A 56,614-nucleotide genomic window follows, 5' to 3' on the forward strand; every position below is an offset into this window, starting at 1 on the left:
GATTACTACTTCATCAACAAAGAACGCTATGACATCCCGGCGTTGTCCGACCCGGCGGGCCGTTATGGTCGCTGGAACATGCGCGGGATCAGCGTGTATGTCGTGGGTGTATTGATCCAGTTGCCCTTCGTCGATACGCACTTCTACTCCGGGCCGATGGTCGCGCAGCTCGGCGGTGTCGATATCTCCTGGATCGTTGGTCTGGTGGTGCCGGGGATTCTTTATTACGGGCTGGCCAGGACATCAATGCCGGCGGTGGCCCCTGCGCGGAACTGAAAGGCCTTAAGGATTGGGTGAATCCCAAAAGATCGCAGCCTGCGGCAGCTCCTACAAGGGACGGCGTACACCTGTAAGAGCTGCCGCAGGCTGCGATCTTTTGATCTACATTTCCCTTTTCCCGCTCATCAAATCAATCCGCAAGGAGACGATCAACATGGACATCCAGGCTCTGCGCGCCGACGCATCCCACCTCGATAAAATCGCCAGCCTCTTCGACGCCTATCGAGGCTTCTACGGCCAGCCGTCGAACCTGTCGCAGTCTCGCGAGTTCATCGCCGAGCGCATTGCCCGGGACGAATCCGCGATCTTCTTCGCCCAGGCCCCCAGCGGCGAGGCGCTGGGATTCGTCCAGTTGTTCCCGACGTTCTCCTCCATCGACGCGCACCGCACCTGGCTGTTAGGCGACCTCTTCACAACACCCGCCGCCCGAGGGCAAGGGGTAGGCACGTTGCTGATGAACACCGCGCGAGCCTTTGCATTGTTGACCGGTGCCAAAGGCATGGTGCTGGAAACGGCCACGGACAATGTCGGCGCGCAACGGTTGTATGAATCGCTGGGTTATGTGCGCGATACGGGTTACTACACCTACTGCCTCGATTTGAAACAAGGCTGAGCCAACCGCTGCCGGTTACATCAACTCGTGCAGGAATGCAGCTTGGGCCTTGGGGCAGGTGAGGATGCGGTAACGCGTGCTCCGGGAAACACCACGGTCTCGAAAGCGCTCATACACCGCCTGGAAAACCTCACGGTTCAATTCTGGGTGCTGATGCTTCAGGTAGCGTTCACAGCACGCGTTGTAGTGTTCAACCGATATGAACGTGTTGAACCAGAAGCGATAGAAATAACCTAGCAGAAAACCCAGGCTGAAGTCGTGATCCAGCACTGAGTGCGCGCAGCATTCGAAATCGATCAGGCGCAGCCTGCCATCGGGGCCAATCAGGATGTTCTTGGGGTGCGGGTCCATGTGCACAAACCCCTCGACCAGCGTCTGCCCAAACAGTTGGAAAATGTCCAACAGCAGGGTTTGCGCCTGTTCGGGTTGGGCGATCAGCCGTTCATCGACACTGCAATGGTTGTCGAAAAAACTGACCAGCAAATACTCTTCCTTGAGAAACGGAAAACGTCCGACATGGCCGAATGCAGCCACTCTGGGCGATGACTCCGACTTGGCGGACACAACGGACAGATTGATGAATTCGTTGGTCAGGTCATGCAACCCGAACACACGCTTGAGGCCCAGGAAGTTCTGCAGCTGCTTTTTCCAGTGGGTCAGGCGGTTGTGTTTCAACACCCATTTGCGCTCACCTTCGAGCAGGAACACGCTGCGGGTTTCCTCGGGAATATCCAGCAAGGCATGTTGATCCGGCTTGGCAAAAAAACGCTGAAGCACCGTCACCAGTTCGTTCTGATCAGATGGATCTAAATGGAAGGTGACGCCAGCAATCTTTTGCTGATACAGAGGGGAAGTAAGGTGTCTGAGGTGACGCATGTAAAGTCCCTGCTAAATGCTTTGCGGTCCATAAAACGCCGACAAGCGAGCGCGACGCTTTGTCGTTATCGGCAGGACGCTGCATACCCTTACTCACAGAGTTGATTTTTTACCGCTGGGTTGGCTGTACGTACGTTGCATCGGTGCTTTCCGAGACGCCAAAGGTTGACTTGCCGTAGTCCAACAGGACGGCACCGCGTGGGTGGTTGAAGCGGTATTTACCGGCGACTTTGGCCTGCATCTGGCCCAGCGAGTTGTCGGTGCCGGCCAGCGGCGTGGCCTTGGAGCGGGTCCAGCCGGGGCTAACTTCGACCTGCAGCAAGTCGCCCAGGTCTTTGGGCTGGGTGAATGTGGCCATGGGCTGTTCTGGCTGGCGGGCGGTTTCGGCGAGGCTGTCGATGGCCCACGATGGGGCGACCTGGTCGGCGGTGTCTTTGTTGAATTGGCCGATGAGCCATTCGCGGAAGCGGCGCCAGAGGTCGGCGCTGAGGTAGTGGCCGTGGTCGCTGAATTCGATGATGCCTTGCTCGTCGTCGGCGAGTTCTATGGGGCGTAGGCCTTTCACCGATGGTGGTTGCGCGCCGAGAAATCCGACGTGGCGTAGGTAGTAGACGCCGGGCACGGGGTTGTTGGCGGCGTCTGGGTGGTAGAAGGAGGCGGAGATTTTTTTGTAGCTGCCTTTGGCGACTTGTTCGGCGAAGGTGGCGTCGACTTGTTGGGGTTCGGCGATCAGGCCTTGGGCGGTGGCGGATAGGGATTTGACCCAGCCGGCGGCCGGGGCGCCGTGCTGGGGATGGCCGATGACCATGGGGGCTTCGTGGAGCGATGGGTTGTAGGCTGCGACGGTGGCGGTTAGGTCGGATTCGGTGAAGTTGAAGCTGGTGCCACACATGGCGGTGTGGGTGCCGGGTTTGAAGATGTGGAGGGGTTTCATGGTTGAGCGCTGCACTGGAGGAATGTGCAGAGCGTGGGCTTGAAAGTGGCTTGGGGTTTTTAATCGGGTTTAAAGGGTTTGGGTGGGAGTGCCAGGCGAGATTCGCGGTGGGTGTGATGGTTTTGATGAGCGAGATGAGATGGGAAGTGATGACGAGGGGAGCCAGTGCTGCGCTATGCGGCTGGCTGGCTTTATAAATCATTTACGTCGTGTTGTTCGCTCAACCGTGAGCCGACACGCAGTGTACCGTTGCTTGTGCCTTCTAAGGCGACTGTGTAAAGCCTTCGGGTCTGGTCTTGGTCTGAGCTATAGCTAACGGGGAGAGCCATTGGTTTCAGTGGTGGAAACTGGGCGATTACTGCTGGTTACAATGGACGGCTGTTGACCCGAAGCGGGCCGTGATGGAGGGCACGAGTCGGCCAAAAGCAGTCGGTAGACAGGCTAGTGGCAAATTAGTAGCGTCTCGTTGCTGCGCTGAATCTTTACCGCGGTCGAACTCGCCGTCATCCATGTAGCTTTTCTCTTTGGGCTATGTCGCGTTTGCTGCGACTTCCTCCCAGCTAAGCCTAGGTTTACGGGACGACAAGGAACGTATACGACATAACTGTCGTGTCTCAATGCGACAGTAATGTCGCCCAATAGTAGTTAGGCGTCATTATGAAGAGCTTTCTTCTCGCTGCAGCGAAACTCGCCACAGGCCTCTTTTTTGCAGGTTTGGCTCTCGCGATTACGATCGCGCTTTTCTCTTGGGCAACCAATAGCTACAAGAGTAGCCAGGCCAAGCAGTACGAGACCATTAAGGAGTGGTCAGCAGACCTCAGCACGAATCTCGGTTTACAACTTCAGGCTAAGACAAAGGTAGTGTCCGGGAAGCTCTTGTTATCCGTAGATGTCGTCGGATATCCGGCCTACCTATCGGACCCTCGCCTGGCTGAACGAAACCAGAAAGCACAACTCATCATCTACTTCGTCGACCAGGATGGCTTCAGAGTCTTCAGCAAACCAATCGAGCTTTCCGAATTTAGTAGCATCGTAGGCGCGAAGGGCGAGAAAATTGGCCGCTCAAACGCCTATCAAGACACGGAGAGTTACGACAAACAGGCTCCGGGTCTTATTCTGCAGGCAATCGATCCGTGCTCTTTTTCCACGATGGAACACTACTGAATTGCCAATAAAGAGCTTCTAGCGCTGGCCCAGCGATGGGCAACTATCGGCCAAAAGCAGACCATGGACACGCAGCTAATACGTCAGTAATGTGCAAAAAAATATGCCGCTTTCCCCCTTATTGATGTCGCGTTTACAGACTCGATTTTTTGATTGCTCAAGGGATTACGCATGAACATGGAATGTTATGAGGCATCGCATGTCGCACAATTAATTGTTATGCAAAAAGCCGTGCGGCACCTCAAAGTTGAATGATCGGAGCAACAAAGTGGAAATCAAGATTGATATATTGGATTCTCCAACAGAAAAGGATCAAGGAGTTCTGAATAATAGGTTTTCAGAATATCTTCGAATTCAATATCCAAATCTACCGCCAGAATCGGAAGATAAAATATTTATGGTGGTTGCACACGATGAAGTAGGCGACTACATCGGTGCAATAAGCTGTAATTGTTACTGGGATGGCTTAGAAATTGATACCTTTTGGGTTAAGGAATCTCATCGTGGTAGAAAAGTCGGTTCTATGCTATTGGAAAAAGCAGAAACGATTGGCGCCAACAATGGAGCAGTAGTTGCATTCTTAAAAACCGTTGATGCTAAACAGTTCTATGAGCAGCATGGGTATGAGATTTATGGTGTTCTTGAGGATCGACCAATAGGGACTAACCTGTATCATTTAAAGAAACGGCTAGTAAAACAGGCATAACAACTGGTTCAAACCGTTCGCTTCGCTCACTGGGACGGGCTAAAGCCCGCCCCTTAACCAAATGCTGGTCAGCGCCCGCATTGGGTCGGTTGCTGCCCTTCGCCAAAGGCAGATAACGGCCAAAAGCGGACGGTCAGCCCCTTTTTTTAGAGCGTGGTTAAATTTCCAGCCAGAAACGAATATCAGCGACCAGCTGCTTACAACTACTGGCACTTTTCGGGAGGCGCACTTGGTATCGCAATGCCATTATGCGCAAGAAGTTGCGCACTTACTCGGTAAAAACAGCTACCGGCTTCGCTCAACTCGTCGAGCAGATCGGCTTCAGCCTTCTGAATGATGGCGCATGGCCTTGATGCGCAAGAAGTTGCGCACTTATTTTGCGAAAACGCCCTCCAATATCGCTAAGCGCCAAGCCCGCCGTGGCACTCCAGCCGAGTGCGCAAGAAGTTGCGCAGTACTGCGCAACTTCTTGCGCACTTTGTGGGGTGTCTTCCCTTGAAAATCACTCAAGCGATTGAAAAACCTCGGCCATCCCCCCGGTTTGATTGGTCCTCAACTTTTCTGGCGCGCACCTTGATAAGTGTTAGGCACCCACCGGGCGATTTCGCCTCCCGGGCACCCTCATTTATTTAGCAAGGAGCACATCCATGGCTACACCAGCGTACATGTCCGTCACTGGCGAAAAACAAGGTCTGATCACTGCCGGCGCGTTCACCGCCGACTCGGTTGGCAACACCTACCAAGAAGGTCACGAAGACCAGGTCATGGTTCAGGCTTTCAACCACGACGTAATCATCCCGCGTGACCCGCAATCTGGCCAACCAACCGGTCAGCGCGTACACAAACCAGTCGTGATCACCAAGGTCTACGACAAGTCTTCGCCACTGCTGCAAGCTGCCCTGACCTCCGGCGAGCGCATGAGCGAAATCGTTATCCAGTGGTTCCGCACTTCGGCTCAAGGTACCCAAGAGCACTACTACACCACCAAACTGGAAGACGCGATCATCGTCGCCATCAACAACAAAATGCACAACTGCCAGGATCCGTCGAACTCCCACTTCACCCACCTGGAAGAAGTGCAGTTCACCTACCGTAAAATCACCTGGACCCACGAAGTATCCGGTACTTCGGGTTCCGATGACTGGCGTCAGCCAGTCGCTTAATCGCGGCTGACCGCTTCACGCATCGGCCAGCTCTGCTGGTCGATGTTGTTTACGCCTTTCCAGAATTTGCGTCTGCTGATCCTTTGATCGGGTATTGGTTTACGCCGCAGCACTGCAAGAGGAACAAGGGATGTTCGCGCCGGCCAATCAGACTCACTTTGCCCTGACTATCGAAGGTCTGGATAACGATCTCCAGGTGCTTGCCCTGCAAGGTCGGGAAGCCATCAGCCAGCCTTTTGTGTTTGAGGTGGATCTGGTCAGTGAACAGCCGTCCCTGGACCTCGAAACGCTCCTGCACAAACCGGCCTTTTTGCAGCTCTCGCCTGACGGCAGCGGCATTCATGGCCAGATCTATCGCGCTGCCCAGGGTGATTCCGGCAAACGCCTGACCCGCTACGCGGTGACCCTGCGCCCGCAGCTGTCCTACCTGGCGCACCGCATCAACCAGCGCATCTTCCAGAACCTCAGCGTGCCGAAAATCGTCGGCATGGTCCTCGAAGAGCATGGCATCCAGAGCAACGCCTACGAATTCAAAGTCGGGGCGATTTATCCCGAGCGCATCTACTGCGTTCAATACGATGAATCGGACCTGCAGTTCATCCAGCGCCTGTGCGAGGAAGAAGGTATTCACTACCACTTCCAGCACAGCGCCACGGCCCACAAGCTGGTGTTCGGCGATGACCAGACGGTGTTCCCGAAACTCACGCCCGTGGCCTATCAGCAAGATTCCGGTATGGTCGCCAACGACCCGGTGATCAAGCGCTTCGACCTGCGCCTGGAAACCCGCACCAGCCGCACCACCCGCCGCGACTACGATTTCGAAAAACCGCGCCTGACGTTGGAAAGCGAAAACCGTGGCGACGCCCTACCTGACCTCGAAGACTACGACTACCCAGGTCGTTTCATCGACCGCGAGCGCGGCAAGCACCTGGCCAAACGCGCCCTCGAACGTCACCGCAGCGACTTCCAGTTGGCCGAAGGTCGAAGCGATCAGCCGATCCTGGTCAGCGGCCACTTCCTGGCCCTCACCCAGCACCCGAAGGCCAAGTGGAACGACCTGTGGCTGCTGACTGAAATCCTCCACGAAGGCAAACAGCCGCAAGTGCTGGAAGAGTCGGTCACCAGTAACACCACAACGTTGAAGGACGACTTTCATCAAGGCTATCGCAATCGTTTCCAGGCCACCCCGTGGGACGTACCAAACCGCCCGCCGCTGAATCACCCCAAGCCACGTATCCTCGGCAGCCAAAGCGCCGTCGTCACCGGGCCCAAAGGTGAAGAGATTCACTGTGACCAATATGGCCGCGTCAAAGTGCAATTTCACTGGGACCGCGAAGGTCAGGCCGACGACAAGACCAGCTGCTGGCTGCGCGTCTCCTCCGCCTGGGCCGGCGCTCACTACGGCGGCATCGCCATCCCGCGCATCGGCATGGAAGTGCTGGTGTCATTCCTTGAAGGCGACCCCGACCAACCGCTGATCAGCGGCTGCCTGTACCACAAGGAAAACGTCGTCCCGTACGACCTGCCGGCGAACAAAACCCGCAGCACCTTCAAGACCCTGAGCTCCCCCGGTGGCGGCGGTTACAACGAACTGCGCATCGAAGACAAAAAGGGCCAGGAACAAATCTTCCTGCACGCCCAGCGCGACTGGGACGAAAACGTCGAACACGACCAGAAAATCCGCGTCGGCAACGAACGCCACGACACCGTCGAGCAAAACAGCTACAGCGAATTCAAAGCCGAAGAACACCACACCGTCTACGCCGACCGCAAAGTCGAAACCCGCGCCAACGACCACCTCACCGTCGGCGTCAACCAGCACATCAAGGTCGGCACCGGCCAATTCATTGAAGCCGGCCAGGAAATCCACCTGAGCAGCGGCATGAAAGTCGTGCTCGAAGCTGGCAGCGAACTGACCCTCAAGGGCGGCGGCAGCTTCATCAAGATCGACGGCAGCGGCGTGACGTTGAGCGGGCCGGTGATCAACATGAACTCTGGCGGCAGTCCCGGCAACGGCACTGGCGCAGCACCGTTGATGCCCGGCGTGCTGAAACAGGCCGACGCCGACACGGCCGGCCAGGTCCTGACCCCGGCGCAGATCAATACGTTGAAGCGTAATGCGCCGTTCTGTGAAGAGTGCGAAAAATGCAAGGCAGGTGCTTGTGCGATCTGATCTTTTGACTCCGCAGGCTTGGTTGGCTGAGCGGCCGTTGCAGACGGGTGAACGGTTGTACTTGATCGTCAGCGCCGCCAGCGATGCCGAGCCGCTCAAGGCCTACTACCAGCAAGACATAGCTCCAGAACTGACTCCCATCTGGAACGGCACGCCTTACGCCGATTGGCAGCCCGTGATGCCCTACCTAGCCGAACTGAAACCCAACGCTGGTTTTCTTCAGTGGATCGCCGAAACCGATGCTCAGGATTGGGGTTGGCTGGCGGTGTCCACCAGCCCCCCGAACGTTGTGTTTGAACACCTTCGCAGTTTGACTCAGGTATTTATGCCCGATGGGACCGAAGTGTTTTTCCGGTTCTGGGATGGACGACACATCTTCCCGATTCTCGAAGGACTCGGTGCCGGGGCTGGTAAGGTTGTGCCGGTGTTCGACCGCTACCTGATCAATGGCCAGACGCTGGACGTGGGACCGAGGGGCGTGCCACCGGCCAAAGCCTGGCCGTGGTGGGAAGTGCCGCAGAAGTTAGTCGACACACTGGCAGAGAAAGACCACACCACCGTCGTCGACAACTTGATGCAGTGGTTGGGAGAGGATTGCCCGGAACTGTTCTTCGCCTTCCCCGAAAGTAATCTGCGCCACAAAGTCGAGCGCTTCGTGCGCCAACAATCCAATACAGAAGATATGGCAGAGCGTCTGGCTGCTGAGCTGACAAAGGAAGTCACGTCATGATTGATCCCATCGGCAATTTGGTTATTCGAGTTCTCGACGCCAAGACCCCTGACGTGAATGTCATTCTCAAGGACTTCAATAATTGCCTGACCGAATACAAGACCTGGGCCGACGGTTTCTGGACTGGCTGGGCAATGGACGTAGATCAGAAGTTCAAGGTGGGCAACGAAGTCAGCGTTACTGAGCGCAAGACCAAGACAGGGCCGGTTGAAACTTATGCCACCTGCCCGTTGATGGGTGATTTCACCCTCATCCATATGTTTGAGAGCGCTCGGTACGTGCCCATCGGCAATACACCGGTTAAGCTAGAACCGGTCAAAAAAGCGATGTTCGGATACGACGTCGTCGGTCCAGTGATTCCTGCGACTATCGGCCCGAGCGGCATTGAAGTCATCAAAGGCTGCAAACCGGGGCAGATGTACCGGATTACCTTTTTCCCTAACGTTTCTGAAAGCAACGTCAAAGCACTGTATGCGTCATATCAAGGTGTTATCGGCAATCTTGACGGCTGGTTGAAAAGCGAGTGGTCGAGTAAGTTCCAGCCACAGTGGGCGAGCTACTCAGCGACAGACCGGGCGGGTCGCTCGCTCATACTGATGCAGTCTGCACTTGATAGTCTTGAGAAAGCCCTTCTAGGTGTCTGGGATGACATCAAGAGCCTGTTCGAGCTCTTAGCCGACCCTCTGAAAAACGTGAAAAAACTTCTTCAGTACCTGAGTGAAGAAGAAGTCAAAAAACTCTACTCAGCGTCGAAAGAAGCCATTGCCACCGGACTGCTGATTCTCAGCGACGAACCGCTGATGTTCATCTACCTCTCGGCCATTATCGCGTGGGTTGGCATGCTGTCGCCGCAAGTTTGCGTGGAAGTGATTACGGCCATCGGCGCTTCCTTTCTGATCAACGTGGTGCTGGGTATCTGTCTATCTGGCGGCCTAGGGCTGGCAATTCGTGTTGGCACAAAAACCTTGGCCAAGGTCAAATCTGGCACAGCGGTAAAAATGCTAGAGGAGCTCGCGGAAACACTCTTGGCCGCGAGTAAGGGGCACGCCTTGAAGGCTCACGGCGAAACCGTGAAACCACTGTTGGCCAGTGCGCAAGGCGTACCGATGGATGTCGCGAAAAAGGCCGCGTTGAAAATCGAACAAGCCACCGCAGCCACTGCCAAAGGTCCGGTGCCGATCACCAGCGACACGCCTTCCTTGCTGGAAAAAAACGCCTCCGCATTTGCTCGAAAAAAAGCAGAAAAACAATTCGTACTGGAGCCGAAGGAAAAGGTCAGCGATGCTCCGGCCCAGTCAAAAACACCCGACGAAAAAAGCTCAACCTGCGCCAAGAAAACCTGTACTAACAATTGCCCGGTTTCCATGGTTACCGGTGAAGAGCTACTAACGCTGACTGATGGTCAGCTTGATGGGCTGCTACCTTTCGAGTGGACTCGCCTTTACCGCACCAGCGCTGCGGAAATTGATTGCGGCCTCGGCTACGGTTGGAGCCACGCACTTGCCCAGCGGGTGGACGTCAAAGATGAAGAGGTGGTCTGGACCGACCACGAAAACCGTATCACCACGTTCCCGTTACCGAGTGTGCAGCGTCCAGCGATCACCAATAGCCTGTCGGAAGCAGCGATTTTCCTTGGTGATGATCCCTCTGAACTGATCCTCACCCAGGCCGGAGAACGTGCCCAGTTCTACCACTTCCGCTACAACAGCAAGAGCGCCACGCTGATCGCCATCAGCAACAACTACGGCAATCGCCTGCACATCACCCGTGACATTCACGGTCGAATCAAACGCGTCGATAACGGCGCCGGTCGCGCCCTTCTCGTGCGATACGACCGCAAGCACATCGTCGCCATCGACTACCAGCAGTTCATCCCAGCGGACAATCTGGAAGACGCCTGGAGCACCATCCAGACCCTGGTCACCTACAGTTACGACACCCAGCACCGCCTGATCGAAGCCAAAAACGCCGCCGGTGAAGCCGAGCGTTATGCCTACAATGACCAGAACGTCATTCTTGAGCGGCAACTTGCCGGCGGCGCCAGTTTCTACTGGGAATGGGAAAAAGAAGGTAAATCGGCGCGATGCATCCATCACTGGGCTAGCTTCTCGCAGATGGACGCGCATTACGCCTGGGATGACAAAGGCAGCGTCACGGTTACCAATGCTGACGGCAGCGAAGAGGTCTACACCCACGACGATAAGGCTCGACTGGTCGCCAAGGTTGATCCGGACGGTGCGGAGCACCTCAAGGCCTACGACGACAAAGGCCGCCTGATCGCCGAAAAAGATCCACTCGGCGCCGTCACCGAATACCAATACAACGAAGCAGGTCGACTGATCGCGGTCATTCCACCCGAAGACACCCCGACCTCTTATGAGTATTACCACGGCTACGTCCGTGTGCTGAATCGTGGCCCGGCGAAGTGGATATATTGGCGCAACGACCAAGGCGACATCACCGAACAAATCGACCCGGACGGCAATTCAACCCACTACAACTATGACCGCCAGGGCCGTCTTCTAGAAATCCGCCACCCCGACGGCAGTCGTCATCAACTGGGCTGGAACAATCTCGGTCAACTGCTCGAAGAACAGTTGCCCGATGGTGGCCAACGCAAGTACCGCTACGACGCGTTGGGCCGGCAGATCACCCGTCAGGACGAAAGCGGCGCGATCACCCAATACCAATGGGATGCTGCCAACCGGCTCGCGCAAATCACCCTGCCCGGTGGCGCTACGCGCGCGTTCACTTACAACCCATACGGCCGCGTCACCGCCGAACGCGATGAGCTGGGCCGAGTCACCCGCTACGAGTATGCCGATAACCTGCACTTGGTCAGCCGCCGCATCAACCCGGATGGCAGCCAACTGCGCTATCGCTACGACAACGCACGTCTGCTGCTCAGCGAGATTGAAAACGAACGTGGCGAGCACTACCACCTCGATTACTACCCGAATGGACTCATCCAGCAGGAAACCGGCTTCGACGGTCGTCGTACCGCGTACGAATACGATCTTAACGGTCAATTGCTCAAGAAAACCGAGTTCGGCGACGACGGTAACGAACTGATTACCGAGTACCAGCGCGATGCCGCTGGCCGCCTGCTGGTGAAAACCCTGGCCGATGGCGAGGAAATTCACTACAGCTACGACGCCCTTGGTCGCCTCGTAAACGTAGACGACGGCAACTGGCCGCTCGCTTACGAATACGACCTGCAAGACCGCCTGATCACCGAGCACCAGGGTTGGGGAACCCTGCGTTACGAGTACGACACCGTAGGCCAACTGAGCCACTGTCGCCTCCCGGACGGCAGCAAGCTTGATTATCGCCATCAACGAGGCGGTCACCTGACCAGCATCGACCTCAACGGTTCACGGCTGACCACTCACCAGTTCAGCGCAGGTCGCGAACAGCAGCGTCAACAGGGTTTGTTGCTCAGCCAATACCAATACGACGAACAAGGCCGACTGCAAGCTCACAGCGTCAGCCAGCAGGATCGCAACCTCTTCCAGCGTCGCTACGCTTACGATGCCAGCGGTAACCTCGCCGGCATCACTGACAGCCGCAAAGGCAATCGTAGCTATCACTACGACCCGCTCGACCGTTTGATCAACGTTCGAGGCGCCACCCCGGAAAGTTTCGCCCATGACCCGGCAGGCAACCTGCTCGGCCAAGGTGATCAGCAGGCTGCAAGCCTGGCCAACGTCAAAGGTAACCGCCTGCTGATGCAGGGTGATCGACATTACGACTACGACGCCTATGGCAATTTGAGCCGTGAGCGCCGCGGCACCGGGCAAAAGCTCGTCACCGAATACCGCTACGACTGCCAACACCGCCTCATCGGTGTCAGCCTCCCCAGCGGCAGCATCGCAAGCTACAAGTACGACGCCTTCGGCCGCCGTATCGCCAAAACCGTCGACGGCCAAACCACAGAGTTCCTGTGGCAAGGCGATCGCCTCATCGCCGAAAGCGCCAATAACCGCTATCGCAGCTACATCTACGAGCCGGGCTCCTTCCGGCCCTTGGCGATGCTCGATGGCGAAGGCCCGCTCAAAGCTGAGCCGTTCTACTATCAACTCGACCACCTCGGCACCCCACAGGAACTCACCGACTATAGCGGCGAGATCATGTGGTCGGCGAAGTACCGCGCCTACGGCAACCTCGCCACTCTCGACGTTGCGGAAATCGACAACCCGCTGCGCTTCCAGGGTCAGTACTTCGATGCGGAAACGGGCTTACATTACAACCGGCATCGCTACTACAATCCGGGCACTGGGCGGTTTTTGACACCGGATCCGATCAAGCTGGCTGGGGGGTTGAACAACTATCAATACGTGCCTAACCCTACGGGGTGGGTGGATCCGTTGGGGCTGGATAATTGTCCGGGAGCGGACGGGTGCAAGCCAGAAATTGGGGTTGAAAACTCAACAGCGAAAGCGGCTGTCGACGAGGGTAAACCTGAGGTTCCTGAAGCCGGTAGGAAAGCTCATCAATTTAATTCTTTCCATGACTACAAAGTGCCTGAAAACCTGTACTTGAAGAGTGATAAGGTACAGTTCAACAGGGCTAACAAAGACTTGATAAACAAACTGAATGACGACCCAGCGTTTCGAAAGAATATGTATCGCCGAAACCCCGAGCTCAAAACTTGGGTCGACGATCCAAAGCGAAACATGGGCTCTAGCCCCACAGGTTACACTTGGCACCACAACGAAAAACCCGGACTGTTGCAGCTTGTCCATAGAGCGGACCATGCAGGCGAACACTCTGTATACCACCCGACTGGAAAAGGTGGACGAGATATATGGGGTGGAGGCAGAGAAGGGCGAGAAGGTAAAATCAAAACAGAATAATTGGAGTATTAATGGTGCAATATAACAAAACTATCAAAATAACTGATTTAATCGATTTTTTGAAGATGCAGAAAAAAAACCTGACCTATTGTGTTTATGGGAAAGGATCATCGGACCAAGCGACGCTGGAAACCGACTGCGTGATTGATGAATATTCGGAGATCACCGATGACGACGAAGAAATCTTTCCAAAGTACATCACTCAAAACAATCTCGAGTTTTGGTTTACCGATGAACTCTTGGAGGATGTTACATTCAACGCACTAAAGCAAAAAGCATCTGCTACAAATGAGGAAATACTAAAAGCCATTAAACATTATAATGATCGCGACAGCTTCATGAAGCTATGAAAAAATATCATGAATTATGCGCAACCCCTGAAGAAGCTTTCGCGAACAGCTTATGGCGAAAGGGGACAGGTTTATTTTCTGATTTCCGCAACGAAAATAATTCTGTCCAATTTTGGCCCTTCCTTCAGGACTAAAATATTGACGAAACAAAAAATCAGCTCGAAAAAATAGTTTCTATTTAGACGACAAACACCGTTTGGGAACCGTCTGCTCTTCGAGATGTGATGGGCTCAGAGTATTCAGACGACGTTCCAAGTGAGTAATTACCAAATGAACTCGAAAGGCTTTGTAATTGGGATCAAAACGACAGTCGTAGAAGAGAATCTTTCTATTTACAAAGATCTATTTTCTAGCACCTCCATCAAGGATGTGACCAACGAGTACTGGAAACGTGCATTAACCCTATTCAACTCATTACCTGCCGAGCAACGAGAAGTTTTCTTTGAGGTGATTAGACAGACAATGGTGGATACAACCTCCAATATTCTAGGGGTTATCGACGGAGTTAGCGTAATAAATTATGAAAGTGATGAGTTCTCGCTCACGTATGGTGACGATAAAAAATCACTATCTGGTGATTTGCAGAGTTTGTTCTTAGCAGAAGAAGATAAGGTATAAAATAGCTCAAAACTTATATTGGCGATGTGTGGGTCAAAGTTCTATTTCTAATCGAAAGTGAATCACTCGCTCAAACAAAACTACGGCCTCACTGAGGTCAGCCGCTCGTGTGTCGCTGGCGAGTAGGCACTAGCTGTGGGTTGACCAAGTTGAGTTGAAGTGTAAAGGCACTCATCTGCAGCTACTCCCGGAGTTGCCATCCACAAGCGTCAGCTTGAGCGTGCGCGGGTGAGTGGTGAAATCGGAGGCGATTCAATGCCTGGCCCGCGAGCCTTGTGAAGCCCCCTACATAGGCTTTACCGAAACCACTTCCACAAACCTGAATTTCTTCTTGGCCGCCTTGGTAGCTTCTTGCTCTGCTAGAAGGGTACTCAGCGTATCCGCCTCATGGAACATTTCGTGCGTCTTGCCCTCAAATTCATTGCCCACCCGCAGCGTTACCCTCAACCTGGACGTGAACGCTTTGACGACCGTCTTTTTCTCCGCAGCCTTTGTCGGCTGTATGATCGCGATATCCGAGAGGGTGTCTTGCACAGGTAAGGCACTAGTCTGCGCTAGGTGTTCTGCACCGCCGAACAGTGCTCGGCGCATCTCTTCTTCAGTTAGTTCTTCGTTCATGCAATTTCTCAGAAAGGTGTTATGTGCAAACGGTCTGACTCTATCAGTATGACCGGTCTCTATAGCTGCGAGTATCGGGGATAAAACCCTGAATCAGCCCTGAACCGATGACGGTAAGACCGGCCAATTTGGTTAGCTTGTGCGCTCATACGGCTGGCTGAAGTCGACCCATAGCTGTCAGTCGTGACAGGCAGAAATCGGCCAGAAGCGGCCTGTCAAGAGCGGCAGCAGCTGAGCTCTTGTCGGAAGCAGCAGTACTATGGCTGGTCGACGGGTGAAGATCTCTTGATATGAACCAGCGAAACTCTTGGAGCAACCTTTGGTCCATGCTTTCAGAGCGAACTGGTGCCTCTTGTTGTTGTTCGATCGTAAGCGCTGGTGGAGAAAGCCATGAGAGAAGCTACAAACGATTTGCCCGAGCCCATAAAGCGGCAGGCTGAGAGGATTCTCCGCGAGATCGAACTCGCAGGCTCAATGATTCTCGCGGTTAAAAGCGGCGCTAAAGCCCAGGGGTTCATACTCGGAATAACATGCTGTGACGGCCTGTCCACAGAGCGCTGCGAACTGTTATCAGACCATTTTGACAGCATCGTGGAGCAGAGATTGAAGTCGCTGACATTAGGGCTGTAGCGTCAGCTGGACAGAAGAAACTGCGTAGAGGAATAGGATGAAGTACGTCACTTTCCTTTTAACACTTGCTCTAATAGCAGGCTGCAAAACGGCACCCGTTCCGGAAGAGATCACCACTGTTCCCCAAGAGCGGCTTTTTGGTTTTACAAAAACATCTGATGCCCATCTCGTCATCTTGGCCGCGACCTCATCAGGAAATGATTGCGCGATCCGTATTTCAATAGACGAAAAGCCGGCCGCTGACTTTTTCGGCGCAGAAGTAGCCCATTTCGGGCTCACGTTCTGATCACACACGCTCTCGGCGCGAACTTCGGAGGGGTGCTCTAGGCAATGGACGCAAGAAATCAGGGTCAGTGTCAAAGCTGGCGACGCCTTGATCATGAGTATCGACAAAGCGGGCCTAATACGGACCGCGCTTTAAAAGCTATAAACAACCTCCTACACTGCTGAACACCCGTTCACACCGTATCTGCGCAGCCTCGCTTTCTTGCCGGCCTCTGCATCGCCTCCCATTAGGATCACCGACATGCGCCTGTCCGATTTCATTCTTGAGAACCTTGAGCCGATTCTGCAGGCCTGGGAAGATTTCGCCAGAACCATTCAGACGCCGGGTGCGGACCTCGAAAGTGAAGCTCTGCGAGATCATGCCGAACAGATGTTGCAGGCAATTGTAACTGACCTGCGAACAAAGCAGACGAAGCGAGAGCAAGCTGCCAAGTCTCAAGGCCAAGCCCCTTCAGATGATGAAGAAACCGCCGCTGAAACTCATGCAATGACGCGGTTAATGGCAGGTTTCACGATCGATCAAATGGTGTCGGAATATCGAGCACTGAGAACGAGTGTCGTCAGTCAGTGGATGAGGCAAGTGAAGGATGGCACGCCGATTAATGTCGACGACATGACCCGATTCCACGAGGCCATCGATCAGGCTCTCGCCGAATCCATCGCCAGTTACTCACGCGCGGTGGAGGCGTCACGCAACGTATTTTTAGGCATTCTCGGCCACGACCTGCGCACCCCGCTTGGAGCGATCTTGCTGGGTGCCGATATGTTGAGGCGCTCAGAAGGGGCCGGAGCCCGGGCTACCAAGGTTGCCAATCAAATATATACAAGCGTGCGGCGAGCGAGCCAAATTGTTGGAGACCTACTTGATTTAACACGCTGCCAAATGGGCCCAGGCATTCCTGTCAAAACGGCGGATATAGATCTCTCGCACGTTTGCGAACGTGTTGTCGAAGAAATCCGAGCGTTTCATCCAAAGGCCCTGGTCTTGTTCGACGCGAAGACTCCAGTTCAAGGGCAATTCGATGGCGCCAGAATGGAACAAGTCTTCTCGAACATAATCAGCAACGCTGTACAGCATGGAGATAATCAACTCCCTATCAAGGTGGAGTTAGAGACCTCAGAAGACTGCGCTATTTTCACCGTCCATAACAGTGGTGAGCCCATACCAGAGGACATTCTCCCGTTTATATTTAACCCTATGGGTCGTTTCTCTCAGCGATCTGCAATTGATCACGGGCCGACAGAGGGGCTGGGCTTGGGCCTGTTCATCGCGTCAGAGATCGTGGCAGCACATAACGGTTCAATCGATGTCAGCTCTGACTCGAGTGGAGGCACCACCTTTCTAGTCAAGCTTCCAATTACTGAGCCGCCCCTACATCCGTAGACACATTCGAGAGGCAGCTTCGGGTCGATAGCTGCCCGTCATCAGTGGTAGCTATCGGGTAATGCTAGATATCAGAATGAGGGCTAGAATGAACCGAACGGCTTGGGTTGATCTCGTCAAGCTTGAGCAGACGCTGATAGAAGGCGTGCATATTTCAACCATTCGCCCGCTACCAACATGCTTCGTCTCACCCATACATGTACAAAAGGTCGTCGATCAGCTCTAGCTCCTGCTGCGTGTACTGGACCTTGTTGTACCGTCTAATGTTCTCAAGCACACCTCTGATCGGAACCTGCCGCGAAGGATCCTGAACAATTTCGATCAGACGGTCGTAATCGGGATCGTTTCCCTTGAGGTATTTTTCAATCAGTTCTTTGAGCGCTACGCGCGCCTCTAGATCGGTTAGCACTGTTACTTCTCCGGCAAGACAGTGACCTCATCCACTTTGATGATAGTGGTAGTACCTGGTTTCGGAATGAGTTATCGCGCACCACCTGTACCTTAGCCAGCATACGCTTTCGTGAAGCGTTCCAGGTTCGGACTTTTACCATCAAGCTAATATTGGACTTTTACGGTTGGCACGTCGTCCTTATAGAGTTGCAGCGTGTCGAACTTCAATCGCAGGCAACCATCACTCCATGCAGGGGCGGGGGCAGCACTACGGCCATCAAGCAGATTTGGTATCCATGTGGCGATTCAGTGGTTGCAGAAAACTCTGAATAATAGGGTAAATGTAGGGAGCCATTCCGGTCTGTGAGATTGTTTCAATCCCCGCGTGTGCTGCGGTGATTACTTTCCATAAGCTAGGATCTACTGATAAAGTCCCGCAGAAGAATCCAGGGCGTTCAACAATTCCTGAGCTGGAATAGCGTACTGACCGAGGTTCGCCATATCCAGATCCCCCCAGTCTTGATCATCATCAATTTCCAATATCAGCAAATCGATTTTTTTGAGCTGGAAGAAACTGATGATGTCGCGAATCTCTTTCTCGCGTTGCACGTGATCATTTCCATAGAGCCCACCGGCATAGAAGAAGCCCTTATCACCCATGGCAAGTTTCTTCTGAGAGCCAATAAGGGACATTTTGAAGCGTTGGTGAAGAAATTTCGAGGCTTCCACATCACTCGTAGGTGATACCGCTGCAATGCTTATTTTGGTCATGGTTTAAAAGTCCGCAGAGATCAGAGGGTTAAGTGGTTTGCCCATGGTGTCTTTCTGGTAGTTACCATCGTGCCACCTGTAGAGGTGTTCAACCCAACGGCTAGTGCCTACTCGCTAGCGACACGTGAGCGACTGACCTCATTGAGGCCTTAGTTTTGTTTGATCGAGTGATTTACTTTCGATTCAAACTAGAACTTTGGCCCAACACATCGCCAATATAAACTCGGAGATATTTTATATCGTCTCTTCTTCTGCTAAGAACAAACTCTGCAAACCACCAGATAGTGGTTTTTTATCGTCACCATACGTGAGCGAAAATTCATCGCTTTCACCGTTTATTAAGCTGACTCCATCGATAACCCCTAGAATATTTGAGGTCGTATCCACCATTGTCTGCCTAATCACCTCAAAGAAAACCTCTCGTTGTTCGGCAGGCAATGAGTTGAATAGGGTTAATGCCCGCTTCCAGTACTCGTCGGTCACATCCTTGATAGATGTGCTAGAAAATAGATCTTTGTAAATAGAAAGATTTTCTTCTACGACTGTCGTTTTGAGTCCAATTACAAAGTCTTTCGGGTTCATTTGAAAGCTACTCACTTGGAAAACGCGCTAGGGTAGGAGTCTTTGTTCATTTTTATCAGCGTTTGCATCGGTGATCTCCGAGTATTCATCAATCACGCAGTCGGTTTCCAGCGTCGCTTGGTCCGATGATCCTTTCCCATAAACACAATAGGTCAGGGTTTTTTGTGTTTTCAAAAAAATCGATTAAGTCGGTCATTTTGATAGTTTTGTTGTATTGCATCGTTAATACTCAAATTATTCTGTTTTGATTTCCCCTTCTCTGTCGTATTCGTAACGCAGGGCGCCCCTACCCTGATGTTCTATAATAACGTTTTGGTAGCCCTGTCCTATTTTATTTATTTTTATTTATTTAAATCTTTAAAGGGATTCGAGCTCGGTAGTGCAACCAAGTTTTTTCAGCCTTTGGATTTCTTGTTCGAATGTGTAGTTTGGCAGGTCTTTATTTTGTTTGTCATACTCGTTCCTTAGAAGTCTAAATAGCTTGCCCGTTTTTTCTTTTGTTTTGCTGTCGAGACTGTTAATAAGGTCATAGTCGTCGGCAGATAAAAACTCAAATTTGTGCTTTATCACGTAATATGCTGTGATGTTCGAAAGTAATCCTGCCGCGTCTTCGTAATTTTCGCTGAGGTACTTTGCATACTCTTCAAATATATTTGTCAGTAAGCTTCGTGCTGCGCTTTGCGTTTTAAGTACGCCGCACATTTCCTGCCAGTTGCTGACATAAAGATGATCGCCCCAATCAGATCCCCTCGCGAAGTAAATGCCGTTTCCCTTGAAAAAATCGGCGATTTCATGCTGATCTAGAGCCGTTTCGAAAGTGGTTTTCATTGAAGCTTTTCCCAGTCATCAAAATTTTTCAACAGCGTTCCCACGTCACTATTATGGGAAACGCTCTCTGATCCGATCAGAGCAGCTTCTTTTGTCCCATATATGGACTCCTCCTCGTTGCAAGCCTCCTTTGCTTTGGCGCCCGTGCCGACTGCACACGTATATTCGGCCTCTTACTGCGGCATCGTTTTGATGCAGGGCCATGATGGGCTATTCGCGCGCCGGCTCCCGATCGCTTTTTCGTGCTTTTAGCACTTGGACATTCGAGGGTTTTGCCGACGCCGGTTCGACCGGTTTGCCATCGTTCAGGTTGCTTCGCAATCGTGGTTAAGAGTTGTTTCTCTCGTAGAACACGCCGGGTAAATAGATCAGGCCGCTGCCTGATTCGGTTGGTAATCAGTACCGTGACGCAGCATCGCCCAAGCCATGCGTGCAGTTTTGTTGGCCAGCGCAATAGCGGCCACATTGGGATGCGATCGCTCGGCTAAACGAACGGCCCACTGACTGAGCCGATCCTCTTTGGATTTGGCTGTGCGTAGCGCCGAGCGTGCGCCATGCACCATCAATGTTCGTAGATACGTATCACCGCGCTTGCTGATACCGAGCAGTCGATCCTTACCACCAGAACTGTGTTGCCTCGGTGTCAGTCCCAGCGAGGCGGCAAACTGTCGGCCATTGGCATACTGACGGGCATCACCGAGAGCGACGACGAGCGCTGTGGCGATCATTGGACCGACACCGCGCAGCTGTTGAAGGCGAACGGCGGACGGCTCGTTTGTCGCGATCGCAGTGATCTCGCCGTCGAGCTTGCATACACGCCCATCCAGCGCACGAAGGTCGTCCCACAAACCATCCAGAAGACGACGAAAGCGTGCCGTCAAACCGTTATCGGCATCCTCTAGCCAGCATGGTATTGCACGACGCAGCATCAGCAATTCCTTCGGTGCAACGAGACCATACTCGGCGACCAGCCCACGGATCTGATTGGCTTTGGCCGTCCGCTGTTCGATTAAGCCGGCCCGGATGCGATGCGTCGCCTGGATATCCTGTTGTTCGATCGTCTTGATGGCGACGAAGCGCATGCTGGGACGGCTCATCGCTTCGCAGATCGCCTCGGCATCGTTCGCGTCGTTCTTGTTGCTTTTGACATAAGGTTTAACGAACTGAGGGGCGATCAGCTTGACTCGAAATCCGCGAGCTTCGAGTTGCCGCGCCCAATGATGGGCCCCACCGCAACTCTCCATGCCGATCTCACAACCAGGTTCGACCTTTTCCAGCACCGTCTGAAGCCAGCGATCACGTGGTAGCCGCTGCCGCCAGATCGGCTTCTCATGACAATCCACGCCATGGATCTGAAACACGTTCTTGGCCAGGTCGACCCCAATGCGCATAAGCTTCATGTGTGGACTCCTTCTCACTGTTGACTGTGGTTCGCACTTTCAGTCTGGCACTCAAGATGCCGAAGTGAGGAGGAGTCCATCCCATTGCTTTTGGCCGGAATCAGACTGATTCAAGAGTTCGCGCTACCCACCACACCTGCGACGCTCAACCTTAAAAATGTCGGATGCGTCCACGATTTTCTCAAGGTTTCACCTCGCGCAAGAAGCGTGCATCAGATTATTAAACATCTCCACAGGGTGCTTGTTTAAGCGCCCTCAAGGTTACGTCCTGAAAGCTACAAAACCTTGCGCCGTTGCCTACGGCTGCGCCAGAATCCGCCGGCTTGTGTGACGTGAGCCTTGGTTCTATCGTTTCCGTGTCGCTGATCATTCAGCGGTCGGGCTTGGAAACTCGACGGGTAAACGACACGAAGGCACCTCTTCATAACGTACTTTTTCGCACTATGTGCATTCCGTTATGGCGGCTGTGCGCGGGAGACCTTATAGGTCTGCCGGGCTCGTTTACCCTGGTTTTCCAACCTGCGTACAGCTGCCACCCCTTCGCTTGGAAACGAACGTGGCAGCTCCACCAGTAAACGAGGATTTACCATGTTCAAGGTCACACCCAACCCACCGGAAACCGATCCGGTCTCCCCGTACGAACCCGATTCAAAAAAACTCAACGAAGCCGCCGAGCGGGCTCTCAATTACCACTTCCCGTCGATTGCCGACATCAAAGCCACCCCGCGAACTCGCAGCACCCTGTTTTCCGTGGACCCAGAGGCCACGACCGAAACCCTGGCAGTTTTTCTGGTCGAAACCCTGGCCGCGATTGATGTGATGGTCCACGAGTTGGTGGACCTCTTGGAGGGTTGCTCGCGCTATTCCCTGTTGGGCATTTCCAACAGCGTCATGGTGGCTGAAATCACGGCAAACCGATTGCTGGATAAAATTGAACCACCTGCGTAAGTGCGGTCTGCTGGGGTGAGTGGGTAACTGACGTTGGGTTGGGCAGTTTCTCCCTTTTGGGGGCCACTGCGCGGCCCAGCGGGAGCAAGCTCCCTCGCCACAGGTTTCTCGGTGTTTGTTGCCGTTGCTGGCCGGTGATTGGGTTTTGTGTCAGGTCCGGGATGCCGTGTAATCGTTCATCGCGAGCAAGCTCGCTCCCACAGGTATTGCGGCGACTTCATGCCCGAGTACAAGCCCTACATCTTCGACGGCAAAACCATCATTGCTTCACCGCACAAGGTTTACGGCCCGGAAACCAATGACCTGGCGCTGCAGCTGCGCAAGTACGGTGTGTCGCAAATCATATTGGCGGGCATGGCGGCGAACCTGTGGAGTTTCTAAAGGCCAAATAGGTCAGGCGCGACCAGGCTGTGCCTCGCGATACGGGGTGCAGCCTTGCCAATGCGAGACGGTCTTCGACTCTATGCAAACCCGAGAAACGACAGGATAACCACGACAATCACAATTACCCCGACGATGTAGATGATGTTGTTCATGAATTCCACCTCTCAACCTGAATTGGATGGCGACGCGAGGGTGTACAAATACAAGGTAGTGCACCTTTGCTCCCACTTCCATTAGGCAGCACATTTCCCGCACCACTCGACTTACAGCCAGTATTCCCAGAGTCGTCCCATCTGCTCCTTGGCTCTTACTGCGAACGAGCGGCGCTGCCACTTTTCCAGCTTGATTTCGTTCGACTTGGCCAGATCAGCCATGAATGCCGCCTGCATCTTTTTTGCAAATTCGGTGCCCAGCACAACGACGTTGACTTCATCGTTGTGCAGGAAGCTGCGCCAGTCGAGGTTGGTGGAGCCGACAGTCGACCACACGCCATCGATGACGGCAGTCTTGACGTGGAGTAGCGCATCACGGCGTTCGTAAAGCTTGACGTTGGCCTCCAGCAGTTCGCTGTAGTAGGCGCGTCCGGCATGGAACACCAGCCACGAATCGGTGCTGCTGGGCAGCACCAGCTTGACGTCGACGCCACGTGCTGCCGCCTCCTTGAGTGCCGCGAGTAACTGCGGATCGGGTACAAAGTAGGCGTTAGTCAGCCATATCTCGGTCTGCGCGCTTTGCAGCGCCGAAATCAACGTCGCATAGATCTGGCTGAACGGCTCATCGGGCGAGCTGCCGATGGCGCGAATCACTTCGGTGCCTTTGCGCTCCAGTGGCGGAAAGTAGTCGCGAGCCGCGAGTGGTTCCCCTTTCTGGGCAGTCCAGGTTCCGATGAACAGCTTCTGCAGGTCCGCAACCACGGGCCCCTCGATGCGCAAGTCGGTATCGCGCCAGGGCAAATCACCCGTTGGGCGAGTCTTCGAGTGAGTGCTGAACGAGCCCCCCGAATAGACGCTGCTGATGTTGATCCCGCCGAGAAAGGCAATACGGCCGTCCACGATCAGCAGTTTTCGGTGGTCGCGCTGGTTCACGTCCCAACCCACTTTGGCCGTCGCCGGATTGACTGGGTTGTACTCCAGCACTTTGATGCCCGCGTCGGTCAATCGAGTGAAAAATGCTGAGGGTGTTCCCAGGGTTCCGACGCTGTCCCGGATCAGATTGACCTGTACGCCTTTGTGTTGCCGAGCGATCAGTGCGGCGGCGAAACGCTGACCGACTTCATCATCTTCGAGGATGTAGGTCTCCATGTTGATGTGGTCGCGCGCCGCTTCAATGGCTTTGATCATCGACTGGTAGGTGCTGGGGCCGTCCTGCAGCAAGTCGACCTTGTTGCCTTCCGTTAGCGGGCTACCGGCAACGGATTCTTCGATGGCGAGGTGCACATCGAAGATGTTGGTCTCTGCGTTGGTGGACTTGAGTCGGTCGAGAATGGCTTTGCTGCGCTCGGCTGACAGAGGTCCGTGTATCCCGTCGAGTTGCACGGGCGCAGAGGACACGGGAGCCATGTCCGGCACTATCCTCGGCAAAGCACTGGAGCCAATCACAAATGTCAGGAGCACAGCCACGCCTAGAACCAGGGCAATACATGCACCCTTACATCGGGTTGGAAGATTCATCAGGGCCCCTCTTGGCGAGGACGGTGATAGCGCGCTGTCCGGGCGTCTTGCTGACTACGCAAGACGCCTTGATGGACGGCTTTCAGCGCTTGATCAGGGAAATTTTCGTTCCCTCGATACTGATCCCGGCCATTAACCCCTGCTGGTCGAAAATGAACGCGTAGGCATCGTCCTTCACGGTCGTGCTGGACAGATTCTTCGCCACCCCTTCATCAACCATTACAACGGTGGGCCCTACGCCGACTTCCCAGCCCTTGGTCTCACGAACATAATTCACGGCTTTGTCGGTCATCAGGAACACCGCATAGCCATACGACTGGGCGCCTGCTTGCAGTCCCCAGGACCCAGTGACGGAGTTGTAATAATTCTCTACTTGCGAGCCTTTCATCAGCACGCCTTCACCATAGCTGCCACCAAACACAAGGCCGGCCTTGATGATTTTCGGGAAGACCAGCACCGCTTTGGCTTTCTGCGAAATGTCTTTGGCAACGGGTGTGGCCTTGTAAAGCGTTTGCAACGCTTGCTTGGAGTCGGCATTCAGGTCCTCGGCGGTTGCCGCACCTGCAGTGTTGAGGAGGCTCGCTGAGGCCAACGAGGCTGTCGCGAGGAAGATCGAGAGGAAGAAGCGCATTGACTGAGTCATTTTCGTACTCCGGTAAGGGAGCAGGGGATGGGAGCAGCAGTCAGCGCCTGCACCAGACAGGATCCGAACCTACTGAACGTTATCCGGCGCACCCTGATGTGTGTGAATAGCAAAGCTTCGCTTTTGAATGAACCAGGCCCAAGGCCGGTGATCAGTCGCGATGCCATCAGTTGGTTGGACCACTGCGCAATGGCCGGGTTCGTTGTCTGAGGCAAAGTGGTCGATGATCCCAAAAGAAACACCAGGCAACGCCAACCTCAAACACCCCATCCTTCTCGCACAGCCCTTCGAATGCCTTCCAGCAACATCGCAAATGCCGGGTTGTCATTGTTCTCGCGCCAGATCAAATGCAGCTCGCTCTGTACACCTTCGCCCAAATCGATATCGCGGAACACCACGTTCTTGAACACCACGCTGGTGGCGCAGCGAGGCACCAGGGCCAGGCCCATGCCGGCGTTGACCAAGGCCAGGATGGTCAACGATGAACCGAGCCATTGCACGTATTCCGGGGCGACGCGGGCAGAGCGGAGCATGCCGGTCAGCAGTTCGTTGAACGGCGGGTAGGCCGCGTGGGAGTACATCAGGAAAGGCTGCGCATCGAGGTCTTTGACCGACACGGTTTCTGTGCTCGCCAGCCGATGACTGCTCGGCACCGCCAATACAAACGGCTCGCGCACCAGGCATTCGGTGGCGTATCCCGGCTCCAGCAACGGCGCTCGAACGATGCCCAAGTCGATACGCCGCGCACGCAGGGCTTCATGCTGCTGGTAGGTGTTCATCTCCGTCAGGTCGATTTTCACATGCGGCTGTTTGAGCCGCGCTTCGGCGATGACCTTGGGCAGGAATTCATACACCGCGCTGCCGACGAAACTGATGTTGACCGAGCCGATGTCGCCCTCGGCAAAACGGCGGGCGGTGACGGCAGCTTGCTGGGCGCGCTCGAGCAGGTTCTGCGCTTCGATGAAGAAGGCGCGGCCGGCGGCGGTCAGGGCGACGCTGCGGGTGGTGCGGGTGAACAGCTCGACGCCCAGGTGATGTTCCAGCAGTTGAATCTGTCGACTGAGGGGCGGTTGAGTCATGTTCAACCGTTCGGCGGCCCGGCGGAAATTCAGTTCGGTCGCCACCGTGGTGAAACAGCGCAGTTGAGTCAGTTCGAACATTGATCTAATTCCGGTATCAATCGAATGCCAAGTTAGATTAGACGGGATCAATACCTGCGTCCATCATCGGCCTGTCCCTAAAAAAACAATGATTGGGAGTTGCCCCTTGAATACCGTCCAGAGTCCGCCGGACCCGAATGTACTCGCCCGCGCCGCGGCCAAGGTGAAACGCCATGTGCTGCCGCTGTTTGTGGTGATGTTCATCGTCAACTACATCGACCGGGTCAACATCGGCTTCGTGCGCAGCCACATGGAAACCGACCTCGGCATTGGCGCAGCAGCCTACGGCCTGGGCGCCGGGTTGTTCTTCATCGGTTACGCGATCTTCGAAGTCCCCTCCAACATGCTGCTGCAACGCTACGGTGCTCGCGCCTGGCTGACGCGCATCATGTTCACCTGGGGCGCGGCGGCGATGGCCATGGCGTTTGTGCGCGGCGAAACCAGTTTCTATGTGCTGCGTTTTGTTCTCGGTGCCGCCGAAGCAGGGTTTTTCCCCGGCATCATTTACTACTTCACCCAATGGCTGCCGTCGACTGAACGCGGCAAAGCCATGGCGATTTTCCTCAGCGGTTCGGCCATTGCCTCGGTGATCTCCGGTCCCGTCTCCGGCGCGCTGTTGAATGTCAGCGGTTTCAGCCTGCATGGCTGGCAGTGGATGTTCTTGGTCGAAGGCTTTGCTTCGATCGTGCTCTGTGGATTTGTCTGGTTCTGGTTGCAATCCCATCCCCGCGAGGCGAAATGGCTGAGCGCCGAAGAAAAGGACGCACTGGTTGACGCCATCGCACTGGAACAACAGGCCCGCGAAGCCACACAGACAGTCAAGCCGTCGATGTTCAAGCTGCTGGCCGACAAGCAGATCGCGCTGTTCTGCTTCATCTACTTTTCCATCGCCCTGACCATCTACGGCGCCACGTTCTGGCTGCCGAGCATGATCAAGAAAATGGGCAACCTCGGCGACTTCCAGGTGGGCCTGCTCAACTCGATTCCGTGGATCATTTCGATCATCGCGATGTATGGCTTCGCCGCCATGGCCAGCAAATGGAAACACCAGCAAGCCTGGGTGGCCTTGACCCTGGTGATCGCCGCGTTCGGCATGTTCATGTCCACCACCGGCGGGCCGATCTTTGCCTTCGTCGCCATCTGTTTTGCCGCCATTGGTTTCAAGGCTGCCTCGGCATTGTTCTGGCCGATTCCGCAAGGCTATCTGGACGCTCGCATCGCCGCCGCCGTGATCGCCTTGATCAATTCCATCGGCAACCTCGGCGGTTTCGTCGCCCCGACGGCGTTCGGTTTCCTGGAGCAAAAAACCGGCTCCATCGAAGGCGGCCTCTACGGTTTGGCGGCCACGTCACTGGTCGCCGCCGTGGTGATCTTTTTCGCTCGCACCGCACCGCGTGGCGACGTCGCAACGCCTGAAAAATCCATCAGTCAACAAGCCTTGAGTTCAGGTTCAAAGGGAGCAGCTTCTTGAAAATCAAACGAGTCACCGTCACCCCCATCGCTTTCCGTGATCCGCCGCTGCTCAACGCCAGTGGTATCCACGAACCGTTTGCGCTGCGCTCGATCATCGAGATTGAAAGCGACAACGGCTACATTGGCCTGGGTGAAAGCTACGGTGACGCCCCGGCGCTGTTGATCCAGCAGCAACTGCAAGACCAGTTGATCGGCCTCGACCCGTTCAACCTCAATCAACTGCGTCGCATCGTGCAAGCCACCGTGGCGGCGAACAAACCGGCGAGCATTGCCGGTGCGGAACTGGCGCCGGGCTCCCATGCCAGCAAAGCGGTGAGCAACGCGTATTCGGCGTTCGAAGTGGCGTTCCTGGATTTGCAGGCACACTCGTTGAACGTGCCGTTGGTGGACTTGCTGGGCGGGGCGATTCGCGACGAAATACCGTTCAGCGCCTACCTGTTCTTCAAGTATGCCCAGCATGTCGACTCACCCTACAAACCCGACAGTTGGGGCGAAGCGCTGAACGAAGAACAGATCGTCGCCCAAGCGCGGCGCATGATCGAGGCCAACGGTTTTAAGAGCATCAAGCTCAAGGCCGGCACGCTGCCACCGGAGCACGAAGTGTCGTGCATCAAGGCGCTGAAAAAGGCTTTCCCCGGTTACCCGTTGCGCATCGACCCGAACGGCAACTGGTCGCTGGAAACCTCGATTCGCATGGCCGAACTGCTGGGCGATGACCTGCAATATTACGAAGACCCGACGCCGGGCCTGGACGGCATGTCCGAACTGCACAAGCGCACCGGTCTGCCGCTGGCGACCAACATGGTGGTCACCGACTTCGATGAGTTCCGCCGCAGTGTTGCTTTGAACAGCGTGCAGATCGTCCTCGCCGACCACCACTACTGGGGCGGCCTGCGCGACACCCAGGCGCTGGCGAAAATGTGCGACACCTTTGGCTTAGGCGTGTCGATGCATTCCAACTCCCATTTGGGCATCAGCCTGATGGCGATGGCGCATGTCGCCGCTGCGGTGCCCAATCTGGACTACGCCTGTGACACGCATTACCCGTGGCAGGAGCCGGATGAAGAAGTGATCAAGGGTGGCAAAATACCCATCGTCGATGGATGCGTGAAGATCACCCGCGTGCCCGGGTTGGGCCTGGAGCTGGATCACGATCAACTGGGCAAGCTGCATGATCAATACCTGACTTGCGGCATTCGTCAGCGCGATGACGTGAAACAGATGCAGCGTTACAAGCCGGAGTGGAAGGCGGTCAAACCGCGTTTTTGAGTTCAGTCAGCAAACGCTCGATCTGTGCCAGCTCCCAGGTGCTGAGCAAACTGACCGGGTCGGTGCCGTAACGTTGCCAACTGTCGAGCACGCCCTCGCGACCGTCCGTAATACTGTTCACTTAAGACATTCTTCAGTCGAGCTAGCACCTGTGGCGAGGGGATTTATCCCCGTTGGGCTGCGAAGCGGCCCCAACGTCTTTTCAGACAGACTAAGTTGTCTGGATTACGACTGCTTCGCAGCCGAACGGGGATAAATCCCCTCGCCACAAATGTGGACGCCGCGCTTAAGTGAACAGCATTACGCGACGGTCTGCGGGCGCCGTGCAGGCTGACCTTCTTCCTCTCGAAGCTCACGGCTCATGTCGTTGCAGCTTTGCGACCAGTCGGTCAGCCACGCCGGCATCGGCGGCGACTGTTCAGCCAATCCCAGCTCCCGGGCGTACTCGCCAGGTGCAACCGTGCCTTTGGCAGAGCGGAACAGACCCCGCATTACCACGACGCCGACCACACGGCCCTTGCTCACGAAGCGGTGCTCCAGAAAGCTCCACTTGTCGTCCCAGCCAAGCATCCTGGTGTGAATCTCGAACGCTTCGAACAGCTTCAGCTCACGTCGGAACTTGCCCCAGGTGTCCCCGACGATAGGCACGGCCTTATTGCGCAGCGCCACCCGGAATGCACCGCTGCGCAGCACGTAGTCCATGCGTCCTATATCGGCCAGGGTGAAATACCGGCCATTGGTAACGTGTCGGTTGAGGTCGAGATCAAGCGGCCAGACGCGCATGTGGACGACGGTGGTGGCCAAGGCGTCAACCGGCTTGCTCCATGGACGACGAAACAGCATGAGGAGAAGTCGGAACCAGAGATTCATAAGTACGCCGATGATTGAATGAGGCGTGCACTTTAGGGAGGAAGGATCGGGTAAGGTAGGTGCGCAAATGACTTTTTTCATGCGAAAAGCGCAATAGGATCAGTTATGCACGTCACGCTTTTACTGGCTGATCAATGTTCCGCCGCCAGCGCCACGATGGCCCTGGAAGTGCTCAGCGCCGCCAACCTGTTTGCAGACACTGCCGGCTCGCCTTTCGACGTGGTCATCGCCTCGCTTGATGGTGGTGATGTCGCCGCGTGGGGAGGGCAGACGCTGCGCGTGGACCTGTCCACCGTCGAGATCCCGCGAACCGATCTGGTGCTGATCCCCGGATTCCTCTTCACCCTGAAGGACGCCTTGCCGGCCTTTTCAGCTTATGGGCCATGGCTGCGTCAACAGCATGCGCAGGGTGCCGTGGTGGCGTCGATGTGTACGGCGGCATTCCTGCTGGCCGAAGCGGGCCTGCTCGACGGCGTTCGTGCCACCACGCACTGGGCTTTTGCAGACCTGTTTCGTCGTCGGTATGCCGAGGTCTGTCTGGAGGAGACGCAGATCCTCTGCGAGGACAATCGCGTGATCACTTGCGGGGGCGCGAGTGCCTCCATGGATCTTTTACTGCACCTTGTGCGCCGGTTCGCTTCACTGGAACTGGCGCAAAAGTGCGGCAAATACTTGCTGGTCGACGCTGTGCGCAGCGAGCAATCGGTGTACGTCATGTGGTCATTGCCGAAGAACCATGGGGATGGCGACATCCTGCGGGTTCAACACTGGCTGGAGGAACACTTCGAACAGCCATTGCTGATTGATGACGTCGCCCAGCGATTCGGGTTCGGCGTCAGGAACTTCAAACGGCGTTTCAAGGAGGCCACCGGTTACACGCCCATTACCTACCTGCAAACCCTGCGTCTGGAGAAGGCAAAACAGCTTCTTGAATCCACCCGCATGACACTCGACAGCATCACTTACGCCGTGGGCTACGAAGACGGCAATTCGTTCCGTAGACTGTTTCGCCAGCGAGTGGGTTTGCTGCCGGCGGCGTACAGGAAAAAGTTTCAAGCAGGTGCGAGTTGATTCACTGGCGCCAAGCCACAAATGATTGGGAGCAGAGCATGCAGAAAGCCGCCGTATTCACCTTCGCCCTGATGCTCAATGCGGGATTATTCAGCATGCAAGCACAGGCAGCCGGCGATGCTGAAGCGGGTGCGACACTGTTCAAGCGGATATGCGGTGGTTGCCATCAGGTCGGGGAGTCGGCACGCGGTTCATTCGGGCCGCAGCTCAATGGCATTTTTGGACGCCCTTCGGGCACCACCACGGATTACCAATATTCCGATGCGATGAAATCCGCCGGCATCGTCTGGACCCGCGAAACGCTGACCGCGTACCTTGAAGATCCAAAAGAAGTGGTGCCCGGCACCCGCATGATTTTCTGGGGGCTCAGCGATCCGGAAAAGATTGAAAACCTGTTGGCGTACCTTCAGACGTTTCAGCCGCAGTAGGAATTTCGCCAGGCGCGGGACACCCGCGGATTACGATCTGATTTACAATTTCCCTCTTTTGACGGTGGGGCAGCCGTTCATGGATGTACTCGCGTTTCTGTATGACAACTTGATCAAGTGGGTGATCGAGCCTGTCACGGATCAGCTTCTTGGCATTTTCGATCTGAACGGCCGCTTCAGCATCGTGTTTCTCTGCGTGTCCTACAGCATCGCCTACAGCCTGTACCGCTTCAGAAAATATCGCGGGCTGACCGACGCACGTTCTTTCTGGCAGTTCATCGGCGGGCACCGGGTTCATTTTCATCCCTCGGCGTTGCTGGATTACCGGTACTACTTCGTGCGGGCCATCCTGAAGGTCGCGCTGGTGCTGCCCATTGTTGGCCTGGTCGATCCGTACGTCCTGCGTTCCGGCGACTACATCTCGTTTTTCAACAATCTTTGGGGCGCGCGCGTGCAGGTGGGGGAGAACCTCTCACTTTCCTTGCTCTACGGGCTGGGCGTGTTTCTGGTGCAAGACTTCATCCATTACTGGGGCCATCGCGCCTTTCATTCCCGGTATCTGTGGGCGTTCCACAAAGTCCATCATTCCGCGCCCGTCCTGGTGCCGGCGACGGCAAGCCGGATTCACTTTGTGGAAAAAATGGTCGAAAAACTGACTGACACCGTCTTCCTCGGCGCTTTTGCCGGGGTCTTCTGGTACGCCTGTGGCGGGGAGATCAGCCGGTACACCTTGTTCGGCGTGACGTATATGGTCTTGATCCTCAATGCCTTGGCGGCCAACCTGCGTCACAGCCATGTCTGGCTTTCTTTCGGGCCCGTGGTCGAGCATGTACTGAACAGCCCGGCACAGCACCAGATTCATCACAGTGACGCGCCCCGACACTTCAACAAGAATTTCGGTATCAACCTGTCACTCTGGGACTGGATGTTCGGTACGCTCTACGTCACGCACTCGACGCCCGAGCCTATTCAGTTCGGCACCGGCAAACAGGACCACGACCGTTACCTGACGCTCTATAGCCTGATCGTCACGCCCTTTGTGGACACCGCCCGCAAGTTCCCCGCCAGGCGTGCCATGGAATGGCCGTCGCGTTTCGCCGAAAAACTCTCGTTAACGATCTTCCCTCGACGTTGGCGCTGAATTCCGGGACGACGTTCAATCAGTGGACGGGATTGGAGCGTGTAAAGCCCCAATCCCGCTCTTTCTATTGTTTGCCAACCGGCAAGGGTGGGGTGCGAGGCGGGATCATTCGTTTTGCCCCGGTCGATTCGAACGCCGAAGCCAGGCGCAGCAGCGTCGAATCGTCATAGGCACGACCGGCGAATGTCAGCCCGACGGGCATGCCGATGTCCGGCATGACGCCCATCGGCACTGTGACCGTGGGAACGCCCAGGTGCCGGATAGCGAGGTTGCCGTTGGCGACCCAAACGCCATTGCTCCACGCGATATCCGCAGACTTCGGATCGACATCGGCATTCGCCGGCCCCACGTCGGCAACCGTCGGGAACAGCACCGCATCGAGCCTCAACCGATCCATCCAGATCTCAAGATCGATCCGACGCGTCTGTTCAAGTCCGCGCAGTCCGTCAGGCAGCGTGGTGATCTGGTCCCACGGGGTAATGCCGCGTTCGGCCATTTTCACGTACTCGTCCATGCCTGCGGCAAGTTCGTCCTCCCGGTTGGGGAGCGTGCCCGGGTCGTGGGGGAAAATCAGCGGTCCGTCGACATCGGCCAGGCGGTTCAACTTGGGATCGCCATTGGCCCGCAGAAAATCATCGAACGCCCAGGCCGACAGGTCCCACAACTCATGATGCAGGAACTCTTTGGACACCAGGCCCCGCGTAAATACGGTCGGCGCACCGGGACGATCACCCTCGCAATTGGAGACCAGCGGGAAATCGACCTCGATCACTTCCGCACCGGCAGCTTCGAGTGCCTTGCGCGCCTCTTCCCAGAGCCCGATCACGGAAGGACGGGTGATGATTCGCTGCCCCGTCGGACCACCGATGCCAGGCGCATCGCTCGTGCCGGCATCCGGATCCGCGTTGATGTACATGCGCGGAACGCCAAAGCGCTTTCCTGCCAGTGCATCGGACTCCACCGCCAATTCGGCATAGGAAGCGGGACGCACCGAGGCGACACTCGGAATCGGCACCCAAGGTTGCATCCGCCACAGATCGCCCCGTGTGTCGGGATCATCCGCCACCACCACGTCGAGCACCTCGAGCAAGTCGGCCATCGTTCTGGCAAACGGCACGACAACGTCCATCGTCGGCGTCAACGGCCAGTTGCCACGCACCGAGATCACCCCGCGCGAAGGCGTGTAGGCACACAAACCATTGTTTGATGCGGGGCCGCGTCCGCTCGACCAGGTTTCTTCCGCGAGACCGAATGCCGCGAAGCTGGCGGCAGTTGCGGTGCCGGCGCCGTTCGATGAACCCGAGGCGAAGGGGGCGGTGAGATAGTCAGCGTTGTACGGGCTTTCCGCACGCCCGTAGACCCCGCGCTGCATGCCGCCGTTTGCCATGGGCGGCATGTTGGTTTTGCCCAGGCAAATCGCGCCAGCGGTGCGAAGCCGTTCGATCGTGAACGCATCGCGATAGGCGATCAGGTTCGCGAAGGCGGGACTGCCGGAGGCAGCGGTGAGCCCCTTCACCAGGTAACTGTCCTTGGCCGTATAGGGTATGCCATCGAGCGGACCCAGCGTCTCGCCCTTGGCCCGACGAGCATCGGACGCCTGCGCCTCGTTCAGCGCCTCGGGGTTTCGAACCACCACCGCGTTGAGGGCGGTGGGCGTGTCGGGACCGTCGTAGGCATCGATCCTGGCGAGATAGGCCTGGACCAGCTCAACCGCAGTGGTTCGACCAGACTCGAGCGCAGTACGCAGTTCGGCAATGGAAACTTCGGTGACCTCGATCATGCTGTTACCACCATCTGCTGATGGGCGACGCGATGAATGTTTCCATCACGCTGAATGTTGGGCTCAGGGACATCACTTATCTCAAAAAAGGTATTCATCGGTGTTCTCGTTGCGCTGCTTTTCGCGCTCTATTTAACACCAAGCCGGGAGCAGAGGCATCGCCCAAGGCGATGCAACGTCATCAGGCTTTGCTGGTCGCCAGGTAAGCGCCAAGGCGTTGTCCCATTTGCTCGCCCAAGGCTTGCAGGCCACTCAAGGGACGGACCATCACCTCAAACTCAACGATTTTTCCTTGTTCGTTGAACCGGATCATGTCGATGCCCTTTAACGCTTTCCCGCCGACGTTGGCGGTGAACTCCAGGACGACACTCAACCCGTCTGCGGTCGACAGTTCCCGGTGGTAGACAAAATCCTCAAATACCTCGATGACCGTGTTGAGAATCATCGATACCACGGCCGCACCCGGGTAAGGCGTGTGCGCCATCGGGGAGCGGAATATCGCCTGTGGGTCCAACAAACCGGGCAAGGCGCTCAAGTCACCCTTGCTGATCATGTCGTGCCACTGGTTCAAGGATTCTGCGGCGTTGGGATGCAGTTTCAGTTCAGACATTTTCAACTCCTGTATTTTTGTTGTTTTGCAAACGCTTCGGTGTTGCTCATGCAGTGTTTCACGATCGCTCAGCGACACACAGTTCCCCGGTGGCGCGTATCAGTGCCTGACCATGCAGACTGTCCTTGATGAGGCCGGATCGTGCCGTGGCTAGCCAGTTCTCGCATTCCGGGTCATTGCGATAGGGCGCGAAGGCGGCGTATTGCTGCAACAGGCGGTTTTGCAGCTCGTCGAGCTGTGGCCGGATTTGATTGGCGAGGTCTGGCCGCGGCGTGTCCGGCGCCTTGCCAGCCGCTCGCCATTGGGCCACCAGTCCGTACTGCACCAGCTTGTTGGCTTCAATCTGTGCGGCGATCAATTCGGCGAACTCGTCGGGGGCCAGTGTGCGGTCAACGGCCAGCTTCCTGGCGTTGGCGATGACTTGCGCTTCCCGGGCACTGTCCTGGATCGGTTTGCCACTGTCCCACTTGGTCAGCGCCACAAGATCAGCAATGCCCAGGCGTTCGTTCAACGTCACCAGCAGCGGTTGCAAGCTATCGGGCACCGGGGAGGGCGCACCGGCCTGTGCGCTGCTGGCGAGTAAACCGAGGACGGCGCAGATCAGCAGTTGCGGTAAGCGTGGGGAATGGAGCATGGGCAAACCTCATTGGGTACGGGACTCACAATCAGGTGTTATGTATCACAGGTGCGGCGGAGGCATTAAGCAGGGATCGATTTATTTTGTGCACGAAAAAGCCCGGCTTGTCAGGCCGGGCTTTTCGTTGAGTGCTGCGGTCAAGCCATTCATTTATACAGCGCGGTTTTCGATCAGACGATCGGAGCCACCTTCTGCAACGCGTTTTTCGATCAGACGATCCGAACCACCTTCAGCAACGCGGTTTTCGATCAGACGATCCGAACCACCTTCGGCAACACGTTTTTCGATCAGACGATCGGAGCCACCTTCAGCAACACGGTTTTCGATCAGACGATCGGAGCCACCTTCAGCAACACGGTTCTCGATCAGACGATCCGAACCACCTTCAGCAACGCGGTTTTCGATCAGACGATCCGAACCACCTTCAGCCACACGACTTTCAATCAGACGATCCGAGCCGCCTTCAGCGACAACCGGGTGAGTGGAGGTAGCGGCGAAAGCGTTAACTGCAAAAACCGAGAAAGCGATGCTGAGGAGGATTTGGCGTTTCATGATGGTGTGCTCCGGGGTGTAGTTGTTGGGTATGGCGCTGATGTTACGCCGCGGATTTTTTATGAGAACTTCATTGAGTTGATGGTGACTATCGACGCCGGCAATGATTCTCCTGCTGTCGGCTCTACGCTCAGCCAGAACCGCGGAGGTATGCTTGCTTGGTATGGTGTTACGGCTACAACCACGACGAATCCATACGCTGTTTCCACAAGGCGATCGAACATGACCGCGATTGCGCGATGGCCTACTGAGGCATCGCTTACGCTTCGGGCCCCCACTACAACAAGCGTTGGGATGCCTACGCCGCGTCCATGCGCGATGTCTACAAAGCCTTTCCCGAAGATCCCGATGTCGTTGCGATATTTGCCGACGCGCTTGAAACGGTGGCCGTGCTGGAACGGGCACTACGGCGGATGGAACAGCAAGGCGATGCGCCGCACCCCGGCGTGCTGCACATGTACGTCCACACCCTGGAAATGTCGCCCTACCCGGAACGGGCATTGCGCGCCGGCGATGTCCTGCGTGACCTGGTGCCGGACTCCGGACATTTGCGCCATATGCCGTCGCATATCGACGTGCTCTGCGGTGATTACCGTGGGCCATGGTCACCAATAGTCGGGCAGTCCTGGCCGACAGCAAATACCTCGAACAGGAAGGGCCACTCAACTTCTACACCTTGTATCGATGCCACAACTACCACTTCAAACTCTATTCGGCGATGTTCCTCGGGCAGTACCAACCGGCCCTGGAAGCCGCCGATCAGCTGATATCGACCATCAGGGAAGAACGGCTGCGCGTGGAGCAGCCGCCCATGGCTGACTGGCTGGAAGGCTTCGTATCGATGAAGGTCCACGTGCAGATACGCTTCGGCAAATGGCAGGACATCCTCGCCACCCCGCTGCTGAACGACCAGGCGCTGTACTGCGTGACCACGGCGATGCTGCATTACGCCAGAGACGTGGCGCACGCGGCCACCGGGTATATCGCCGCCGCAGAAGCCGAACAGCGACTATTCCTCGAAGCCTGGACCCTCTGCGGACGTTGGCTAACATTGGGGCGCAAGTACCCGTTCAGCGGCGACGCTTCGCGCCATTCGCTGAAACAGATGGTCAGTCTTACTTAACCAGTTCGACCTCACTCGGCCGCCACTCTTTCGTAAAGAACGATTCAAGCGGGCTGTAGAGGCGCAGGAGCGTAAACCATCCTTTGTCGGGTGTGGTTTGAATCCAGTTGCCTTCCTTTGCATCAGCTGGCTTGGAAGGACCGAAGAAGATTGTTGTGGACCCATCCGCGTTCTCAGTGGCGGCCGGTGTAGGGTAGGTCTGGCTGCCTGCGCGCGGGTAACGCTGCGGTGTCTGAAGCATTGACCGCGTCTGGTTGTCGTAGACGGTGAACGACCAGAACTTGGCCGCTGGAATCTTCGGCGGCAGGGTCACCTTGTAGGTCTTGCCGCCATCGAAGGGATTTTTTTCAGCATCAGTGAATCCCATGAGGTACTGCGAACCGACATTGGGCAATCGCATGATCATGCCCGGCGAATCCATGGTGTAGCCGTAGTAAAAGGCTGCGCGGGAATCGAGGGTCCGCGCGCCAGTCGGTGCCAGCGCTTTGAACAAGCCTTCCTTGGTGATCGTCGGCGGCGGCGTCTCGAAGTCGAAACCACCTTGCCACAGCATGTTGGCCCACATCGAGTTCGGATAAAGGGACCAGCCGGGATAATCGGCGGCACGCCAATTCAGCGCTCGCCCAGCCGCGTTGCCAACGGCAGCAGCGTCGGTGAGAATCTTCTTCATTCGGGCGTCGGGGCTGAAAGGTTTGCCCTTCACGATGCCAATGGCCGCCAGCTGACCAATGAGTTCGGGGTTGAAAGAGGTGGCCGGTTCCAGCTGTACGAGCTTGTCGAGCATCTCGAAATAGGAGAAGTCGTTCGGCGCGATCGTATTGAATGACTTGCCGCTCCCCTCAACGAATTTTGTCGGCGGTATCGGTGGGTTGGGCGCCAGCCTGACGTTGCCTTCGAGTGCCGTGGCAATGCTGGTGCCAAATCCGCCCGGCGTGTAGGGGTAGATCTTCAGCGATTGTTTGATCGCGGCCACAGCAGGTTTCGGATCGTTGTTCTCCATGAAGGCGCGAACGGCGTAGAGCACATGATTGGTTTTTGATCGGCCGACGAAGAAGCCGCTGTCTGGAAGAGGACCGTCGTAGTCCGGCGGCAAGATCAGGTACTTGCCTCCTTCGCCGCGGTCAGGACCGGGCGCGCCGATGTCGATGATCCAGCCGAACCACATATCATTGAGCGTACCGAGCGCCTTCGGTGGCACTTCAACCACTAACGGGCCCTTCGTCAAGTCGAGGACCGCGAGCGTATAGATGGTATCGACGTTGGCGGTGAGAAAGAGCGATTTGGAGTCCATCAACTCAGAGAATATAACCACCGAGTTGTCCTCAGCCCCGATGCTATGGAAGCCCTCGCGAACCGCATAGGCCGAGGCGCCCGAAAAACTGTTCATGAACGCGTCTACACCACGCGTGAAGGCCAGGGTGTCGTAGACGTCCTGAGCGGTTTTTGCGCTCGGCGCGCCGTCCTTGAATTCCAGCGTGCCGATACGGGTCTCGAGGCGATCGGGTGTGGTGATCGCCGGGGGGATTTCGGTGGTGGTCTGCGCCTCGGCTAATACAGGAATGGCCAGCGCGACGAAGGTCGCCAGTACGGCCAGTGGTCTGAGCGTGTGCGTCATAGTGCTCTCCTTGAGAGGCGTCTATTGCATTGACTACCCAAATAAACCTGGTGATGGAAGTGTACTTTCACGACGTGGGTTGTCTCGTGCGAGTTGGCTCACGTGCGTTCCTAGTCTTTGTTGCCGACCTTGTTCTGGGCTGCTTCCTTGCCCGCGACATTCAACTGCGGCGGTTCGAGCTTGACGGTGAGTTTGTGCAGCGAGCCGTTGAACGCGAACGGCACCTGGTAATCCTTGTCATCGACGGGGGTACCGGTGTCGGAGCCGACGTCGAAACTTTCATCCACGCCGAAGACGAATGGAACGCTGTTGGGGATCGTACGGCTCGCCACTTGCTTGCCGTCCACCGAGAGCACGCCGGTGCCGCCTTTTCCGAATCCCGGCCCAGCGTATTTAAAGTCGAAGCTGATACCGTGCTTTCCGGGAGTAAGCGCCTCGGTCCCTTCCCAACGGAATTGCGCCACACCCTCAAGGTTGTAGCTGAAAACCGGCTTGCCTTTGAGGAGGTAGAAGGCATAACCACCGAAGCGGCCGCCATCCGTCACCAGAACACCGTCGCCCCCACCCTCCGGAACGGTGACGTCAGCCGTGATGACATAGGACTTGTTCAATGTGTTGGGCTCGTTGCCTGGAAGAATGCCGGTGACTGGCGACAAGTAATTGAACTCAGTGCGTCCGGCCACGATGCTCGGGCGCTGCGCAACGACGCGGGTGAAACCGGAAGCGTCGAGCGGCAACACTTGATACTTGTTTGCTTCCACCCAGAATAAATCTTGCAGCTCCTTGAGCTTGGTAGGGTTGGCTGCTGCGACATCGTCGTTCTGGGTCCAATCCTTGGTGATGTCGTACAGCTCCCATTTGACGCCATTGACGATGTCCTTGGGTGGCTGCGCGGTGATGTCCCAAGGTGCGCGGTAGGGCGTCGTCGATGCCATCCAACCCTCGTGGTAGAGCGCGCGCAGGCCGAGCATTTCGAAGTACTGCGTGGTGCGCGTGGACGGCTTGGCGGCATTCGGCTTGTCGAAGAGGTAAGCCATGCTCGTGCCTTCGATGGGCTTTTGCGCAATGCCGTCTACCTGGAGCGGCGCGTCTATGCCGGTGGCTTCGAGGATCGTCGGCTCGATGTCAATAACGTGGTGAAACTGGTTTCGGATGCCGCCGGCATCCTTGATCCGGGCTGGCCAGGAAATGGCCATGCCTTGGCGCGTGCCGCCAAAATGTGACGCCACTTGCTTGGTCCATTTGAAGGGCGTGTCCATGGTCCAGGTCCAGCCCACGGCCATATGCGGATAGGTCTGGTCCGAACCCCAGGCGTCGAGGTATTTCATCTGGTCGGCCACCGGTACGTTGATGCCGTTGAAGGTGGTCATCTCGTTGGGTGTGCCATTTGGCGTGCCTTCTGCACTACCACCGTTGTCGCCACTGATGTAGATCACCAGCGTGTTATCGAGCTTGCCCATGTCATCAATCGCCTGGATCACCCGGCCGATTTCATGGTCGGTGTACGCGAGATAGGCCGCATAGACCTCCATCTGGTGGGCATACAGTTGCTTCTCGTCCGCTGGCAGTTCGTCCCATTTTTTCAGTGAATCCGGCCACGGCGTGAGCTTGGCTTCCTGCGGGATGACACCGAGACGCTTTTGATTGGCGAAGATCTGATCGCGCGCGGCGTTCCACCCCATGTCGAATTTGCCCTTGAACTTGGCGATCCATTCCGGCGTCGGGTGATGCGGCGCGTGGGTGCCGCCGGGCGCGTAATAAAGAAAGAACGGCTTCTTCGGATCGAGCGCGTTCAATTCATTGACGTAGCTGACGGCGTCATCCGCCATCGCAGTGATCAGGTTCCAACCCGGTTTGCCAACGTAAGGATGGATCGGCGTGGTGTTGCGCATCAGATTGCCCGGTTGCCACTGATTGGTTTCGCCCCCCATGAACCCGAAGAAGTAATCAAAGCCCATGCCGATGGGCCATTGGTCGAACGGGCCGGCCTGGCTGATCTGGAACGACGGCGTGTTGTGGTTTTTGCCAAACCACGACGTTGCGTAACCGTTGTCCTTGAGAATTTTGCCAATGGTCACCTTGTCCTTGGTAATGACGCTGTTGTAGCCGGGATAACCCGTTGAAATTTCCGTGATGACACCGAAACCGACGGAATGGTGATTGCGCCCGGTAATCAGGGCAGCACGCGTCGGCGAGCACAGCGCCGTCGAATTGAATTGCGTGAAGCGCAATCCGGCTGCTGCGACGCGATCCATGGTCGGCGTCGGGATGAGGCCGCCGAACGTACTGGGCGCACCGAAGCCGACGTCATCGGTGATGATCAACACGATATTCGGCGCGTCTTTGGGCGGTACGACGGTCGGGGACCAGTAGGGCGTCGAGGTCGTGGCGTCGAGGTTGATAACGCCGCCGAATGCCGCGGGCGGGTTCGGGAGATATCTGCCGTCGATGGTCGTGGTCGCGCTCGGTGACCCAGGCGTCCCGTAAACTTGCGGAGTCGCTGCGTCGGCGGACGAAAGCACAAGCATGGCAAATGCCAGCCCTGCACCGACTCGCGTGTGCAGTCTTGAAGGTCGATCCCAGTGTGCATTGGCCATGGCCAGCTCCTGTAACCCCCACACCCCAGGCACTGGAGTGTAGAACCATTTTTCTTTCTCGCCAGCCAATTCAGCGCCCGGATCGTAACCTGAGTGGTCGTTGACAATAGAGTCGTGGCGCCTATAACTGATGCTGATGTCAGGAAGGCTCAGCAATGGTCGCAGCCTGAAACAAGGGGAGCGCAAATGCTTATCAGGAAACAGCGCTTGGGCATCGCGTTAGTCGCAGTCGGGATAGTGTCTGCCGGCCTGGCTTTTGCTGTGTATCAGCACCTTCGCGGTCCAGAACCGTTGACACTGGGTGATGGAAAAAATGGCCCCCTGGAGATGGTCTGGCTTCCTGCTGGCGAATTTTTGATGGGTAGCGATCATAAGCAGGCGCGGCCCAACGAGGGGCCGGCCCACAAGGTTCGACTCGATGGCTATTGGATCGACCGCTACGACGTCACCAATGCCGATTTCGCCCGTTTCATTTCTGAAACGCATTACGTCACCACCGCCGAACGCAAACCTGAATGGGACGATCTGAAAGTGCAGTTGCCCCCGGGTACTCCTGAGCCGGACGAGAGTCTCATGGTGCCTGGAGCCTTGGTTTTCGTGGGCACAGACAGACCCATCCCATTGAATGATTTCAGTCAGTGGTGGGCATTTGTCCCGGGCGCTGACTGGCGCCACCCGCTGGGCCCCGACAGCACAATCGAGGGCAAGGAAACCCATCCGGTCGTTCAGGTTTCACGCGAGGATGCACAGGCGTACGCAGCGTGGGCTCAAAAGCGCCTGCCGACCGAGGCCGAATGGGAATACGCCGCGAGAGGCGGACTGGAACAAGCGAACTATGCGTGGGGGAATGATTTCTCGCCGGGCGGCGAAAAGATGGCCAACACCTGGGATGAGGTACAACCGTTTCCCGTGTCCGGGGCCAGCAACAAATTCAAAATCGGCACCAAACCGGTAGGCAGTTACAGACCTAACGCCTACGGGCTATACGACATGTCCGGGAACGTTTGGCAGTGGGTCGCCGATTGGTATCGTGCTGATGCGTTTAAAGTTGGACTCAAACTGAATTCGACAGGCGAAGTATCGTTTAACCCGGTGGGTCCATCCGACAGCTATGACCCGGATCTCGGGGTAACGGCCAACGCACCGCAGCGTGTGATTCGAGGGGGCTCTTTTCTGTGTAGCGACAGCTACTGCACGAGCTTTCGAACCAGTGCCAGGCAGGGCGCGGACCCTATGAATTCCATGTCGCATCTCGGCTTTCGCCTGGTGATGAGCAATGATCAATGGGAAAAGAAGCGCTGATTGCGATATGCACGCGGGTGCCATGCTTTACGGTCAAGAAAATAGCCTGCCTCAGGATCGGATTTCGTTCTTCGAGCTTGTATCGCACGAAGACTTATCTGTTGGGCTCACCGACTGAGCAAGGTGTCGCCGGTTTCAACCTTTCAGGAAGAGAGGCTATTTGAGTGAAATCGTGACCAAGGCTTTCTCCCCGTCAGCCTCATAGAGGCCAAAATAAGGACGCTTGGTCGGTGAGTGCTGTCCATTTGAACCTCACTTGATGGTGAACTCTGGCGGTTCCTGCCAAACCGCCAATGCGTGGAGGCAACCTACCGACTATGAGCAGCGGCTGCCAGTTGCTCGGTATCTACGCGAACAAAAACGGAGTCTCCAATAGCCGTCAGCACATCCCCCGCGTAGACCTCACAGATGACGCGAGTTTTGCGTCCGACTTCACCTTCGACTTTCGCACGCAGGGTCAGCGGTACACCCATCGGTGTCGGTTTGATGAACTTGATGCCAAGGTTGCCAGTGACGCAATTGATGCGGGGCAGGCTTCCAGCTTCGCGGTGTTCCATACGGTAGTGATAAGCCATCGCCGTCCAGTTTGAATGGCAGTCAACCAGCATCGCTATCAGCCCGCCGTAAACCAGATCCGGCCAGCCGCAATACTTGGCATCTGGCACGTGTTCGGCCATGACATGCACGCCGTCCTCATGCCAGACGCTCTTGATGTGAAGCCCGTGCGGATTGCTGCTGCCACAGCCGTAACAAACGCCTTCAGGGGCGGCGGTGTCTTGCAGGGAGATGTCGAGCCTGGACATACCGTGATCCTCCTCAAAAATGTGAACCAAACCGTCGGATTTTAACGCTGCAATCGGGTCGCGGTCACTCGGGCAACCCGGCCAGCCGCAGTCCATCCGCGAGCCGTGCGAGATCCTCGGGCCGTTGGATGGGCAGCCAGTCCTTCAGGTTGGAGATGCGCAACGAGGGTTCCAGCTCGTGCAGGCGCTGTATCGCCTGCTTCGCTTTGTCCATTTGCCCGGTGAGCGCATGACTGGCCGCCTTCAGGGCAACCGAGGGCAGGAGGGTGGGCAGGCTCCCCAGCGCCTTCTCCGCCCAGGCCGAAGCGGCGTCGAAGTGCCCGGCGAAGAAATACGCGAGCGCCATTCCCACCTGCATCCGGAACATTTCCGGGTCCAGCGGACTCAAGCGAACGGCATGGGTCAAATGCTCAATCGCTTCGTCTGTTTCACCGCGCAGTGCGCGCAGGATACCGCCCAGGTACCAGGCGGGGGCGAGGTTGGGATTGAGCAGGCGCGCCCTGTCGAGCAGGGCAATGCCGCCATCGACATCGCCAGCGAGATGGGCAAGCGCATGTCCGCCTCGCGTCAGCGCCACCGCATCATCCCGGCCGAGTGTCACGGCCAGCCGCGCAAGCCGTACGCCTTCGGCGATCTCTCGAGGCCGATCGCTCATCCAGCCGATTCCGGTCGACGCCAAACATCCGGAGTACGCCTATGCCTTCATCAACTTCGTCATGCGCCCGCAGAACATGGCCGCCATCAGTAACTTCACCGGCTATCCCACCTCCAATACCAAGGCACGTCCGAGCGTCGATGCGAGTATGCGCAACAACCCGGATATTTACCTCGATGAGGCCACTTATGCCCGGCTGATCCCTGGCAAGGACATTCCCCAGCCCGATATGCGGGCGCGCATGCGCACCTGGACCAAGTTCAAAACCGCCACCGCGAAGTGACGTCAGGCCTTGACCCAGCGTTGACGGCTCCAGCTGCTCAATGTGTCGACGGCAAATACCAGCAACAGCATCGCCAGAATGACCGTGCTGGCTTGAGCTTCCTGGAACAGGCTGAGGCTGACATAGAGCATTTGCCCCAAACCACCGGCGCCGACGAAGCCGAGCACGCTGGCCATGCGGATATTGTTTTCCCAGCGGTACAGGATGTAGGCCAGTAGCTGTGGCAACAGGTTGGGCAGTGATCCGTAACAGAACGCCCATACGGCATTGCTGCCCTGCAGGCGGATGGCTTCGGCCGGTTCGGGTGGGGTGTTTTCCAGCGCTTCGGCGAACAGCCGACCGAGCACGCCGGTGGTGTGCAAGGCCAAGGCCAGGGTGCCGGCATTGGGGCCGAGCCCGGCGGCCAGGACCATCAGCGCGGCCCACACCAGTTCCGGAACCGCGCGCAAGGCGTTGAGCACCAGACGCGACGCGCTCTGCAAAGGCCAGCCGAAGCGCCCGGCCGCGGGCAATGCCAACAGCAGACCCAGTACCGCCGCGAGCAGGGTGCCGAGGGCAGACATGGCAAGCGTTTCCAGGGCGCCGTGGCCGATGGCTTGCAGGTGGCCCGCGCTCAAGTCCGGGCTGAGAAAACGCTGCGCATAAGCGCCCATCTGCTTCAGGTTACCGCTGCCACCGAGCTCGCCGAGGTCGATGCCCAAATAGATGAACGAGGCGACCACCGCTGCGCCGATGCACAGGAGCAGGGCCAGGTTGATCAAGCGATTCATGCCAGCCTCCAGCGCAGCAGGCGGCTGAGTTGATCGGCAAACAGCACCAGCCCGAGAAAGGTCAGCAACAGGCTCGCCACTTCACCGCCGGCGAACATGCGCAACGACAAATCCATTTGCTGGCCCAGACCGCCGGCACCGACGAAGCCCATCACCACCGAGGCGCGGATGGCGCATTCCCAGCGGTACACCGTGTACGACAACAGCTCCGCAGCGACATTGGGCAGGATCCCGTAGAAAAAGGCTGCGAGCCGACCGCTGCCAGCCTGCAATAGCGCGTGGGCCGGGCGCTGGTCAACCGACTCGAAAATTTCCGCGTAGACCTTGCCCAACATGCCACTGTAGGTAATGGCGATGGCCAGCACCCCGGCCGTCGGGCCGAGGCCGACGGCGCGCACGAACAAAAGCGCCCAGACGATTTCCGGCACGCTGCGCAGGAAGATCAGTAAACCGCGTACCGGCCAACGCAGCAGTTGGCCCCAATAGCCCGGGTGGCCGGCACGGGAGGCGGCAGACAGCGACAGAGCCCGACTGGCCAGCAGGCTGGCGGGGACGGCCAACAGCAATGCCAAGGCCATGCCGGCCGTGGCGATGGCCAGGGTCTGCAGAGTGGCTTGCACTAACAGCTCAAAGAATTCCTCGCCATGGGCCGGCGGCCAGAAGGCTGAGACAAACCGGCCCATCTCGCTCTGACTGTCACTCGCCACCAGCACACTGAGGTCCAGCTCGCTGAAGCGAATGCCTGGCCACAGCAAGGCAAGGGCCAGCAAGGTGAGCAGCAGGCGGGGCCGGGTGGCCGGATCTCGGGTATCACGGGTCAGCATCGGGGAATCTGCACACTCAGGGGCGCCGGAGCAATCGGTGGGGATTGCAGTTGTTCGTTGGCGTAGAGCTTGTCGAGCATCTCACGGTCGACTTCGCTGGCCGCAAGGTCGAACAGGATTTGTCCATCGCGCAAGCCGATGATCCGCGAAAAGTGCGCCAGGGCCAGTTCCACCGCATGCAGGCTGGCGACCAGGGTGACGTTGTGCTGCCGGGCATGGCGGCAGAGCACCGACAGCGTGTGCTCGGCCAACACCGGGTCCATGGCCGATACCGGCTCATCGGCCAGCAACACCTCGGGCGCTTGATACAGCACGCGGGCAACGCCCACGCGCTGTAGCTGTCCACCGGACAGTTGCTGACATTGCGTGAACAACTTGTCGCTGAGGTCCAGCCTGGCCAATGCCGCGCGTGCGCCCGGAATATCCACCGGATGCAGCAAGTTCAGCAGGCTCTTGCCCAGACCCCACTGACCCAGCTTTCCAGCCAGAACCGCGGTGACTACGCGCTGGCGCGGTGGCAGCGGGGGCGCTTGATGGATCAGGCCGATGCGCGCGCGCAGACGCTGACGCTGACGGGCAGACAGCTGCCAGGCGCGCTCGCCGAGTACCTGCAGCTCACCGTTGTCCGGTCGCAGGGCGGTGGCCAGCAGGTTGAGCAGGCTCGACTTGCCCGCGCCGGACGGACCGATGATGGCGACCTGTTCGCTGGCACCGATGTGCAGATCCACCCCACGCAACGCCTGGACGCCGTTGGCGTGGGTAAGGCTAACCTGGGTCAGATGTAACGTCATTTGAGCAATTCGGCGGCGCGTGCGGCTTCCTCGATGCCCTTGTAATTCTCGGGTTTGGTTTCGATGAAGCGGCTGGCGGCCTGCAGATCCAGAATCTCCTTGTCCTTTGGGTTCGCCGGATCGAGCGCCAGAAAGGCTGCCTTTATCTTGGCCGCCAGCGCTGGGTCGAGAGTCCCGCGCACCGTCCAGTTGTAGTCGTAGTAGGCCGGGGTGGTCGCAAACACTCTGACCTTGGAAGTGTCGACCTTGCCAGCGGCGACCAGTTTTTCCCACACGCTGGCATTAAGTACCCCGGCGTCCACCTTGCCGGCCTGGACCCAGGCGACAGTGGCGTCATGGGCGCCGGAATAGCCCACGCGACTGAAGTAGGTTTCCGGTTTGATGCCATCCTTCAGCATGAAATAGCGCGGCATGAGACTGCCCGACGTGGATGACACCGAACCGAAGGCGAAGGTCTTGCCCTTGAGATCGGCGAGGGACTTGACGGCCGGGTCGGCGGTGATGAATTTGCTGGTGAACTGGGCGTCCTGTTCGCGCTGTACCAGCGGAATGGCATTGCCGGTTTTCAGGCGGGCCTGCACGAACGTGAAGCCGCCCAGCCAGGCCATATCGATTCGGTCGGTGGCCAGCGCCTCGACCACGGCCGGATAGTCGCTCACGGGAACGAACTCGACCTTCATGCCCAATTGTTGTTCCAGGTAGGTGCCCAGCGGCTTGAACTTGCGCAGCAGTTCGGTCGGGGCTTCATCGGGAATCGCACTGACTTTCAGGGTGTCGGCGGCCTGCGCCAACAGGGTGCAAAAAGACAGCGTCAAGCCGACTGCCAATGCCAGGGTACGGTTGAGCATGAAAATTCTCCGGTGCATTAAGGCAAAAATGTCGATACGCCAAGCGCAAACTGGTTGCTGCATGGCGCTTTGTGAGGGTAGACGAAATGGAGCGCAATTGACCGCATTTGGCCCAATTGTTAGTGCGACAAGTCTGAAGTCGATCCGGCCAGGATGATACTTGGATTAGCGCTTTTAGCAGCCCGAAATCGCCATGTTTCATGACCGCCCGTAACCCGGCACGAGGGCTGTCTCACGCTTCGCTATTCTTCATGACACTACAGCGTTGCAAGTTGAACAGAGGATTGAATGATGAAGATGTTACTGATGGTCGAGTGCCCTAATGAACCCTTCAATACCCTTGTCAAAGCCGGGAAGGTGGGCGAGGTTATTGAACGCATTCTCACCAGCATCAAACCGGAGGCGGCGTACTTTACCGAGCAAGATGGCATGCGTGGTGGGATTTTTGTGGTCGACGTACAAGACCCCTCCGACATCCCCGCATTGGCGGAACCCTTTTTTCTCAACTTCAACGCCAGCTGCAAGTTCCGTATTGTGATGAGCGCGCAGGATCTGCAAAAGTCCGGTCTGGAGACGCTCGGGAAAACGTGGGCGTGCTGAGAGGCCAGACACGTCTGATTAGTCAGTTCCGTACAGTCCACAGCATGGTCTGAACCCTGATATGCGGATGACTGACCAACGGTTCCCATTCATCAATGAAAGAGAAACCCTGCTTTAGATAGAAGTTCGAGGCTCTTGCATTGTCCGGGGAGACATCCAGAAAAACGCGATCATGCCCTTTGCCGATCGCGCGGGATTTCACCGCCTCAACAAGCTGAGCGGCCACGCCAGAACCACGTGCAGCGGGTTCAACCCACATTCCGATCAGGTTATAGCGATTCACTTGACTGACCCCGGCACCGATCATCCCCACCGGTTTATCGTCCTTGATGGCCAACCAGAATTCCGGCCCGGCCGCTGACGAGGCGCGTTCTTTCCACTGCTCGTCACTGTATTGAGCGACCGTTTGGTAACTCACACCAAACGCTGTCGGCGTGTCCAAAAGCGCAGCGAGACGGACTTGTTTCAAAAACATCCAGTCTTTGGCTTCCGTCAATCGAATATCCATGATCTTCCTTGAAGATGGCGAAACTTTATCATCCCGTGGATTCAACCGGTCGATGCAACAGGCCGGCTAAATCTTTCAGCGGGTGTTTCGTAGTTTAGTTTTTCTTCTTGATCAGTTTGCCCATGTAGTACTTTAGGCTGAAACGATCTTTGGGCCTTGGCTTGTAGTGGGTTTTGTTTCTTTGTGCGGGATCGACCACCATGGTCCCTGCGGTGTAGTAATAAAGCGCTATAGACCTGCGCGTGATGTGCTCTGGTGTTGTTAAAGGCTCTGGATGCCCATGATTGCTGTCTTTGTCTGTGTTGAAAATGACACATCGATTGTAAATGGGCAGGACTTTTTTAAGACAGGTCTTCATGTCGACATCCCAGAGTTCCAGGTTGCCGCCGTATTCCTCTCTCCAGTCTTCATTTAGATAAATGATGATATTCAGTCTGCGCTCAACATTAAGCTTTTTGTTGAGCCTGAAGTCCGAGTGTACCCCCAGGAAACCACCACTTTTCGTTTCATGCAGGCCGCCACCACTAAAGTAGGGGTCGGGTATCAAGCCTTCGATGCCTGTGAGCTTTTCAAGAAACTGCAACATGGGGGCCGAGTTAAAGGCATTGAAAATAGTCTTCAAGTATGGAGTGCATTCGTTGGGACTGATTTGACGTTTTCGTTGACCTTTATAGCCGCGCTCGTAGAGCGTTTCGTTATTGGTTGGCTCGATTGGGAAGTGCGAGCAGATACTCGCAATCAGCTCTTCATCCAGGAAATTATCGATGACGATGTGCGGAAATGGCGTGGCCTGAATATAGCGACTGGCCAATGAGGAACCCAAGGCGCTGGCGGCGTTCTGGTCGAAATCAAGCTCCGGGGAGAGGGTCATAGGTAGTGCTTGAGTGATGGGTGCCATTACCGCTCCAATAACTTGATATAAAGACTTGTGGGTGACTTCAAGCAGAGTCCAGTGCACTGCTCGTTGTGTCTCTTCATAGCTTAACTTTTGCTGTCTTCTTTTTTCAGGCGCTTAAGGATATCGTTGTACATTTTGGTTCGTCTATGAGTCTTATCATAGCCGCCAGCCGCTGCGACAGTGCCGGACTGCATGTGGTCCAGATAACTGAAAATTTTACGCGGTGATAACATTTCAACGACATAGCCAAGCTCGGTCATGCGGTCTTGGAGGGTGTAGCCTGGCACGCGATCATCCATCGAAAAATGCATGTTGTGCTGTTTTATAAGTTTGCAGTTCCACAACGTACAGAAACTTTTCAAATAGACTTCTCTGTACGGTTTCGGTTCTCTGGAACGTAATCCCATGGAGATTTTCAGGTGTCTGAAATGATGTTTGAATAGTCGTGAGCTAAAGCGCCAAAGCGTTCTCGTGGTACCACGGTTTAATTGCTCAACACAACCGACGGCTACGACTTTTTGGTTTTTCAAGCATTTATTTAGCATCATCGGAAAAACATTTTTATCGAAAACAAATGTGTCGGTGTGCATTAAAAATAAATAATCAGTTTCAACTCGCTCCAAAACCAGGTCAAGTGCTTTGCCATGCGCGATATGCCCAGCTTCTGGTTCGGAAACAGAACGCTCGATTAAATTTATCCAGTCAAGAGTTCGTAAGTACTCGGTGCTTTCATCGGCGGAATAGTTGTCAACTACCCAAATTGGGACGCTGTGGCTGCCCAGGTGCTGGTGTAACAAGTCTAAGCATATCTTGGTGATTTCTGGTGTTTTGTAATTGACTATAACTATGCTGAAGGTTTTAGAGTTGTCAGCCAGAAAACTCGTGTTATTCATCGTTCAGGCGCCCAATGATATTGCATGTTATTGTAGGAATAATTGAATCTGTGTACAGCTTTCGCTTATTTGTCTGCGCAAAAATTTGCGTGGCTATAGAGCGCAATTTGTTAAGCCGCTTTGTTGTACATAATAACCATAGCTTACTTGGGCCTGATGGAGAGCAGTATGTGCGGACTTCATCGTATAAGGATCTGCGCTGTAGGTAAACATCCGTGACTTAATTCGTTACACGTTCCCCCGCTAGCTATCTCCCGCACACGCAGCCTGGTTAGCCGCATCTGCCCGAGCTGGCTCAGTGAACATCTTTGTGCCCTGACAGCCTTGCGAGCGGTCTCAACGTGATTCGACAAGGTCTGTCGACTGTCATTACCTAACGATTGGATTTACGGATGAAACCAACGATGTCTCTCCAGTTCCACACCAAGATCATCATTGCCATAACCGCCTTGTCCCTGTCTCTCTCTGGCTGTGTCGGGGTAGTGGTTTCCATGCCGGAACCGGAAAGAGAACGCATTCCCTTGACCTACCAGAAAACAGATAGCGACCTGACCACGCGGGAGTGGTGTGGCGTAACGCTGTGGGCTGTGATTGTACCGATCCCTTTGAAATTGCCCGTTTGCAAGCTTCACCAGGGGCAGTCTTTAACATCGCCCTTTTATGCCTGCGGCCCTCTGATGACCCTGGGACCTATCTTTCATGGTTATGAGGGAAATGCACTGTGCGGAACATTTTCTAAATGGTGATGACAGAGGCGGTGCCACAAAAAACAACCGTTGCTGTACATGCAGTGGCACTAACTGCGCATTGAGCATTATTGATGAAACGTGCGGCCCAGTGCATCCAGGCGAACCGCGATGGGGGGCAAGCGCTGGCTGCTCAGGGCAAGAGTTTCGACATCGTCTGCGGTGTTTTGCGCGATGCTCTGCACGGACTGCAAACGCCCGACCACTTCGCGGCTTGCCGTGGTTTGTTCGCGGGTGGTGGTGACAATGCGCCCATTGAGTTCATCGATATGCGAGATGTCGCTGCCCACCGCCTGCAACATCGCGGCCGCCAGCTGACTGTCTTCGACACAGCGCTCCACGCCTTCACGGCTGTCATGCATGGCCTCGACGGCTTTGCGGCTGCCTTGCTGCAAGGCCTCGATGATCGTCCTGATTTCCTTCGTGGAAAGGGCAGTGCGTTGCGCCAGGCTGCGCACTTCATCGGCCACAACAGCAAAGCCTCGGCCTTGCTCGCCGGCGCGAGCGGCTTCGATGGCGGCGTTGAGGGCCAGCAGGTTGGTTTGGTCAGCAATACTGCTGATGACCTCCAGGACAGTACCGATTTGCTCCGCCTGTCCCGCCAGCACCTGCACGGTTGAGTGGGTGCCTTTCAGGCGCGACGCCAACTGAGTGATTTCCTGCTGCGCGCGGTTCACACTTTCCTGTCCTCGGGTGATTTGCACGCTGGCCTGGCCGGCATGTTCAACGGCATGTTCGACGTGAACGGCAATATGCCCCATCGCGTCCCCCATCCGCTGCATCGAACCCGTCATCTGGGCAATTTCCGTCAGCTGATGCTTGGCCCCTTTCTCCAGCATGTTGCTCGCCTTGGCAAGCTCCTGGCCCAGCTCACCCAGGCCGTGAGAGTCGCGAACAACCCCGTCAACCAGGGCGGTAATCTGCATCAGGAATTGGTCGAAACGATCCGCGAGCGATACATGCACCGTGGCCTTGTCTCCCTTGCCAGCATCGACGGCGAGCTGGGATGTGGCCGCAAGCATCTTGTCCAGCATGTCCTGGCTCTCCACCGCTTCGGCCTGACTGTGCACGGCAAGGTAGAGCAGGGCGACCGTCTCCATGACCACATAGAAGGCGTGAACAAACACCATCGTCCACCCACCGTGATGCGCCATGACGTAGACCGGAAAACCTTGGTGTTGCAGCGCATGGAAGACCACGTGATGAACGGCGATCGTGGCAGCGGCGACCAGAATCGGTAGCCAGTCGCGATAAAAAGTCAGCACCGCCAACAAAGCGAAAATACCAAAGTGGGATTCAATGACGCCCTCAGCCTGATTGATATGCAGCGCGGCCATGACCATCAAGCCAATGCCCAGGCAACACCGCATCAACCGCGTGCCGCCCATTGCACGATAAAGCACCGTCAACAGCACGCTCGTGCCACCACCCACCAAAAACGCCTGAATAAACGTGTCGTGCCAGTAAGCCAGACCCAACGCGAAGAGGAACATCAGCCAGATCAGACCCAGCATGATTCGGTCGGCTTTGCGGTAGTGGTCAAGAAAACGAGGGGGCAAAGGCATTCACTTTTACTCCATGTAATTGAGCCGGAATAAGACAGGTCTTTCCGGCATGTCGAGGCATACATGAGAAACCGTGAAGAGCGTAGCCGTTTGCCATCACGCCTCCCGTGTTCGACGGTGAACACGGGAAACAATGTCAGAAATAGAGGCAAGTAATGCTGAAGTGACGGGGAGTACGACAGGCTCCGTTGCAAAACCAGCCGTACTCCTGAGTTCTTGCTAGCACTATTCGTCCACGCTGATGCCCGATCCCCCCAATTCGTTGGGGACATCCTTCAGCTTGGGCAATCCATCCTTGATGCGCAGCACGGTCTCCTGATAGTGGACGTGAACGCCTGGCGAATACGCGAGATCCGGGATGACCGCGGCATACACATCGATGAGCCCCATCCCCGGGTGTTCAGTGAAGAGGTGCCCGCCGCACGTCTTGCACCACTTGCGGTAACTGCGCGGTGTCTTGTTGTAGGTGCCGATGTTGTCAGCACCCCGAGTCACTTGCACCGCCTCGGGTTTCCACAGCGTGAAGGCATTGACCGGCCCTGCTGACCAATGCCGACACGACTCGCAATGGCAATAACCCATCCCGACCGGCTCGCCACTGACGGTGAACTCGACTGCGCCGCAAAAACAACTGCCCTTGTAAGACCGTTCAATGCTCATGGCATGACTCCTTGATCAATTGTCAGGACTTCATTCGTCGATGTAGCGCACCGCAGTCGCTGGCGTGCGCCGCACCTGCAGTTCGAAAATGTCCGTGCGCGCGTAATGCCCGGTGACGTCGAGCGCCCGCCGCGCCGGCGCCACGAGTGCAACGTCGATGTCCGCATACAGAATGCCCGCCTCTCGGTGTAATGGACCGGCCACGATCCGGCCTTGAGGGCTGACCACCACCGAGTCGCCGTCGTTGATCCATTCCTCCGGATCGGCAAACAGTTGCGCGCGCGCCGGGAAGTCATCGGGGATGTCGCTGCCGCGCAGCGCGGTGCCACTGCCGAGCACCCAACAGCGGCCTTCGAGAGCAATGTGACGCATCGTGCTGATCCAGCCTTCGCCTGTGTCGTACGTGGGGGCGACGTAGATTTCCACCCCTTGGGCATACAGTGAATAGCGTGCCAGCGGCATGTAGTTTTCCCAGCAGATCAGCGCCCCCACGCGGCCGACCGGTGTATCGACCGGACGCAACCCGGTTGCATCACCGAAGCCATGCACCATGCGCTCGGGATTGGTTGGCATCAGCTTGCGGTGGCGGTTGAGCACGGCGCCGCTCGCGCCGATCACGACTACGCTGTTATAGAGCGTGCCGCCTCCATTGCGCCGGTCGCATTCATTGATGCCGCACACGATCGTCACCGCGTGGACCCTGGCTGCCTCGCACAATTGGCTCAGGTCACCGTTTGCGATATCGACGGCGTTGGCCAGCAGCCGCGTGTGCAACTGGCCCATTACAGCCCCGTCCTTTCCCGCCGCCAGCCGCCAGATCCACGACGGGTAACCGGGAATGTACGATTCGGGCAAAACGATCAGCGAGGCTCCCGCCGCCGCTGCCTCGGCGACCGATTGCACGGCCCGGGCGATCGTCGCGCTGCGATCGAGCAGCACGGGCGGGCGCTGAATGATGGCTACCTTGGTCATGGCGTGCTCCTTTGGTATTTGGCTTTCGAGGTTTCAGCGTGCGCGTGGCGAAGTGGCGGGGCTAGTTCAGAATCTGAAGCGTTGTAATTGCGGAGCCAAGGCAATGGACGAAAGCTACGGTCAGTTCTGCACGGTCGCGCGCGGTGCTGAAGCCCTGTGCGAGCGCTGGACACCCTTGGTCGTGCGCGAGTTGTTGTGCGGCAGCAAGCGCTTCAATGAACTGCACCGCGGCGTACCACGAATGTCCACCAACCTGCTGGCACAACGTCTGCGTCATTTGGAAGAAATCGGCGTCGTGCACCGCACGGCCATCGGCAAAGTCTGGGAGTACAGCCTGACCGAGGCGGGCGAGGAATTGCGCCCCATCATCATGGCGCTAGGGCATTGGGGCGCGCGCTGGATCGGCAGTCGCCTTCGCGATGACGAACTCGACGCGGGCCTGCTGATGTGGGACGTGCGTCGGTTCGTGCGCATCGAAACGTTCCCGTCCCGACCGGTGGTCATCCAGTTCAAGTTCCGCGACGCGCGACCCGGCGAGCAAGCGTGGTGGCTCGTGGTCGAACAGGGCGTGGCAGACCTGTGCCGCGACGACCCCGGCCGCGAACTGACCCTCGTCGTGGACTCCAGCGTGCGCGCGTTGACCGAGGTGTGGACGGGCGACCGCACACCGCGGGAGGTTCTTCAGTCGCGAGAGCTGCGTGTAGATGGCGCGGTGAAGGATGCGGAAAGCTTGTGGCGCTGGCTTGGCACGAGTGCGTTCGCGGGTACCCGGAGCGCTGCGCGCTAGCGCTGGTAGCTGCCAATTGGGGTCGGTGCACATTGCATCCGTCGGTCGCAGGGCTTGAACCGTACGCTTGGGCTCAATTGGACTTCTTCGGTGGGTAGTTACCGCGCAAGCCCCCGGACTGGGAGCCTGTTTTACTGGGCAGGGCAGGCACTACCGGGCGAGATCTGGGTTGGGGGTTGGAGCGGCTCCGGGGTTGAGGTTGTTTGCTCATTGTTTGCCTCCTGAATTTTCAGGGTTTCGCGAAGGTCTCCTGATAAAGCTTAGCTGCTGGCTGCGATGGTCTGCATCGTTCGGCAATGGTTGAACAGGTTGCAAGCTACCAAACCCCGCAGCACGTAATCCTGAACAAAACGGGCGCCCGACAAGGCGCCCGTTTTTGTTTGTTCTGCCCTTCAATCAGGATCCATATCCGCTGTAGCGCTCAAATTGGAAGCTCCCAGGAAGTAAAACATTCCACCTGCAACAATGAAGAGCGCAAGCATGTAGAAGATGTAGTAGGGAGGCTGAGTCGCCAATACGACTCCGCAAAGCACCGGTCCCAGTGCCGCGCCAAGGTTGGACAGGTTTTGTGCTCCGTAATACATGCCGCGCAGGTTGTCCGGAGCGATTTTGTCGATGAACATGTACTCGGCGGGGAATACGATGATCTCGCCGACCGTGAAAATGGCTATGGAAATGACCCAGAGCAGAATAGAGGTCGACAGGGCAAAACCCGCCAACCCCATCATGAACATACTCAGTCCCGCGGCCAGCCACAGATTCAGATGTCTGTGAGAGATCTTCCTGCCTATGGAGTATTGCAAGCTGATCACCATCAGCGCATTGGTCGCCACAACGGTACTGATAATCTGGTAGGTGGATTCTGGTGTAGTAGTGACCACCAGATACTGCGAGAGATAAGCGGTGAACTGGCCAAAGACCACCGCACTGAGCAGCCCACCAAGGGTGAAACACACCAATCGATAATCCTGGAGTAACAGTTTTCCCACGGCCAGAAACGGTACTGGTTTCTGAGCTTCATCGGCAGCGTTCAGGTCTCTATTGCCCCAAACGAAATAGATGAAGAAGAATCCTGCTCCAAGCCCGGCAGATAACAGGAATGGCAAGCTGATATCCAGCTTGGCCATGCCAGCGCCAAGAAACGGGCCGACGGCATACCCGATATTGGTCAGCGTGTATTTGATCGAGAAAACTTCGCTGCGATCAGGGACGGGAAGCAGGCTGCCAAATCCTGATTTGACCGCGATATCAATGACCGCATAAGCCAGGTTGATCAGTACCAGGCAGCTGTAGAACAGCCAAAGATCGCGAGCCAGAAACGTCCCGAGAAACCCCAGCGTGAACACACCACTGAAGCCCAGGATCAGCCGGTAACTGGACATCTTGTC

General features: G+C 56.4%; 54 protein-coding genes and 4 pseudogenes (2 of these 58 running past the window's edge). 25 read left to right on the top strand and 33 right to left on the bottom strand.

The annotated features are described in order from the left end of the window. Positions 1 to 276, top strand: partial view of a purine-cytosine permease family protein gene (locus tag ACA059_RS11420; RefSeq protein ID WP_008154744.1) — the end only. It extends 1,128 nt beyond the left edge of the window; only the last 276 of its 1,404 coding nucleotides appear in the window; its start codon lies off the left edge, out of view; the stop codon is at positions 274 to 276. Between the two features lie 157 nt (positions 277 to 433). Beyond that, a complete protein-coding gene (locus tag ACA059_RS11425; protein WP_497633854.1) occupies positions 434 to 892 on the top strand; it encodes a GNAT family N-acetyltransferase in 459 nt (152 codons plus the stop codon). Between the two features lie 15 nt (positions 893 to 907). Here ACA059_RS11425 and ACA059_RS11430 read toward each other — a convergent pair whose 3' ends face one another. Both ACA059_RS11430 and ACA059_RS11435 read right to left on the bottom strand, forming a co-directional pair. Then, entirely contained in the window at positions 908 to 1,768 is an 861-nt protein-coding gene (locus ACA059_RS11430) for a phosphotransferase (protein ID WP_497633855.1), read from the bottom strand. Positions 1,769 to 1,877: 109 nt separating this feature from the next. Continuing rightward, positions 1,878 to 2,702, bottom strand: coding sequence for a phage protease (locus ACA059_RS11435; RefSeq protein ID WP_497633856.1), 825 nt, complete (start codon positions 2,700 to 2,702; stop codon positions 1,878 to 1,880). A 657-nt stretch (positions 2,703 to 3,359) separates the two neighbouring features. Here ACA059_RS11435 and ACA059_RS11440 point away from each other — a divergent pair. The 8 genes from ACA059_RS11440 (at position 3,360) to ACA059_RS11475 (ending at position 14,462) form a co-directional block, all read left to right on the top strand. Further along, a complete protein-coding gene (locus ACA059_RS11440) occupies positions 3,360 to 3,866 on the top strand; it encodes a hypothetical protein (protein ID WP_497633857.1) in 507 nt (168 codons plus the stop codon). 268 nt (positions 3,867 to 4,134) lie between these two features. After that, the gene (locus ACA059_RS11445) at positions 4,135 to 4,572 is read left to right on the top strand and encodes a GNAT family N-acetyltransferase (protein ID WP_497633858.1); all 438 of its coding nucleotides are present in this window, start codon (positions 4,135 to 4,137) and stop codon (positions 4,570 to 4,572) included. A 647-nt stretch (positions 4,573 to 5,219) separates the two neighbouring features. Further along, on the top strand, positions 5,220 to 5,735 hold the full coding sequence (locus ACA059_RS11450; protein ID WP_017338154.1) for an Hcp family type VI secretion system effector: 516 nt from the start codon (positions 5,220 to 5,222) through the stop codon (positions 5,733 to 5,735). A gap of 130 nt (positions 5,736 to 5,865) precedes the next feature. Further along, positions 5,866 to 7,908, top strand: a complete 2,043-nt coding sequence (locus ACA059_RS11455) for a type VI secretion system Vgr family protein (protein ID WP_497633859.1) — start codon at positions 5,866 to 5,868, stop codon at positions 7,906 to 7,908. Then, on the top strand, positions 7,898 to 8,638 hold the full coding sequence (locus ACA059_RS11460; protein WP_497633860.1) for a DUF4123 domain-containing protein: 741 nt from the start codon (positions 7,898 to 7,900) through the stop codon (positions 8,636 to 8,638). The genes ACA059_RS11455 and ACA059_RS11460 overlap by 11 nt, the downstream gene beginning before the upstream one ends. Beyond that, a complete protein-coding gene (locus ACA059_RS11465) occupies positions 8,635 to 13,494 on the top strand; it encodes an RHS repeat-associated core domain-containing protein (protein WP_497633861.1) in 4,860 nt (1,619 codons plus the stop codon). Before ACA059_RS11460 ends, ACA059_RS11465 begins: the two co-directional genes overlap by 4 nt. A gap of 11 nt (positions 13,495 to 13,505) precedes the next feature. Further along, complete coding sequence (locus ACA059_RS11470) at positions 13,506 to 13,844, top strand: DUF7716 domain-containing protein (RefSeq protein ID WP_497633862.1); 339 nt, start codon at positions 13,506 to 13,508, stop codon at positions 13,842 to 13,844. Positions 13,845 to 14,099: 255 nt separating this feature from the next. Next, positions 14,100 to 14,462 carry a hypothetical protein gene (locus tag ACA059_RS11475; protein WP_497633863.1) on the top strand — a complete coding sequence of 121 codons (363 nt, stop codon included), beginning with the start codon at positions 14,100 to 14,102 and terminating at the stop codon, positions 14,460 to 14,462. Positions 14,463 to 14,747: 285 nt separating this feature from the next. Here the strand turns inward: ACA059_RS11475 and ACA059_RS11480 are convergent, their stop codons facing one another. Then, positions 14,748 to 15,080, bottom strand: a complete 333-nt coding sequence (locus ACA059_RS11480) for a hypothetical protein (protein WP_497633864.1) — start codon at positions 15,078 to 15,080, stop codon at positions 14,748 to 14,750. A 667-nt stretch (positions 15,081 to 15,747) separates the two neighbouring features. Here ACA059_RS11480 and ACA059_RS11485 point away from each other — a divergent pair. Both ACA059_RS11485 and ACA059_RS11490 read left to right on the top strand, forming a co-directional pair. Beyond that, positions 15,748 to 15,996 carry a hypothetical protein gene (locus ACA059_RS11485; RefSeq protein ID WP_348132541.1) on the top strand — a complete coding sequence of 83 codons (249 nt, stop codon included), beginning with the start codon at positions 15,748 to 15,750 and terminating at the stop codon, positions 15,994 to 15,996. 240 nt (positions 15,997 to 16,236) lie between these two features. Then, the gene (locus tag ACA059_RS11490; RefSeq protein ID WP_497633865.1) at positions 16,237 to 17,379 is read left to right on the top strand and encodes an ATP-binding protein; all 1,143 of its coding nucleotides are present in this window, start codon (positions 16,237 to 16,239) and stop codon (positions 17,377 to 17,379) included. Between the two features lie 187 nt (positions 17,380 to 17,566). Here ACA059_RS11490 and ACA059_RS11495 read toward each other — a convergent pair whose 3' ends face one another. The 5 genes from ACA059_RS11495 to ACA059_RS11515 all read right to left on the bottom strand — a co-directional run bounded on the left by ACA059_RS11495 (position 17,567) and on the right by ACA059_RS11515 (position 21,350). Further along, positions 17,567 to 17,788 (bottom strand): hypothetical protein, encoded by a 222-nt coding sequence (locus tag ACA059_RS11495; protein WP_109630428.1) that lies wholly within the window; start codon positions 17,786 to 17,788, stop codon positions 17,567 to 17,569. A 401-nt stretch (positions 17,789 to 18,189) separates the two neighbouring features. Then, positions 18,190 to 18,540, bottom strand: a complete 351-nt coding sequence (locus ACA059_RS11500) for a hypothetical protein (protein WP_497633866.1) — start codon at positions 18,538 to 18,540, stop codon at positions 18,190 to 18,192. 234 nt (positions 18,541 to 18,774) lie between these two features. Then, positions 18,775 to 19,122, bottom strand: a complete 348-nt coding sequence (locus ACA059_RS11505) for a hypothetical protein (RefSeq protein WP_497633867.1) — start codon at positions 19,120 to 19,122, stop codon at positions 18,775 to 18,777. Positions 19,123 to 19,479: 357 nt separating this feature from the next. Then, positions 19,480 to 19,950, bottom strand: a complete 471-nt coding sequence (locus ACA059_RS11510; RefSeq protein WP_497633868.1) for a hypothetical protein — start codon at positions 19,948 to 19,950, stop codon at positions 19,480 to 19,482. 368 nt (positions 19,951 to 20,318) lie between these two features. Continuing rightward, positions 20,319 to 21,350: an IS110 family RNA-guided transposase gene (locus tag ACA059_RS11515; protein WP_497633824.1), complete on the bottom strand. Its 1,032-nt coding sequence runs from the start codon at positions 21,348 to 21,350 to the stop codon at positions 20,319 to 20,321. A gap of 588 nt (positions 21,351 to 21,938) precedes the next feature. On the opposite strand from ACA059_RS11515, the gene ACA059_RS11520 reads away from it, so the two are divergent. Then, the gene (locus ACA059_RS11520) at positions 21,939 to 22,298 is read left to right on the top strand and encodes a DUF6124 family protein (protein WP_497633869.1); all 360 of its coding nucleotides are present in this window, start codon (positions 21,939 to 21,941) and stop codon (positions 22,296 to 22,298) included. 213 nt (positions 22,299 to 22,511) lie between these two features. Continuing rightward, positions 22,512 to 22,667, top strand: a pseudogene (locus ACA059_RS11525) (cysteine hydrolase); the annotation flags it as partial. A 278-nt stretch (positions 22,668 to 22,945) separates the two neighbouring features. Here the strand turns inward: ACA059_RS11525 and cls are convergent. The 3 genes from cls to ACA059_RS11540 all read right to left on the bottom strand — a co-directional run bounded on the left by cls (position 22,946) and on the right by ACA059_RS11540 (position 26,155). Beyond that, a complete protein-coding gene (gene cls / locus ACA059_RS11530) occupies positions 22,946 to 24,241 on the bottom strand; it encodes a cardiolipin synthase (protein ID WP_497633870.1) in 1,296 nt (431 codons plus the stop codon). 193 nt (positions 24,242 to 24,434) lie between these two features. After that, positions 24,435 to 24,995 (bottom strand): lipid-binding SYLF domain-containing protein, encoded by a 561-nt coding sequence (locus tag ACA059_RS11535; protein ID WP_497633871.1) that lies wholly within the window; start codon positions 24,993 to 24,995, stop codon positions 24,435 to 24,437. 257 nt (positions 24,996 to 25,252) lie between these two features. Beyond that, positions 25,253 to 26,155 carry a LysR family transcriptional regulator gene (locus ACA059_RS11540; RefSeq protein WP_497633872.1) on the bottom strand — a complete coding sequence of 301 codons (903 nt, stop codon included), beginning with the start codon at positions 26,153 to 26,155 and terminating at the stop codon, positions 25,253 to 25,255. A gap of 106 nt (positions 26,156 to 26,261) precedes the next feature. Between ACA059_RS11540 and ACA059_RS11545 the strand changes: the two genes are divergently transcribed. Both ACA059_RS11545 and ACA059_RS11550 read left to right on the top strand, forming a co-directional pair. Continuing rightward, entirely contained in the window at positions 26,262 to 27,626 is a 1,365-nt protein-coding gene (locus tag ACA059_RS11545; RefSeq protein ID WP_497633873.1) for an MFS transporter, read from the top strand. Then, positions 27,623 to 28,897: a glucarate dehydratase family protein gene (locus ACA059_RS11550; protein ID WP_497633874.1), complete on the top strand. Its 1,275-nt coding sequence runs from the start codon at positions 27,623 to 27,625 to the stop codon at positions 28,895 to 28,897. Before ACA059_RS11545 ends, ACA059_RS11550 begins: the two co-directional genes overlap by 4 nt. Here ACA059_RS11550 and ACA059_RS11555 read toward each other — a convergent pair. Continuing rightward, positions 28,881 to 29,003, bottom strand: a pseudogene (locus ACA059_RS11555) (DUF7693 family protein); the annotation flags it as partial. The gene ACA059_RS11550 and the pseudogene ACA059_RS11555 overlap by 17 nt on opposite strands. A gap of 194 nt (positions 29,004 to 29,197) precedes the next feature. Then, complete coding sequence (locus ACA059_RS11560) at positions 29,198 to 29,767, bottom strand: acyl-CoA thioesterase (RefSeq protein WP_497633875.1); 570 nt, start codon at positions 29,765 to 29,767, stop codon at positions 29,198 to 29,200. 105 nt (positions 29,768 to 29,872) lie between these two features. On the opposite strand from ACA059_RS11560, the gene ACA059_RS11565 reads away from it, so the two are divergent. From ACA059_RS11565 to ACA059_RS11575, 3 genes are all read left to right on the top strand, one after another. Then, complete coding sequence (locus tag ACA059_RS11565) at positions 29,873 to 30,838, top strand: GlxA family transcriptional regulator (RefSeq protein WP_497633876.1); 966 nt, start codon at positions 29,873 to 29,875, stop codon at positions 30,836 to 30,838. A gap of 38 nt (positions 30,839 to 30,876) precedes the next feature. Then, positions 30,877 to 31,266 (top strand): c-type cytochrome, encoded by a 390-nt coding sequence (locus ACA059_RS11570; RefSeq protein WP_497633877.1) that lies wholly within the window; start codon positions 30,877 to 30,879, stop codon positions 31,264 to 31,266. A gap of 79 nt (positions 31,267 to 31,345) precedes the next feature. Then, positions 31,346 to 32,407, top strand: coding sequence for a sterol desaturase family protein (locus tag ACA059_RS11575; protein WP_497633878.1), 1,062 nt, complete (start codon positions 31,346 to 31,348; stop codon positions 32,405 to 32,407). A 64-nt stretch (positions 32,408 to 32,471) separates the two neighbouring features. Here the strand turns inward: ACA059_RS11575 and ACA059_RS11580 are convergent, their stop codons facing one another. The 5 genes from ACA059_RS11580 to ACA059_RS11600 all read right to left on the bottom strand — a co-directional run bounded on the left by ACA059_RS11580 (position 32,472) and on the right by ACA059_RS11600 (position 36,555). Next, positions 32,472 to 34,187: an amidase gene (locus tag ACA059_RS11580; RefSeq protein WP_497633879.1), complete on the bottom strand. Its 1,716-nt coding sequence runs from the start codon at positions 34,185 to 34,187 to the stop codon at positions 32,472 to 32,474. A gap of 181 nt (positions 34,188 to 34,368) precedes the next feature. Then, positions 34,369 to 34,797 (bottom strand): nuclear transport factor 2 family protein, encoded by a 429-nt coding sequence (locus tag ACA059_RS11585; RefSeq protein ID WP_497633880.1) that lies wholly within the window; start codon positions 34,795 to 34,797, stop codon positions 34,369 to 34,371. Between the two features lie 58 nt (positions 34,798 to 34,855). Continuing rightward, complete coding sequence (locus tag ACA059_RS11590) at positions 34,856 to 35,431, bottom strand: chorismate mutase (RefSeq protein ID WP_497633881.1); 576 nt, start codon at positions 35,429 to 35,431, stop codon at positions 34,856 to 34,858. A gap of 153 nt (positions 35,432 to 35,584) precedes the next feature. Then, positions 35,585 to 35,986, bottom strand: coding sequence for a hypothetical protein (locus ACA059_RS11595; RefSeq protein ID WP_497633882.1), 402 nt, complete (start codon positions 35,984 to 35,986; stop codon positions 35,585 to 35,587). A gap of 404 nt (positions 35,987 to 36,390) precedes the next feature. Next, the gene (locus ACA059_RS11600; RefSeq protein WP_497633883.1) at positions 36,391 to 36,555 is read right to left on the bottom strand and encodes a hypothetical protein; all 165 of its coding nucleotides are present in this window, start codon (positions 36,553 to 36,555) and stop codon (positions 36,391 to 36,393) included. A gap of 32 nt (positions 36,556 to 36,587) precedes the next feature. Between ACA059_RS11600 and ACA059_RS11605 the strand changes: the two genes are divergently transcribed. Next, on the top strand, positions 36,588 to 37,109 hold the full coding sequence (locus tag ACA059_RS11605; RefSeq protein WP_497633884.1) for a hypothetical protein: 522 nt from the start codon (positions 36,588 to 36,590) through the stop codon (positions 37,107 to 37,109). On the opposite strand, the gene ACA059_RS11610 is transcribed toward ACA059_RS11605, so the two are convergent. Together ACA059_RS11610 and ACA059_RS11615 are read right to left on the bottom strand one after the other, a co-directional pair. Beyond that, positions 37,102 to 38,724, bottom strand: coding sequence for a DUF1254 domain-containing protein (locus ACA059_RS11610; protein WP_497633885.1), 1,623 nt, complete (start codon positions 38,722 to 38,724; stop codon positions 37,102 to 37,104). The genes ACA059_RS11605 and ACA059_RS11610 overlap by 8 nt on opposite strands. Positions 38,725 to 38,834: 110 nt before the next feature. Further along, a complete protein-coding gene (locus ACA059_RS11615) occupies positions 38,835 to 41,321 on the bottom strand; it encodes an arylsulfatase (protein WP_497633886.1) in 2,487 nt (828 codons plus the stop codon). A gap of 186 nt (positions 41,322 to 41,507) precedes the next feature. Here ACA059_RS11615 and ACA059_RS11620 point away from each other — a divergent pair, with 186 nt between their 5' ends. Continuing rightward, positions 41,508 to 42,623 (top strand): formylglycine-generating enzyme family protein, encoded by a 1,116-nt coding sequence (locus ACA059_RS11620; protein WP_497633887.1) that lies wholly within the window; start codon positions 41,508 to 41,510, stop codon positions 42,621 to 42,623. A 308-nt stretch (positions 42,624 to 42,931) separates the two neighbouring features. On the opposite strand, the gene ACA059_RS11625 is transcribed toward ACA059_RS11620, so the two are convergent. Together ACA059_RS11625 and ACA059_RS11630 are read right to left on the bottom strand one after the other, a co-directional pair. Continuing rightward, positions 42,932 to 43,426 (bottom strand): PaaI family thioesterase, encoded by a 495-nt coding sequence (locus ACA059_RS11625; protein ID WP_497633888.1) that lies wholly within the window; start codon positions 43,424 to 43,426, stop codon positions 42,932 to 42,934. A 64-nt stretch (positions 43,427 to 43,490) separates the two neighbouring features. Further along, a pseudogene (locus ACA059_RS11630) lies at positions 43,491 to 44,087 on the bottom strand (tetratricopeptide repeat protein); the annotation flags it as partial. Here ACA059_RS11630 and ACA059_RS11635 point away from each other — a divergent pair. Next, positions 44,086 to 44,364: pseudogene (locus ACA059_RS11635) on the top strand (extracellular solute-binding protein); the annotation flags it as partial. The pseudogenes ACA059_RS11630 and ACA059_RS11635 sit on opposite strands and share 2 nt — an antisense overlap. A 2-nt stretch (positions 44,365 to 44,366) precedes the next feature. On the opposite strand, the gene phnE reads toward ACA059_RS11635, so the two are convergent. The 4 genes from phnE to ACA059_RS11655 are packed head-to-tail and all read right to left on the bottom strand — an operon-like array spanning position 44,367 to position 47,597. After that, positions 44,367 to 45,134, bottom strand: coding sequence for a phosphonate ABC transporter, permease protein PhnE (gene phnE / locus ACA059_RS11640; protein ID WP_497633889.1), 768 nt, complete (start codon positions 45,132 to 45,134; stop codon positions 44,367 to 44,369). Further along, positions 45,131 to 45,958 (bottom strand): PhnE/PtxC family ABC transporter permease, encoded by an 828-nt coding sequence (locus ACA059_RS11645; protein WP_497633890.1) that lies wholly within the window; start codon positions 45,956 to 45,958, stop codon positions 45,131 to 45,133. The genes phnE and ACA059_RS11645 overlap by 4 nt, the downstream gene beginning before the upstream one ends. Continuing rightward, entirely contained in the window at positions 45,952 to 46,749 is a 798-nt protein-coding gene (locus ACA059_RS11650; protein WP_497633891.1) for a phosphonate ABC transporter ATP-binding protein, read from the bottom strand. Before ACA059_RS11650 ends, ACA059_RS11645 begins: the two co-directional genes overlap by 7 nt. Beyond that, complete coding sequence (locus ACA059_RS11655) at positions 46,746 to 47,597, bottom strand: putative selenate ABC transporter substrate-binding protein (RefSeq protein WP_497633892.1); 852 nt, start codon at positions 47,595 to 47,597, stop codon at positions 46,746 to 46,748. Before ACA059_RS11655 ends, ACA059_RS11650 begins: the two co-directional genes overlap by 4 nt. 291 nt (positions 47,598 to 47,888) lie before the next feature. Between ACA059_RS11655 and ACA059_RS11660 the strand changes: the two genes are divergently transcribed. Then, a complete protein-coding gene (locus ACA059_RS11660; RefSeq protein ID WP_497633893.1) occupies positions 47,889 to 48,197 on the top strand; it encodes a panthothenate synthetase in 309 nt (102 codons plus the stop codon). Between the two features lie 22 nt (positions 48,198 to 48,219). Here the strand turns inward: ACA059_RS11660 and ACA059_RS11665 are convergent, their stop codons facing one another. From ACA059_RS11665 to ACA059_RS11675, 3 genes are all read right to left on the bottom strand, one after another. Further along, entirely contained in the window at positions 48,220 to 48,705 is a 486-nt protein-coding gene (locus tag ACA059_RS11665; protein WP_497633894.1) for a GNAT family N-acetyltransferase, read from the bottom strand. A 94-nt stretch (positions 48,706 to 48,799) separates the two neighbouring features. Continuing rightward, a complete protein-coding gene (locus tag ACA059_RS11670; protein ID WP_497633895.1) occupies positions 48,800 to 49,603 on the bottom strand; it encodes a 2OG-Fe(II) oxygenase in 804 nt (267 codons plus the stop codon). An 83-nt stretch (positions 49,604 to 49,686) separates the two neighbouring features. Next, positions 49,687 to 50,496, bottom strand: a complete 810-nt coding sequence (locus ACA059_RS11675; RefSeq protein WP_497633896.1) for a glycosyltransferase — start codon at positions 50,494 to 50,496, stop codon at positions 49,687 to 49,689. Between the two features lie 392 nt (positions 50,497 to 50,888). Between ACA059_RS11675 and ACA059_RS11680 the strand changes: the two genes are divergently transcribed. Beyond that, positions 50,889 to 51,242, top strand: coding sequence for a hypothetical protein (locus ACA059_RS11680; protein WP_497633897.1), 354 nt, complete (start codon positions 50,889 to 50,891; stop codon positions 51,240 to 51,242). A gap of 68 nt (positions 51,243 to 51,310) precedes the next feature. Here ACA059_RS11680 and ACA059_RS11685 read toward each other — a convergent pair whose 3' ends face one another. The 3 genes from ACA059_RS11685 to ACA059_RS11695 all read right to left on the bottom strand — a co-directional run bounded on the left by ACA059_RS11685 (position 51,311) and on the right by ACA059_RS11695 (position 54,439). Next, positions 51,311 to 52,807 carry a methyl-accepting chemotaxis protein gene (locus tag ACA059_RS11685; protein ID WP_497633898.1) on the bottom strand — a complete coding sequence of 499 codons (1,497 nt, stop codon included), beginning with the start codon at positions 52,805 to 52,807 and terminating at the stop codon, positions 51,311 to 51,313. Between the two features lie 225 nt (positions 52,808 to 53,032). Continuing rightward, the gene (locus ACA059_RS11690) at positions 53,033 to 53,467 is read right to left on the bottom strand and encodes a GFA family protein (RefSeq protein WP_497633899.1); all 435 of its coding nucleotides are present in this window, start codon (positions 53,465 to 53,467) and stop codon (positions 53,033 to 53,035) included. A gap of 30 nt (positions 53,468 to 53,497) precedes the next feature. Then, the gene (locus ACA059_RS11695) at positions 53,498 to 54,439 is read right to left on the bottom strand and encodes a carbon-nitrogen hydrolase family protein (RefSeq protein WP_497633900.1); all 942 of its coding nucleotides are present in this window, start codon (positions 54,437 to 54,439) and stop codon (positions 53,498 to 53,500) included. 103 nt (positions 54,440 to 54,542) lie between these two features. Here ACA059_RS11695 and ACA059_RS11700 point away from each other — a divergent pair, with 103 nt between their 5' ends. Continuing rightward, positions 54,543 to 55,226 (top strand): winged helix-turn-helix transcriptional regulator, encoded by a 684-nt coding sequence (locus ACA059_RS11700; RefSeq protein ID WP_497633901.1) that lies wholly within the window; start codon positions 54,543 to 54,545, stop codon positions 55,224 to 55,226. 392 nt (positions 55,227 to 55,618) lie between these two features. Here the strand turns inward: ACA059_RS11700 and ACA059_RS11705 are convergent, their stop codons facing one another. Continuing rightward, positions 55,619 to 56,614 carry the 3' portion of an MFS transporter gene (locus ACA059_RS11705; protein ID WP_497633902.1) on the bottom strand. Its footprint extends 210 nt past the window's final position, so the window shows 996 of its 1,206 coding nt (coding positions 211–1,206); its start codon lies beyond the right edge, outside the window; its stop codon occupies positions 55,619 to 55,621.

Source organism: Pseudomonas sp. LBUM1647 (assembly GCF_059716175.1).

Bases quoted from the DNA above. Each gene is read 5' to 3' on its own strand.
- ACA059_RS11425 (WP_497633854.1), top strand. From the start codon at position 434: ATGGACATCCAGGCTCTGCGCGCCGACGCATCCCACCTCGATAAAATC.
- ACA059_RS11430 (WP_497633855.1), bottom strand. From the start codon at position 1,768: ATGCGTCACCTCAGACACCTTACTTCCCCTCTGTATCAGCAAAAGATT.
- ACA059_RS11435 (WP_497633856.1), bottom strand. From the start codon at position 2,702: ATGAAACCCCTCCACATCTTCAAACCCGGCACCCACACCGCCATGTGT.
- ACA059_RS11440 (WP_497633857.1), top strand. From the start codon at position 3,360: ATGAAGAGCTTTCTTCTCGCTGCAGCGAAACTCGCCACAGGCCTCTTT.
- ACA059_RS11450 (WP_017338154.1), top strand. From the start codon at position 5,220: ATGGCTACACCAGCGTACATGTCCGTCACTGGCGAAAAACAAGGTCTG.
- ACA059_RS11455 (WP_497633859.1), top strand. From the start codon at position 5,866: ATGTTCGCGCCGGCCAATCAGACTCACTTTGCCCTGACTATCGAAGGT.
- ACA059_RS11465 (WP_497633861.1), top strand. From the start codon at position 8,635: ATGATTGATCCCATCGGCAATTTGGTTATTCGAGTTCTCGACGCCAAG.
- ACA059_RS11470 (WP_497633862.1), top strand. From the start codon at position 13,506: ATGGTGCAATATAACAAAACTATCAAAATAACTGATTTAATCGATTTT.
- ACA059_RS11480 (WP_497633864.1), bottom strand. From the start codon at position 15,080: ATGAACGAAGAACTAACTGAAGAAGAGATGCGCCGAGCACTGTTCGGC.
- ACA059_RS11485 (WP_348132541.1), top strand. From the start codon at position 15,748: ATGAAGTACGTCACTTTCCTTTTAACACTTGCTCTAATAGCAGGCTGC.
- ACA059_RS11490 (WP_497633865.1), top strand. From the start codon at position 16,237: ATGCGCCTGTCCGATTTCATTCTTGAGAACCTTGAGCCGATTCTGCAG.
- ACA059_RS11500 (WP_497633866.1), bottom strand. From the start codon at position 18,540: ATGACCAAAATAAGCATTGCAGCGGTATCACCTACGAGTGATGTGGAA.
- ACA059_RS11505 (WP_497633867.1), bottom strand. From the start codon at position 19,122: ATGAACCCGAAAGACTTTGTAATTGGACTCAAAACGACAGTCGTAGAA.
- ACA059_RS11510 (WP_497633868.1), bottom strand. From the start codon at position 19,950: ATGAAAACCACTTTCGAAACGGCTCTAGATCAGCATGAAATCGCCGAT.
- ACA059_RS11515 (WP_497633824.1), bottom strand. From the start codon at position 21,350: ATGAAGCTTATGCGCATTGGGGTCGACCTGGCCAAGAACGTGTTTCAG.
- ACA059_RS11520 (WP_497633869.1), top strand. From the start codon at position 21,939: ATGTTCAAGGTCACACCCAACCCACCGGAAACCGATCCGGTCTCCCCG.
- cls (WP_497633870.1), bottom strand. From the start codon at position 24,241: ATGGCTCCCGTGTCCTCTGCGCCCGTGCAACTCGACGGGATACACGGA.
- ACA059_RS11535 (WP_497633871.1), bottom strand. From the start codon at position 24,995: ATGACTCAGTCAATGCGCTTCTTCCTCTCGATCTTCCTCGCGACAGCC.
- ACA059_RS11540 (WP_497633872.1), bottom strand. From the start codon at position 26,155: ATGTTCGAACTGACTCAACTGCGCTGTTTCACCACGGTGGCGACCGAA.
- ACA059_RS11560 (WP_497633875.1), bottom strand. From the start codon at position 29,767: ATGAATCTCTGGTTCCGACTTCTCCTCATGCTGTTTCGTCGTCCATGG.
- ACA059_RS11565 (WP_497633876.1), top strand. From the start codon at position 29,873: ATGCACGTCACGCTTTTACTGGCTGATCAATGTTCCGCCGCCAGCGCC.
- ACA059_RS11570 (WP_497633877.1), top strand. From the start codon at position 30,877: ATGCAGAAAGCCGCCGTATTCACCTTCGCCCTGATGCTCAATGCGGGA.
- ACA059_RS11575 (WP_497633878.1), top strand. From the start codon at position 31,346: ATGGATGTACTCGCGTTTCTGTATGACAACTTGATCAAGTGGGTGATC.
- ACA059_RS11580 (WP_497633879.1), bottom strand. From the start codon at position 34,187: ATGATCGAGGTCACCGAAGTTTCCATTGCCGAACTGCGTACTGCGCTC.
- ACA059_RS11585 (WP_497633880.1), bottom strand. From the start codon at position 34,797: ATGTCTGAACTGAAACTGCATCCCAACGCCGCAGAATCCTTGAACCAG.
- ACA059_RS11590 (WP_497633881.1), bottom strand. From the start codon at position 35,431: ATGCTCCATTCCCCACGCTTACCGCAACTGCTGATCTGCGCCGTCCTC.
- ACA059_RS11595 (WP_497633882.1), bottom strand. From the start codon at position 35,986: ATGAAACGCCAAATCCTCCTCAGCATCGCTTTCTCGGTTTTTGCAGTT.
- ACA059_RS11600 (WP_497633883.1), bottom strand. From the start codon at position 36,555: ATGCGACGGCATATGGCGCAAATGTCCGGAGTCCGGCACCAGGTCACG.
- ACA059_RS11605 (WP_497633884.1), top strand. From the start codon at position 36,588: ATGGTCACCAATAGTCGGGCAGTCCTGGCCGACAGCAAATACCTCGAA.
- ACA059_RS11610 (WP_497633885.1), bottom strand. From the start codon at position 38,724: ATGACGCACACGCTCAGACCACTGGCCGTACTGGCGACCTTCGTCGCG.
- ACA059_RS11615 (WP_497633886.1), bottom strand. From the start codon at position 41,321: ATGGCCAATGCACACTGGGATCGACCTTCAAGACTGCACACGCGAGTC.
- ACA059_RS11620 (WP_497633887.1), top strand. From the start codon at position 41,508: ATGCTTATCAGGAAACAGCGCTTGGGCATCGCGTTAGTCGCAGTCGGG.
- ACA059_RS11625 (WP_497633888.1), bottom strand. From the start codon at position 43,426: ATGTCCAGGCTCGACATCTCCCTGCAAGACACCGCCGCCCCTGAAGGC.
- phnE (WP_497633889.1), bottom strand. From the start codon at position 45,134: ATGAATCGCTTGATCAACCTGGCCCTGCTCCTGTGCATCGGCGCAGCG.
- ACA059_RS11645 (WP_497633890.1), bottom strand. From the start codon at position 45,958: ATGCTGACCCGTGATACCCGAGATCCGGCCACCCGGCCCCGCCTGCTG.
- ACA059_RS11650 (WP_497633891.1), bottom strand. From the start codon at position 46,749: ATGACGTTACATCTGACCCAGGTTAGCCTTACCCACGCCAACGGCGTC.
- ACA059_RS11655 (WP_497633892.1), bottom strand. From the start codon at position 47,597: ATGCTCAACCGTACCCTGGCATTGGCAGTCGGCTTGACGCTGTCTTTT.
- ACA059_RS11660 (WP_497633893.1), top strand. From the start codon at position 47,889: ATGAAGATGTTACTGATGGTCGAGTGCCCTAATGAACCCTTCAATACC.
- ACA059_RS11665 (WP_497633894.1), bottom strand. From the start codon at position 48,705: ATGGATATTCGATTGACGGAAGCCAAAGACTGGATGTTTTTGAAACAA.
- ACA059_RS11670 (WP_497633895.1), bottom strand. From the start codon at position 49,603: ATGGCACCCATCACTCAAGCACTACCTATGACCCTCTCCCCGGAGCTT.
- ACA059_RS11675 (WP_497633896.1), bottom strand. From the start codon at position 50,496: ATGAATAACACGAGTTTTCTGGCTGACAACTCTAAAACCTTCAGCATA.
- ACA059_RS11680 (WP_497633897.1), top strand. From the start codon at position 50,889: ATGAAACCAACGATGTCTCTCCAGTTCCACACCAAGATCATCATTGCC.
- ACA059_RS11685 (WP_497633898.1), bottom strand. From the start codon at position 52,807: ATGCCTTTGCCCCCTCGTTTTCTTGACCACTACCGCAAAGCCGACCGA.
- ACA059_RS11690 (WP_497633899.1), bottom strand. From the start codon at position 53,467: ATGAGCATTGAACGGTCTTACAAGGGCAGTTGTTTTTGCGGCGCAGTC.
- ACA059_RS11695 (WP_497633900.1), bottom strand. From the start codon at position 54,439: ATGACCAAGGTAGCCATCATTCAGCGCCCGCCCGTGCTGCTCGATCGC.
- ACA059_RS11700 (WP_497633901.1), top strand. From the start codon at position 54,543: ATGGACGAAAGCTACGGTCAGTTCTGCACGGTCGCGCGCGGTGCTGAA.